The following is a 56,097-nucleotide window of genomic DNA, read 5'->3' as shown; positions in this document are numbered from 1 at the left end:
GGTCGCCAACGCGGACGTCGTTGTAGTTCTTCACGCCGATACCACACTCGGTGCCGGCACGCACTTCGTTGACGTCATCCTTGAACCGCCGCAGGGACTCCAGTTCACCCTCGAAGATCACCACGCTCTCGCGCAGGACCCGGATCGGGTTGCGGCGGCGGACCACGCCGTCGACCACCAGGCAGCCAGCCACCTGACCGAGCTTCGACGAGCGGAACACCTCGCGAACCTCCGCCGTGCCCAGGATGTGCTCCTCCAGGGCCGGCTCGAGCATGCCGGAGATGGCGTTCTTGACCTGCTCGATGGCGTCGTAGATGACGCTGTAGTAGTGCAGGTCGACGCCGTTCTCCTGAACCATGCGCTTGGCCGCAGCGTCGGCGCGGACATTGAAGCCGATGAGGATCGCCTCGGAGGCCAGCGCCAGATTGACGTCCGACTCCGTGATGGCACCTACACCGGAGGAGACCACGCGCACGCGAACCTCCTCGTGGGAGAGGTCTTCCAGCGACTGCCGCAGCGCCTCAGCGGAACCGTGGACGTCGGCCTTGACCAGTAGGTTGATGGTGGAGACCTCGTCCTCCTTCATCTGCGAGAAGAGGTTCTCCATCCGGGCCGCCTGTTGCTGCGCCAGGCGCTTCTCACGTTGACGCTCGGTGCGGCTCTCGGCCACCTCGCGGGCCTTGCGCTCGTCCTCGACCACCATGAAGTCATCGCCGGCATCCGGCAGCCCGGAAAGACCCAACACCTCCACCGGGGTCGACGGGCCGGCCTCGTTGACGCGCTGGCCGTGCTCATCCACCAGAGCCCGGACGCGGCCGAACTCGGTGCCGGAGATGACCGTGTCGCCGCGATGCAGGTAGCCGTTCTGGACCAGCACCGTGGCCACCGGACCGCGGCCCTTGTCGAGGCTGGACTCAAGAACCACGCCGCGAGCCGGGCAATCCTTGACAGCCTTGAGCTCCTGCAACTCGGCCTGGAGGACGATGGCCTCGATCAACTCGTCCACACCCTCGCCCGTCATCGCCGAGACGTGGACGAACTGCACGTCGCCACCCCACTCCTCCGGGATGACCTCCATCTGGGCGAGTTCCTGCTTGACGCGGTTGGGATCCGCGTCCTCCTTGTCCATCTTGTTGACCGCCACGACGATCGGCACCTCGGCGGCGCGAGCGTGGTCGACGGCCTCCTTGGTCTGCGGCATGACACCGTCATCGGCGGCCACCACGAGCACGACGATGTCGGTCATCTGCGCGCCCCGGGCCCGCATGGCAGTGAACGCCTGGTGGCCGGGCGTATCGAGGAAGGTGGCGCTACCGTTCTCACCCTCGACGCGGTAGGCGCCGATATGCTGCGTGATTCCGCCGGCCTCGCCGGAAGCCACCTTGGAGCGGCGGATGTGGTCGAGCAGCGATGTCTTGCCGTGGTCGACGTGGCCCATCACGGTCACCACCGGCGCCCGGCCGATCTGCTCGCCCTCGGGCTCCTCGCTCTGGCGCAGCAGTTCCTCCTCGACGTCGTCCTCGCGCTCGAGCTTGGGCTTGTGGCCCATCTCCTCGACGAGGATCGCCGCGGTCTCCTGGTCGATGGCCTGGTTGATCGTGGCCATCACGCCCTGCTTCATCATCTCCTTGATCAGCACGGCGGCCTTGACGCTCATCCGGTCAGCGAGCTCGGCCACCGTGATCGTCTCGGGAATCTCGACCTCACGGACGACCGGCGCGGTCGGGCGCTCGAACTCCTGCTGCAGCTGCCTGGCCGCCGTACCGCCACCGCGCTTCTTGCCTCCGCGTCGACTGCCGGCGCCACGGCCCCCAGCAGACTGCTCTTCCTTCTTCTTCTTCTTCGGCTTGGCCTCCTGCTTGCGCTGGGCGCGCTCCTCAGCCTCGCGCTCGCGTTTGGCCTCGAGTTCGGCGCGCTTGCGCTCCCGCTCCTCTTCCCGCTTCTTGGCCTCGTCCTGCTGACTCTTGGGCTTCTCCTTGAGGGCTTCGGCCTGGGCGCGAGCGGTCTGGTCGGCCGCCGTCTCCTCCGGCTCCGCCGCTGCCTGCTCTTCGGCGTCGGATGCCTCCGCGGCAGCGGTTTCCGCACTGCCCTCTTCCGCCGTCGCCTCCGGCGCGACCGCGTCACTGGAGGCCTCATCGGCCGGTGCGGCCTCGTCAGCGGCGGGCGCTGCCTGGTCGCTGGTGCGCTGGGCCTCGGCGGCGTCCTCCTCGCGCTGAGCCTCTTCCTGCTCGAGGGCGCGCTCAAGCTGTGCGGCGGCCTCTTCGGCCTCCTCCTGCTTGCGCTTCTCCTCGGCCTCGATATCGCTGCGCTTGACGTAGGTGCGCCGCTTGCGGACCTCGACATTGACCGTGCGCGTCTGCCGCGGACCACGACTGCCCGCATCGCGGCCCGCCGGCATCTTAAGCTGGCTGTGACTGCGCCGCTTGAGGGTGATCTTCTTGGGGGATCCGTCGGAGCCGCCGCCCTCCTCGTCCTGGGCAGCACTCCCCTGCCTCAGGTGAGCCAGCAGCGTCGCCTTGTCCTCCGCCGAGAGGGCTGCATCGTCGTCGCGCCGGCCGAGTCCCGCCGCCTCCAGTTGAGCCTGAAGCCGTTCCACCGGGATCCCTACCGTCTGCGCAAATTCTTTTACCGTCGTTTCCGCCATATAACACTCTCCGGACGCGGCCCAAGTCAGAGACCTCGTCGTGTCCCCTCTTTTCAGTCGGCGCGCTCGCCGCCCTCACTGGCCGCGAACCAAGGCTCGCGGGCCTTCATGATCAGCTGCCCGGCCCGATCCTCATCCATGCCTTCGACCTCCAGCAGGTCGTCCACGGACTGGTCGGCCAGATCCTCAACCGTGACGACGCCGCGCTCAGCCAGGGCCTTTGCCGTCTGCTCATCCATCCCTTCGAGGGCCAGCAGCTCCTCGCTAGGCTGGTTCTCGTTGGCCTCCTCGGCAATCGCCTGGGCCAGGAGCACGTCCCGGGCGCGACTGCGCAGGGCCTCGACGATATCCTCGTCAAATTCCTCGATCTCCAGCAGCTCGGCGGTGGGCACATAGGCCACCTCCTCGATGCTGGAGAACCCTTCCTGGACCAGCACCCCGGCAACGTCTTCATCGACATCCAGGTGCTCGACAAACAGCTGTACCAGTTCGCCGGCCTCGCGCTCGCTCTTGGCCTCGGCTTCCTCGGCGGTCATCACGTTGAGCTCCCAGCCGGTAAGCTCGCTGGCCAGGCGCACATTCTGCCCGCCACGGCCGATGGCCTGTGAGAGCTGCTCTTCGGCCACGGCCACATCCATGGCGCCACGATCCTCGTCGACCACGATGGACTCGACCTCGGCCGGCGCCAGGGCGTTGATGACAAACTGTGCCGGGTTCTCGTCCCACGGGATGATGTCGATGCGCTCGCCACTGAGCTCGTTGGAGACCGCCTGCACGCGCGAGCCGCGCATGCCGACGCAGGCCCCGACCGGATCGATGCGGGGATCCAGGGCACGTACCGAGATCTTGGCACGCATGCCCGGGTCACGGGCGGCGCCGAGGATTTCGATCAGCCCCTGACCGACCTCGGGCACCTCGATCTTGAACAGCTCGACCAGGAAGTCGTTGGCCGTGCGGCTGACGAACAGCTGCGGCCCGCGCGGTTCAGAGCGGACGTCGCGCAGATAGCCGCGAATCCGGTCGTTGGGCCGGATCGCCTCGCGGGGGATCAGATCCTCGCGGGAGACCAGCGCCTCGGTGTTCTCGCCCAGATCAATGATGGCACTGCCGCGCTCCATGCGCTTGACCGTGCCGTTGACCAACTCACCGATCCGGTGTTTGTAGGCGTCGACGATCTGAGCCCGCTCGGCCTCGCGCACCTTCTGCACGATAACCTGCTTGGCGGTCTGCGCCGCGATGCGGCCGAAGTCCACGGACTCGATCGGCTCTTCGACGTAGCCCCCCACCTCGGCACCGGCGTCCCGCTCGCGGGCGCGCTCCAGACTGATCTGGCGCTGCGGCTCCTCCACGGACTCCTCATCGGGCACCACCTCCCAGCGTCGATAGGTGGCGTAGTCACCGGTCTGCCGATCCACCGCGACCCGGGCGTCGATGTCTTCCATGTGCCGCTTGCGCGTGGCCGAGGCCAGGGCCGCTTCAATGGCCTCGAAGATCACCTCCCGGTCCACGCCCTTCTCATTGGAGGTGGCCTCCACGACCAACAGGATTTCTCTACTCATGCCTCCGACTCCGCTGTTCTTCTGCGGCCGACGCCCTTCACGGCTCGAGATCCAGCCGCGCCCGGTCGATCAGCTCCAGGGGGATGCGCAGCTCGATCCCGTCGACATCGCGCACCCGCACGAATTCATCATCCAGTCCCAGCAGGACGCCCTTGATCCGGCGACGCCCCTCGTAGAGCTCCAGCAGGCGCAGCTGGATGCGCTCACCGCTGAAGCGATCGTAATCCGCCGACTTGAAGATCGGCCGGTCCAGTCCCGGCGAGGAGACCTCGAGATGGTAGGCCCCCTCGATCGGGTCCTCGACATCGAGCAGACCGCTGACCTGGTGACTGACCGCCTCGCAGTCCTCCAGGCGAACGCCCGCGGGCGTGTCGATGAACACGCGCAGCGTGCGATTGCCCTTTGCCCCGGTCAGCTCGACCCCGACCAGTTCATAGCCGAGCCCGGCCACCGTCGGTTCGAGTAACGAGTGAAGCGTCTGGATCTGAGACATCCGGCACCACAAACAAAAAGAGGGCCTAAGGCCCTCCCCCCGAGTCCGCTCGTCGGCGAACCGACGGCGGGCGTGTCCAAAGAGCCTGCGAGCCCAACCACCCTCGCAGCTTCAGCCGGCGATTATACACACGCGCCAGGTGACAAAAAAGCGCACGGCCCACGCCGGCTGACCCAACGGGACCGTCCGTCAAGCGCCCACAAAAAAGGCGGCCATGGGCCGCCTTTCCGGATTGGTAGCGGGGGCAGGATTTGAACCTGCGACCTTCGGGTTATGAGCCCGACGAGCTACCAGACTGCTCCACCCCGCAACTGTTAAAGAGGATTATACGGAGACCCTATGCAAACATCAAGCCGTCCCCGCCTTCGCGAGCCGATCCACCGTCACAGTCCCAGGGCCGCCTGGCACAGGGCGATCAACCGCTCGGGGAAGATCCCGAGCACCAGGACCGCCACACCGTTGACGACCACCAAGCTGCGGATGGCGGAGGACGCGCCGGGGGCCGGCAGCGCCTGCGTGTCGGCCTCCGCCTCGGGGCGGTCGAAATAGACGACCTTAAGCACCCGCAGGTAGTAGAAGGCCCCAACCACGGCCGCCACTACGGCAAAGATCGCCAGCGGGATGTGCCCCGCCTCGACGGCCGCCTGGAGCACCAGGTACTTGGCGTAGAAGCCGACCGTACCGGGAATGCCGGTCATCGACACCAGCACCAGCAGCAGCACCCCGGCGTAAACCGGATGACGCTCGTTGAGCCCGCGCAGATCGGCGATCTCCTCAGCCTCGAACCCAGAGCGGGCCAGCACCGTGATCATGCCGAACGCGCCGGCCGCCATGATGCTGTAGGCGATGGTGTAGAACAGCGCGGCCGCGTGACCGGCATCGGTACCGGCGGTAAACCCGACCATGATGAACCCGGCGTGGGCGATGGCCGAGTAAGCCAGCATGCGCTTGAAGTTGGTCTGCACGATGGCGATCAGGTTGCCGACCAGCAGCGAGGCCACGGCGAGGATCATCAGCATCGGCTCAAGCTGCTCGTGCATCGGTCCCAGACCGTCGACCAGCAACCGCATGAACAGCGCCACGGCCGCCACCTTCGGCGCCGTACTCAGGAACAGGGTCACCGGCGTGGGGGCGCCCTGGTAGACGTCCGGCACCCAGGCATGGAACGGCGCGGCACCGAGCTTGAAGGCCACGCCCACCAGCATGAACACCACCCCGAAGAGCAGCATCAGTGGATCGGAGTGGCGGCCCGCCACCTCGGCGATCACCGACAGCTCCAGGCTCGCGGTAGCGCCGTAGACCATCGACATGCCGTAGAGCAGGATGCCGGAGGCCAGCGAACCGAGAACGAAGTACTTCATGGCCGCCTCAGCCGCACGGCGCGAGTCGCGGTGATAGGCCACCAGGGCGTAGAGGGCCAGCGACAGCAGCTCCAGGCCGAGATACAAGCTGAGCAGGCTGGCGCCGGAGGCGATCACCAGCATGCCCAGGTTGGCGAACAGGGCCAGCAGGTAGAACTCCCCCTGGAGCAACCCGCGGTCGCCCAGATAGGGCCGCGTGTAGGCTAGGGCCAGCATGGACAGCAGTGCCACGGAGGCCTTGACCACTGCACCCAGGGAGTCGGCAACGTAGTGGCCCGAGAAGGTCACCTCGTTCACGCCCCACTGGGTACTCAGGGCCAGCACCGCCGTCACCAGCAGCGCCCCCTGGGTCAGATAGAAAGTCGCGCTACGCCGGGCATCACTGGAGAAGAGGTCCACCACCAGCACGCCGCAGGTGGCCGCCAGCAACCAGATTTCCGGCAGCGCCAGGGAGAAATCGGGCGTCTCGAAGCTCATTGCCTCTCCTTCCTTACCGGGCAGCCGGGAGCGCTGCAGAGACGTCGTTCAACAACTCGACCAGGGTCGGCTCCGCCACAGCGACCAGCGCCTGGGGATAGACACCGACGCCGATCACCAGCACCGCCAGCACGCCGAGCAGCATGAACTCGCGCCGGTCGAGGTCGTTCAGCGCAGCCACCCGCTCGTTGGCCACCGGACCGAAGATGACCCGCTTGACCAGCCACAGCGAGTAGGCAGCTCCAACGATCAGGGTCAGACCGGCGATGGCGGCGTACCAGAAGCTGGCCTGGTAGCTGCCGAGGATGACCAGGAACTCGCCGACGAAGCCGGAGGTCCCGGGCAGGCCCGCGTTGGCCATGGCGAAAACCACGAAGAGGGCGCCAAAGATCGGCATGCGGTTGATCACACCACCGTAGTCGGCGATGTTCCGGGTGTGCATCCGGTCGTAGAGCACGCCGACGCACAGGAACAGCGCCGCTGAGATGAACCCGTGGGAGATCAGCTGGACGTAGCCGCCGGTCATCGCCATCAGGGCGCCGTCCCCGGCCTCGGCACCGAGACCGGCCTGGAAGATGACGAAGAACCCCAGGGTGGCGAAGCCCATGTGGGCGATCGATGAGTAGGCGATCAGCCGCTTCATGTCCTCCTGGACCATGGCCACCAAACCGATGTAGACGATGGCGATCAGCGACATGGCGATCACCAGCCAGGCCAGCTCCTGGCTCGCCTCCGGCGCGATGGGCAGCGCGAAGCGCAGGAACCCGTAGGCGCCCATCTTCAGGGTGATCGCCGCCAGGATCACCGAGCCACCGGTGGGCGCCTCGGTGTGTGCATCGGGGAGCCAGGTGTGTACTGGCCACATCGGCACCTTGACGGCAAAAGCCGCCAGCAGTGCCAGGAAGATCAGGATCTGCGCCTCGAGCCCGATGCTCAGCCCGTGGAAATCGAGTACGCCGAAGCTGCCCGCCTCCCAACGCAGATAGAGGAAGGCGATGAGCATCAGCACCGAACCGAGGAAGGTGTAGAGGAAGAACTTGATGGTGGCGTAGATGCGGTTGGCGCCGCCCCAGATACCGATGAGCAGGAACATCGGCACCAGCATCGCCTCCCAGAAAACATAGAAGAGGATGGCGTCGAGCGCCGCGAAGACGCCAACCATCAGCCCCTCCATGATCAGGAAGGCACCCATGTACTGCGCCGGCCGATAGGTGAGCCCGCTGCGACCGGCGACCACCACCAACAGCGTGGCGAAGGCGGTCAGCACCACCAGCGGCATGGAGATACCGTCCACCCCCAGGTGGTAGTGGATGTCGAAGGTCGGCACCCAGTCGCGCTTCTCCACGAACTGCATGCCGCTCCCGGGTTCAAAGGCGAACCAGAGCACAAGGCTGAACAGGAACGTCAGCCCGGCCACGCCGGTGGCCAGTTCCCGGACCGCCACCTCCGAGCGCTGGCCAACGGCCAGCACCGCGGCACCGCCGAGGATCGGCAGCCAGATAATCAGGCTAAGCAACCAACCGTCGAACATCCGTTCTTCCCCTGCGTTCTTGCGCGTCCGTTCCGAAGCCGCGCACTAGGCGAACAGCGTTCGCACAACGAAGAATGAGATCAGCAGCAGTACGCCGATGACCATGACGAAGGCGTAGTGATACAGGTACCCGGTCTGTGAGTACCGCGCCCCGGCAGCGACCCGGCCGATCAGACGCGCCGACCCGTTGACCAGCAGCCCGTCGATCAGCCAGCGATCCCCGACCTTCGACAGCAGCCCGGCGATCGCTCGACCGCCATCCGTGAACCCGCGGATGTAGAGCCAGTCGAACCCGTACTTGTGCTCCAGCACCCGCTGCAGCGGACGCAGGGGCGCCACCACCCGTTCCCGCAGGTCGGGGCGACGCAGGTAGAGCAGCCAGGCCACGAAGACACCGGCCAGCACCAGGTAGAGCACCGGCGTCACCAACGCGTGGGCCATGAAGCCCAGAACCCCGGTGTACCCGTCCGCCAGGCGATCCAGGCCGGTCTGATCGGCAAGCACGCGGATCGACCCGTCGGCGTAGAAGAAGTCGCCCATGACCATCGGCCCGAAGGTGAACAGGCCGATCAGCACCGAGGGCACCGCCAGGAGCACCAGCGGCACGGTCACCACCAGCGGGCTCTCGTGCAGATGTTTGCGGGCGTGCTCGTCCATGCGCTCCTCGCCGTGAAAGACCATGAACAGCAGGCGGAAACTATAGAGCGCGGTGACGAAGACCCCGAGCACCAGCAGCCAATAGGCGAAGGTGGCCCAGCCGCCGGCGGAGTACCCCACGGCCTCGATAATGGCGTCCTTCGAGAAGAAGCCAGAGAAGCCGGGGATGCCGATCAGCGCCAGGGTGCCGACCAGCATGGCGATGTAGGTCACCGGCATGTACCGGGCCAGCCCGCCCATCTTGCGCATGTCCTGCTCGTGGTGCAGGGCGATGATCACCGAGCCGGCCCCGAGGAAGAGCAGTGCTTTGAAGAAGGCGTGGGTGAACAGATGGAAGACACCGGCCGCGTAGGCCGACACGCCCAGGGCCGCGACCATGTAGCCGAGCTGGGAGAGCGTGGAGTAGGCGATGACCCGCTTGATGTCGTTCTGTACCAGCCCGATCAAGCCCATGAAGAAGGCCGTCAGCGCACCCACGACCAGGACCACGGTCAGCGCCACCGTGGACAGCTCGAAGACCGGCGACATGCGGGCGACCAGGAAGATGCCGGCGGTCACCATGGTCGCGGCGTGGATCAGCGCCGAGATGGGCGTTGGGCCCTCCATGGAGTCCGGCAGCCAGACATGGAGCGGGACTTGGGCCGACTTGCCCATGCAGCCGATGAAGATCAGCAGCGCGGCGACGGTCACCAGGCTCCACTCGGCGGCGCCGAAGAGGTTCAGCGTCCGGCCGGGATCGGCCTCCACCGCCGCGAAGATCTCGCCGTAGTGGAGCGTGCCAAAGGCACCAGCCAGTACGGCGATGCCCAGAAGCAGCCCCAGATCCCCCACGCGGTTGACCAGAAACGCCTTGAGGTTGGCAAAGATGGCGCTCTCGCGGGTGTACCAGAAACCGATCAACAGGTAAGAGACGAGCCCGACAGCCTCCCAGGCGAAGAACAGCTGCAGCAGGTTGTTCGCCATGACCAGCATCAGCATGGCGAAGGTGAACAGCGCGATGTAGCTGAAAAACCGCTGATAGCCTGGGTCGTCGTGCATGTAGCCGATGGTGTAGATATGGACCATCAGCGCGACAAAGGTGACGGTGGCCATCATCACCGCGGTGAGCCGGTCGACCAGGAAGCCGATCTCGAAGCTCAGGTCGCCCACCGAGGCCCACGTGTAGACGGTGAAGTCCACCGGCTCCAGATCGCCCCAGACCAGGCCGTGCAGCACCCAGAAGGAAAGGGCGCAGGAAATGGCGACACCGAGGATGGTCACCCAGTGGGCTCCGGCGCGTCCGATCCAGCCGCCAGCCATGCCAGCGATGGCGGCGGCGACCAGCGGAAAGAGGACGATGGCGTAGAGGACCGTCTCCATGGCTTACCCCTTCATCGCATCCAGGGCGGCAACGTTGATGTCGCCGCGTGAGCGGAACAGGACCACGACGATGGCCAGGCCGATGGCCGCCTCCGCCGCCGCCACGGTGAGGATGAAGAAGACGAAGATCTGCCCGGCTATATCCTCCAGATAGGCGGAGAAGCCGATGAAGTTGATGTTCACGGCGAGCAGGATCAGCTCGATGCACATCAACAGCAGGATCACGTTCTTCCGGTTGAGGAAGATGCCTGCCACGCCGAGGGAGAACAGCAACGCCCCCAGGATCAGGAAATCGGACAGCTCGATCATTGGGCCTTCCTGCTTGCCTTCGCTAGTCGTTTGCCCGGCTTCGGGCCCTCAGTTCCGCGTATGGTCCTGCCGTCGCGAGGACTTCATGCGCACCATGCGCAGGCGGTCGTCCTTCTTGACCGACAGCTGCCGGGGCACATCCTGCTTGTGCGTCCCCTCGCGCCGGCGCAGCGTCAGGGTGATCGCGGCAACGATGGCCAGCAGTAGGATCACCGCCGCGATCTCGAACGGGTAGACGTAGACCGTGTACAACACCCCGCCAATCGCCTGGATATTGTTCACGTCCGCCGCCGGCTCGGGGATGGTCCCACTGACCAGGTCCGCCCGCTCGGAGACGATGACCGCCACCAGCTGCGCCGCCATCAGGACCGCCACCAGTGCCCCGACCGGCAGGTAGCGGGTAAACCCTTCGCGCATCGGGGCGATGTTGATATCGAGCATCATCAGCACGAAGAGGAAGAGCACCATCACCGCGCCGACGTACACCAACACCAGGGCGATGCCGAGGAACTCGGCACCGGCCAGTACCCAGATCACCGCAGCGTTAAAGAACGCGAGCACCAGGAACAGCGCCGCGTGGACCGGGTTGCGCACGGAGATCACCATGGTCGCCGCGAACAGCAGCACCCCGGCGAAGATGTAGAAGATCACCTGTTCCATAAGCCCGAGGCTCCCATTACCGGTAGGGCGCATCGGCGGCGCGATCGGCCGCCAGCTGGCTCTCGTACTTGTCACCCATGGCCAGCAGCTTCTGCTTGTCGGCGACCCGCTCCTCGCGACGCTCCATGTGGAAGGTGTCGAGCCGGGTCAGGACGATGGAGTCTACCGGGCAGGACTCCTCGCAGAAGCCGCAGTAGATGCACTTGAACATGTCGATGTCGTAGCGCGTGGTGCGCCGTGTGCCGTCGGCGCGCTGGTGTGAATCGATGGTGATCGCCAGCGCCGGGCACACCGCCTCGCAGAGCTTGCAGGCGATACAGCGCTCCTCGCCGTTGGGGTATCGACGCAGGGCCAGGTGCCCCCGGAAACGCGGCGACTTCGGCGCCCGCTCTTCCGGGAACTCCAGCGTGACGCTGCGTCGGAAGAACATGTGCCCCGCCGTCAGCCGCAGTCCGCGCAGCAGCTCGGTGAACAGGAAGCTGTTCAGATAGTCGTTTAGCGGTCTCATGACCGTACCCCCGTCAGAACCAAGGACCGACGCCGCCGTAGACCAAGCCGGTGAGCACCACCAGCCAGACCACGGTGGCCGGGATCAGAACCTTCCAGCCCAGCCGCATGAGCTGGTCGTAGCGGTAGCGCGGGAAGGTGGCGCGGAACCACAGGTAGCAGAAGGCGAAGAAGGCAGCCTTCGCGAACAGCCAGACGATCCCGGGGACCCAATCGAACGCTGGCCCAAGCACCGGCAGCCCCTCGAAGGGCGAGTGCCACCCGCCCAGGAACAGAGTCGCCGCGAGGAACGAGATGAGCAGCATGTTGGCGTACTCGGCCAGGAAGAAGACCGCGAAGGCCATTCCCGAGTACTCCACGTGGAAACCGGCAACGATCTCGGACTCGCCCTCGGCAATGTCGAACGGCGCCCGGTTGGTCTCGGCGACGCCGGAGATCCAGTAGATCAGGAACAGCGGCAGCAGCGGCAGCCAGAACCACTCCCAGAACGGACCGGCCTGGGCGTTGACGATGCCGGTGAGGTTCATCGTCCCGGCGGCCAGCAACACACCGACCAGCGCGAACCCCATGGCGATCTCGTAAGACACGACCTGGGCCGAGGCGCGCAAGGTACCGAGCAGCGCGTACTTGGAGTTGGAGGCCCAGCCGGCGATGATCAGTCCGTACACCCCCAGCGAGGTCATCGCCAGGATGTAGAGCAGACCAGCGTTGATATCCGCCACCACCAGGCCGTCGTCGAAGGGGATCACCGCCCACGCGGCCAGGGCCGGCATGATGGCCATCGCCGGGGCGATCAGGAACAGCGTCCGGCTGGCGTAGGTCGGGATGGTGATCTCCTTGAAAAGGAGCTTCAGCGCATCGGCAATGGGCTGCAGCAGCCCGCGGGGACCGACCCGGTTGGGCCCGCGTCGATCCTGCATGTGACCGATCACCCGCCGCTCGACGTAGGTGAAATAGGCCACGGCCAGGAACAGCGGGATCAGGACGGCCCAGATCTTGGCGAACTGCCAGAAGAGTGTCTCGTACATGCCCTCGATCGTCCTTTTCTGCGGCTCTGCGGCCTAGAGCGCTTCCAGCGAGACGGTCCCGTAAGGGCCGCCGAGCGCCGCACGCTCATCCAGCCCGGCAGGAATCCAGGCCACGCCTGCCGGCACGGCGTCATCCACGACCAGCGGCAGCTCCGCCACCCCGCTGTCGGCACGGACCCGGACGCGGCGTGGCTGCGTCTGCGAAAACCCGAGTTCGGCCGCCGTCTGCGGGGCAAGCACCACCTCGGCCCGCCCGGCAATCGGCGCCTGCTGCAGTGGCAGCGCGCGCCGCACCAGCGGATCGCCGGCGTAGATCGGCACACCACCGGCCAGCGCCAAGCCCTGCCCCGTCTTCGCCCCGGCGGCCACCGCCGTGGCCGGGTAGTGCGACCCCGGCCTCAGATCCCGACAGAGCCCGGCCAGCTCGCCGTAAACATCGGCGATGTCGTTGTATTCGAAGCGCTCCACCCCGAGGACCGTGCCCAGGGCACGCAGGACGCGCCAGCCCGGGCGTGCCTCGCCGGGAGGCTCCGCCACACCACGGCAGCTCTGCCAGCGGCCCTCGTTGTTGACGTACGTCCCGGCACTCTCGCCGAAAGCGCCCATCGGCAGCAGGACGTCGGCCTGGGCGCGCAGCTGCTCGTCGGCGAAGGCCGTGATGGCCACCACCTCTTCGGCCTGCTCCATGGCCTGCCGGGCGGCCTGCGGATCCCATAGATCGCGGGTCGGCTCGACGTTCAGCAGCAGATACCCCTTGAGCCCGGCGCGCAGCATGGCGTCGGCGCTGCGTCCGGCCGGCTGTGCCGCCACGCCGCCGGCCTGACGATGTGGCACCGCGCCGACCAACCAGCCACCGGCGGTATTGCCGGCCTCGGCGAGAACCCCGAGGCGCCCGCCGCAGAACTCCGCGATACAGCTGCCCAGGGCCCGCAACGCGGCAGCCTGCGGATGACTGCTGGCGAGGTTGCCGAGCAGCGCCGTGGGCCGCTGCGCCGCGGCCAACCGGCGCGCCACCTCGCGGGCGTGATCCGTCACCGGTCCGGCCACGGCAGCCAATTCGTCGGGCAGCGAGCGCCCGGCTCCCTCGGCCACTGCCACCGCCACCGCGCCGAACTCGGCAACCAGCTGCGCCGGCGCAACGGCCTGCTCTGAGGCCAGCGGCAGGTTCCAATCGAACCCCCGGGGGTTCAGGGCCATGATCTGCGCGCCCGAACGCGCGGCCTTGCGCAGGCGGTGGTTGATCAGCGGCTGCTCGTGTCGGGTATAGGCCCCGACCAGCAGCGCCGCATCGACCTGCTCGAGCTCGGCGATCTCCTGCCCGAGATAGGGGAAGGGCGGTGCCTGTTCCTGGTCCGAGGTGTCCACCTCGCGGAGCCGGTGGTCGACGTTCCCGCTCCCCAGACCGCGCAGCAGTCGCGCCGCCAGGTAGAGTTCCTCGAGGGTGGCGCTCGGCGCCAGCAGCCCGCCCAGACCATCAGCGCCGTGGCGCTGGACGACCCCCTGCAGGGCCCCCGCGGCGCGATCGAGTGCCGTCTCCCAGGGCACCTCGTGCCAACGGCCGTCGCACTTGATCATCGGCTGCACAAGCCGGTCGGCGTGGTCGACCCCCTCAATGGCGAACCGGTCGCGGTCGGCGATCCAGGTCTCGTTGATGGCCTCGTTCTCGCGCGGCACCGCCCGCTGGATACGTCCGCGCAGGGTGTGCAGCGCCAGGTTCGAGCCGACCCCGTCGTGGGGGGAGACCGCTGGGAAGCTGAGCAGCTCCCACGGACGGGCCCGGAAACGGAACGGCTTGTTGGTCAGCGCTCCAACCGGGCAGAGGTCGATCACGTTGCCGGAGAGCTCCGAGCTTAGACCCGTTTCCAGGTAGGTCGAGATCTCCATGTGCTCGCCCCGCCCCATGCCACCGAGTTCCTTCTGCCCGGCCACCTCGTCGAGGAAGCGCACACAGCGGGTGCAGTGGATACAGCGGGTCATCTCCGTGGCGACCAGCGGGCCAAGGTCCTCGTCGGCCACGGAGCGTTTGCCTTCGGTAAAGCGCGAGATCCCGCGGCCGTACCCCATGGAGATGTCCTGCAACTCGCACTCGCCGCCCTGGTCGCAGATTGGGCAGTCGAGCGGGTGGTTGATCAGCAGGAACTCCATCACCCCGCGCTGCGCCTTGATCGCCGTCGCCGATGTAGTGCGCACCACCATGCCGTCAGCCACTGGCGTGGCGCACGCCGGCAGCGGTTTCGGCGCCTTCTCGACCTCGACGAGGCACATCCGACAGTTGGCCACCACCGAGAGGTGCTTGTGGTAGCAGAACCGCGGGACGTGGATCCCGTGACGGTCGGTGGCCTGAATCAGCATCTCGCCCTTGCGGGCCTCGATGGAGCACCCATCGACCTCGATGGTGACCGTCTCCTCGTTTGCGCTCATGCCGCTGCCTCCACCGGGGATCGACCGTGCTCGATGTAGTGCTCGAACTCGTGCCGGAAGTGCTGGATGAAGCTCTGCACCGGAGTTGCCGCCGCATCACCGAAGGCGCAGATGGTGTGCCCGGCGATCTGCCCCGGCACCTCCTCGAGCATGCGTAGGTCGTCGTGGGTGCCGCGCCCCTCATGGATCCGCTGGACCGCGCGATAGAGCCAGCCGGTGCCTTCACGACACGGCGTGCACTGCCCGCAGGACTCGGCGTAATAGAAGCGCGTGATACGGGCGAGGATGCGCACCATGTCCGTGGTATCGTCCATCACCACCACGGCCCCGGAGCCGAGCATGGAGCCGGCTGCAGCAATGCTGTCGTAGTCCATGTCGGTCTCGAGCATGGTCTCGCCGGGGACCACCGGCGTCGAGCTGCCGCCGGGGATCACCGCCTTGAGCCGGCGACCACCACGCACACCGCCGGCCATCTCCAGTAGCTCGCGGAAGGGGATGCCCATCGGGATCTCGTAGTTGCCGGGGCGCTCGACGTGACCGGAGACGGAGAAGATCTTCTCGCCGCCGTTGTTCGGCCTACCGAGGTTGAGGAACCAGTCGGCGCCATTGCGGATGACCGCAGGCACCGAGGCGAGGGTCTCGGTGTTGTTGATGGTCGTCGGCTTGCCGTAGATGCCGACCTGCGCCGGGAAAGGCGGCTTGTATCGGGGCTGGCCCTTCTTGCCCTCGAGCGACTCCATGAGTGCCGACTCTTCGCCGCAGATATAGGCGCCGGCACCGTAGTGGTTGTGGAGCTGGAAATCGAAGCCCGAGTCGAGGATGTTCTGCCCCAGGTAGCCGGCCTGGTGGGCCTCGGCCACCGCCTGCTCCATACGCTCGAACGGCTCGTGATGGAATTCGCCGCGCAGGTAGTTGTAGCCGACGCTCGCGCCCATGGCGTAGCCGGCGATGATCATCCCCTCGACCACCGCATGCGGGTTGAAACGCAGGATGTCGTGATCCTTGCAGGTTCCCGGTTCGGACTCATCCGAGTTGCAGATCAGGTACTTCTGCCCGGCACTGTCGCGGGGCATGAACCCCCACTTGATCCCCGGCGGGAAGCCGGCACCGCCCCGACCGCGCAGGGCGCTCTGCTTGACCTCGTCGATGACCTCCTGGGGCGACATGGGCGTGCGCAGCACGCGCTCGAGGGCCTTGTAGCCACCCACCTTGCGGTAGGTCTCCAGGCTCCACGGCTCGTCATAGCCCAGGGTCGTATAACAAACTTGGTTGACCATGACCCCTCCGCGCCCTGCGGCTCAGCTCAGCCCGTCGAGGATCTCGTCGATCCGCTCGCGGGTCAGATGGGTGTAGTAGTGCCCGTCGACGACCATCATCGGCGCCCGCGTGCAGGCGGCCAGGCACTCCTCCTCGCGCACCAGCGTGATGCGTCCGTCCGGCGTCGTCTCGCCGAGCCGGATCCCGAGCTTCTCCTCGGCGTAGGCCACCAGCTCATCGGCGCCGTTGAGACAGCACGAAATATTGGTGCAGATATTGACCTTGTGCCGGCCCACCGGCTCATCGAGGTGAAACATGGAGTAGAAGGTCGCCACCTCGAAGGCGCTGGCCCGGGGCATGCCGATGTAGTCTGCGGCCGCCGCCACGTGACGCCGCTCCAGCCAGCCGCCGTTATCATCCTGCAGGATGTGCAGCGCCGGGATGATCGCCGACGCCCGCCCCTGCTCGTCATCGGGATACTTAGCCAGCCAGTGGTCGATACGCCGGCACTGGTCCGCGCTCAGGGTCTCTGCTGCCACCGTCTGCTCCGTCACCGATCCACCTCCCCGAACACCACATCCAGCGAGCCGATCAGGGTCACCACGTCCGCCAGCATGTAGCCGCGGATCATCTCGTCAGTAGCCGCCAGGTGGTAGTAGCACGGCGGCCGGACCTTTAAGCGGTACGGCTTGTTGGCGCCGTCCGAGATCAGGTAGACGCCAAACTCGCCCTTGGGCGCCTCTACCGCGGCGTAAACCTCGCCGGGCGGCGTGCAGTACCCTTCGGTGAAGAGCTTGAAGTGGTGGATGAGCGACTCCATGTCGTCTTTCATCTCTTCCCGGGTCGGGGGGGTCACCTTCGGATCGTCGACCCGCACCGGGCCCGGGTTGTCGCGCAGCCAGTCCACGCACTGCTTGATAATGCGCACCGACTGGCGCATCTCCTCGACACGCACCAAGTAGCGGTCGTAGGAGTCACCGTTGACGCCGACCGGGATGTCGAAGTCGACCCGGTCGTAGGCGGCGTAAGGCTGTTTCTTGCGCAGGTCCCAGGCCACTCCGGAGCCGCGCAGCAGCGGACCGGTAAAGCCGAGTTCCACGGCACGCTCGGCGGAGACCGGGCAGATGTCCACCAGTCGCTGCTTCCAGATCCGGTTCTCGGTCAGCAGCGTCTCGTACTCGTCCACGCAGGCGGGGAAGCGCTCGCAAAAGTCGTCGAGAAAGTCGAGCACCGAGCCCTCGCGGGCGCGGTTCATCTCACGCAACTCCTTCTCGCTGCGGTAGGGCGAGGGCTCGTACTTGGGCATCTGGTCGGGCAGGTCGCGGTGCACCCCGCCCGGGCGGTAGTAGGTCGCGTGCATCCGCGCGCCCGAGACCGCCTCGTAGACATCCATGAGATCCTCGCGCTCGCGGAAGGTATACAGGAACGCGGTCATGGCGCCGACGTCGAGCCCGTGCCCGCCGAGCCACATCAGGTGGTTCAAGATGCGGGTGACCTCGTCCATCATCGTGCGGATATACTGCGCCCGCAGCGGCGGCTCGATACCGAGCAGTTTCTCGATCGCGCGCACATAGCCGTGCTCGTTGCACATCATCGAGACGTAGTCGAGCCGGTCCATGTAGCCGATGGACTGATTGTACGGCTTGGATTCGGCCAGCTTCTCCGTCGCCCGGTGCAGCAGACCGATGTGGGGGTCGGCGCGGCGCACCGTTTCCCCCTCCATTTCCAGCACCAAACGCAGCACCCCGTGCGCCGCCGGGTGCTGCGGGCCGAAGTTCAGGGTATAGCTCTGGAACTCAGCCATCGGCTTGTCCCTCCGTGCCTTCCGCCTTGTGCGGTGCGGCGTAACGGTTGTCTTCGCGGATCACCCGCGGCACGAGCACCCGCGGCTCGATCTCCACCGGCCCGTAGACGACACGCCCCTTCTCGGGGTCGTAGCGCGGCTCTACGTTGCCGATCAGCGGGAAGTCCTTGCGGAAGGGGTGCCCGACAAAACCGTAATCGGTGAGGATCCGGCGCAGATCCGGGTGGCCTTCGAAAACGATACCGTACAGGTCGAAAGCCTCCCTTTCGGCCCAATTGGCGGACGGCCAGAGGCCCGACACAGAGGGCAATACCGGCAGGTCGTCATCCTCGGCGAAGCAGCGCACGCGAAGGCGCTGATTGTGCGTCAACGACAGCAGCTGATAGACCGCCGCGAAACGCCGGCCGGTCCGCTCCTCGATCGACTGCACCCCGTAGATGCCGGTCAGGCCCAGACGCCCAAACCCCGGCTCGGTCACCCCGCGGCTGAAGCCTGTCCCGGTCGCCGACTCGGTGATCCACTCATCCTGGCCGTAGGCGGCGTAGTCGACCCCGGCGACATCGGACAGCTGCTCGAAACGCCAATCGGCGGCATCACGCAGCTCGGTCATCACCGCAACCAACTCGGCGGGCCGGACCTCCAGCGTCACCTCGCCGCGCTCGAGCCAGCAATCGGTCAAACGACCACCGAAATGGCCGCGGAGCTGCTCCAACAGGCTCTCGGGCTCAGCCATGACTCTCCCTCAACGTGCGATGGTATTGGTCCGGCGGATCTTGTTCTGCAGCTGCAGGATGCCGTAGTACAGGGCCTCGGCCGTGGGTGGACAACCGGGGACGTAGATGTCCACGGGGACGATGCGGTCGCAGCCGCGCGTCACCGAGTAGGAGTAGTGGTAGTACCCCCCGCCGTTGGCACACGACCCCATGGAGATCACCCACTTCGGCTCCGGCATCTGGTCGTAGACCTTGCGCAGCGCCGGGGCCATCTTGTTGCAGAGCGTGCCGGCGACAATCATCACATCAGACTGCCGCGGGCTGGGCCGGAAGATCAGACCGTTGCGGTCCATGTCGTAGCGCCCCGCCGCGGTGTGCATCATCTCGACGGCACAGCAGGCCAGGCCGAAGGTCATGGGCCACAGGGAGCCGGTCCGCGCCCAGTTGATCAGCTTATCCGCGGAGGTCGTCACGTACCCCCGCTCCAGGATGCCTTCTACTCCCATTCCAGCGCCCCTTTACGCCACTCGTAGAGCAAACCGATCACGAGAAGCCCGACAAATAGGCCCATGGCCAAGATGCCGAACAGCCCAATGTCGTCCAACACAACTGCCCAAGGGAAGAGGAAGGCGATCTCGAGATCGAAGAGGATGAACAGAATGGCGACGAGGTAATAGCGCACGTCGAACTTCATGCGCGAATCCTCGAAGGCCTCGAAGCCGCACTCGTAAGGCGACTGCTTTTCCGGATCTTCACGCCGAGGACCGAGCACGAACCCGGCAGCCAGAGGCAGGACGCCGAAGACGAGCCCGACGACAATGAAGAGCAGAACCGGGAGGTAATTCTCTAGCATCGTTCGCCGCTCCGCTGGTGAGAACACGGGACCGGTGCCCCGCCCCCGTGTCGAACATCGCTGGAGTTTACGGAGCGGTCTCTCTCCGTGTCAACTCAGCGGCTTTTTTAACTTCCTGATTTTAAAGACGTTATCGTGCCGACAAACGATCGTGACGGTTGCGGGAAATCAATCCCGCCAACCGGCGCGACCAGACAGGGACGATCAGGGTGCGGGATATCGCGCGAGTGCGCGCTGAGGAAGGAGAGATATAGATGGTGCCGAAGGCCGGACTCGAACCGGCACGGCTTTCGCCACCGCCCCCTCAAGACGGCGTGTCTACCAGTTCCACCACTTCGGCACGTAGACAGTTGCGCTTGGGCGTTTACTCTGCCCCAACGCGGGACGCATGATAGCAACCCTGATCCCGCGATTCAATCCCGCAATCGCGGAAAAGGGGCTACTCCGCTTCACCCTCTTCCGCAGGCGCGTCCGGCTCCACCGGCTGACCCGGCGCCTCAGGCGCGGGGGCCTCCTGCTCCGCCGGCATGTCCGGAGCCGCCGGCGCCTCCGGATCCTCCTCTTCCGTCTCTTCCTCGCTCTCGAGCACGTCGTCGTCGCCAATCACCGAAGCGCCGCCGCCGATCCCCTGCGAGGCGATCACCGCCAGCCCCAGGCTGGTCAGGAAGAAGGTCGTACCCAGGGTCGCAATCAGCTTGGTCATGAAGGTCGCTGCGCCGCGCGAGCCGAAGACGGTGCTCGAGGCACCGCTGCCGAAGGCGGCTCCCATGTCAGCGCCCTTCCCCTGGTTCAGCAGGACCAGCACCACCAGGGCAACGGCGATGACGATATGGACGGCAAGCAACGCTTCAAACATGGGTCTACCTCAGCCCTCCGCGGCTGCGTTGTAAATCGAAAGGAAGCTGTCGGGATCCAGCGACGCGCCACCGATCAGACCGCCGTCGATATCCGGCTGGGCCAGGAGCTCGGCGGCATTGTCCGCCTTCATGCTGCCCCCGTAGAGGATGCGCAGCTGGTCGGCCACCTCATTGCCATCGCGCTCCGCAACGCGCTGACGGATGAAAGCGTGCACCGCCTGCGCCTGTTCCGGGGTTGCGGTCCGCCCGGTCCCAATGGCCCAGACCGGCTCATAGGCGATGACCGCCCCCTGGAAGGCCGCCCCGTCCACGGCGTCGATGGCAGCGTCGAGCTGTTCACCTACCACAGTCTCGGTGCGCTCGGCATCTCGCTCGGCCAGGGTCTCGCCAACGCACAGGATCGGGGTCAGCCCGGCATTGCGCGCCGCCACGAACTTGCCGGCCACCCGGCCGTTGTCCTCGCCGTAGAGCGTCCGACGCTCCGAGTGCCCGACGATCACGTAACGGCACCCCGCCTCGAGCAGCATGCCCGCCGACACTTCGCCGGTGTAGGCGCCCGACTCGTACTCGCTGACGTCCTGCGCACCCAGCGCCACACCGAATGGCAGCTGCGATGCGGCCGCCGCGAGCAAGGGATACGGCGGGCAGACCGCCAGCTCGGCATCGCCACCGCTGTCGGCAGCGTGCTCCGCAACGCGGCGGACCAGATCCTGGTCGCCGTTCATCTTCCAGTTACCAGCAATGATCTTGCGCCGCATGCCTAGACCCAACCCTGTCTATGGATTCCTGTGAAGCTGACGAAGCCTATCTACACAAGCGACTGAAATCAAATCGGGTCGGTGGCCGCACCCCGGGCCGCGCTGGCCACGGTCTCCGCCAGCGACTCGACCAGGCGATCCACCTGCGCCCCGTCGGCGCCCTCGACCATCACCCGCAGCAGCGGCTCTGTCCCGGACGGACGCAACAACACCCGCCCCCGTTCGCCGAGCTCTTGCTCGGCCTCGCTGACCGCTTCGTTGACCGCCGGCAACCCGAGTACGTCCACGCCACGCTCGATCGGCACATTGACCAGACGCTGTGGATAGTACTGCATCCCGGCGACCAGCTCATCCAGCGGCCGGCCGGTGGTCACCATGGCCTCGAGCACCTGCAGCGCCGAGATCAGCCCGTCGCCGGTGGTGGTCCGATCCAGGCAGATGATATGACCGGAGGACTCACCGCCCAGCACACCGCCGACCTGCAGCAGCCGCTCGAGGACATAACGGTCGCCCACCCGGGTCCGCTCCAGGGGAAGCCCCAGCTCCTGCAGCGCCACCTCCAGGCCGAGGTTGGTCATTTGGGTGCCGACCACCGGTCCGCACGCCTGACCACGGGCCACCCGGGCCGTAGCGATGATATAGAGCAGACCATCGCCATCGATCAGGCGGCCGGACCGGTCGGCCATGATCACCCGGTCGCCGTCGCCGTCGAACGCCACACCGACATCCGCGGACTCGTCCACCACCCGTCGGCACAGACGCTCCGGGTGCTGGGAGCCGTGATCGACATTGATGTTCAGCCCGTCCGGCTCGTGGCCGATGAGCACCACCTCGGCACCCAGCTCGCGGAGCACCGCCGGTGCCGCCTGGTAGGTGGCACCGTGGGCGCAGTCAACCACGACCCGGAGACCGCGCAGGTCGATGCGCCGACCCACAGAGCCCTTGCAGAACTCGATGTACCGCCCGACCGCGTCGTTGATACGGGTCGCGCGGCCCAGCTCCTGGCAGGGGACCATCTGCGGCGGCCCGTCCTGGAGCAGTCGCTCGATGGCCTCTTCGGTGGCGTCGTCGAGCTTGTAGCCATCCGGGCCGAAGAACTTGATCCCGTTATCGTAATGCGGGTTGTGCGAGGCGCTGATGACGACACCGGCCCGGGCATGGAGGGTCCGCGTCAGGTAGGCAATGGCCGGGGTCGGCATGGGCCCGAGCATCAGACTGTGCACGCCGGCGGCCGCGAAACCGGCCTCGAGGGCGGACTCGAACATGTACCCGGACAGCCGGGTGTCCTTGCCGATGACCACCTTGCGCTGCCCCTCGCCGACGAGGACACGGCCAGCCGCCCAGCCCAGCCTGAGGACGAAGTCCGGGGTGATCGGCGCCTCGCCGACCCGCCCGCGGATGCCATCGGTTCCGAAATAGATTCTCTGCTCGGCCAAGTCCGTGTTCCCTTTCAGTGCACTTGCCTAGGCGCTCGCGGCCGTCGCTGCCACCCGCACCGCGTCGGCGGTTGCCCCAACATCGTGGGCACGGATGATCCGTGCCCCCTGGAACACGGCGACGGCCGCCGCCGCCAGGCTGCCTGGCAACCGCTCCTCCACCGGGCGATCCAGCAGTTTGCCGATCATGGACTTGCGCGACATGCCGACGAGCACCGGTGGTCCGAGCGCCACGATCCGATCCAGGTGCCGGAGCAGCTGGTAGTTGTGCTCCAGCGTCTTACCGAAACCGAACCCCGGATCGAGCAGCATGCGCTCGCGTGGCAGCCCGGCCTCCTCGGCGGCGGCCATCCGTTCCGCCAAGCATTCGGCCACCTCGGTCACCACGTCATTGTAGCTCGGCGCATCCTGCATGGTCCGGGGCTGACCCTGCATGTGCATCAGACACACTGGGACGCCCAGCCCGGCGGCTGCCTCCGCGGCCCCCGGCTCCTGCAGCGCACGGATGTCGTTGATCAAACCCGCCCCGGCGGCTACCGCCTCGCGGGCCACCTCGGGCTTGTAGGTGTCCACGGAGATCGGGCAATCGACCTCGCGGGCCAGGGCCTCGACGACCGGGACCACTCGCTCAAGCTCCTGCTCCAGCGGCACCGGCGGCGCACCGGGGCGGCTCGACTCGCCTCCGACATCGATCAGGTCGGCGCCCTCGGCCACCATCCGCCGGGCATGGGCGCGCGCCTGCTCCAGGTCGAGGAAGTGGCCCCCGTCCGAAAAGGAGTCCGGGGTCACGTTGAGCACGCCCATAACCCGCGGCCGATCTAACGAGAGGGGGCGGCCCCCGCAATGGAGAACCGCCCCGTCGGACAACGCCACCATCAGTGTTCGCCTACGGGTCCGCCGATGGGTCCCTCGCGGCCGTCGTCCTTGCCATCCGTTTCGGCCTGGTCGTCAACCCCGACCGTCTCGCCCTCGTCGGTGGAGCCACCGCCCTGATCGCGATCCTGCCACCCCTTGGGCGGCCGGGGCTCCTTGCCCTGCATGATGTCATCGATCTGGTCGCGGTCGATGGTCTCGTACTTCATCAGGGCATCGGCCATGATATGGAGCTTTTCCAGGTTCTCCTGGAGGATCTTCTCCGCGGCGGTGTAGTTGCTGTCGATCACCGCCCGGACCTCCTCGTCGATGGCGTGCTGCGTCTCGTCCGAGACCTCCTTCTGCTGCGCCATCGAGCGGCCGAGGAAGACTTCGCCCTCCTCTTCGCCGTAGGCAAGCGGGCCAAGCCGCGCCGAGAGCCCCCACTTGGTGACCATGTTGCGGGCAATCTCGGTGGCCCGCTGGATGTCGTTCTGGGCACCGGTGGTGACCCGGTCGTTGCCAAAGATCAGCTCCTCGGCGATCCGGCCGCCAAAGAGGCTGGCAATCATGCTGTCCAGGCGCTGCTTGGTGTAGCTGTACCGATCCTCTTCCGGGAGGAACATGGTCACGCCCAACGCACGACCGCGTGGGATGATCGTCACCTTATGGACCGGATCATGCTCCGGGGTGCGCAGGCCGACGATGGCGTGCCCAGCCTCGTGGTAGGCCGTGAGCTTCTTCTCGTCTTCCTTCATCACCATGGACTTGCGCTCGGAGCCCATCATGATCTTGTCCTTGGCCTGCTCGAAGTCCGTCTGATCGACGGCCTCCTTGTTGGCCCGCGCTGCGAACAGCGCCGCCTCGTTGACCAAGTTCTGCAGATCGGCCCCGGAGAAGCCCGGCGTTCCGCGGGCGATGATCTCGGGCCGGACGTCGTCGGCCATGGGCACCTTGCGCATGTGCACGTTCAGGATCTGCTCGCGTCCGCGCACATCCGGCAGCGGCACCACCACCTGGCGGTCGAAGCGGCCGGGGCGCAGCAGTGCCGGGTCGAGCACGTCCGGCCGGTTGGTGGCGGCGATGACGATGATGCCCTCGCTGCCCTCGAAACCGTCCATCTCGACGAGCATCTGATTTAGCGTCTGCTCGCGCTCGTCGTGACCGCCACCGAGCCCGGCGCCGCGTTGACGGCCGACGGCGTCCAGCTCATCGATGAAGATGATGCACGGCGCCTGCTTCTTGGCCTGCTGGAACATGTCCCGCACCCGGGAGGCGCCGACGCCGACGAACATCTCGACGAAGTCCGAGCCGGAGATGGAGAAGAACGGCACCCGCGCCTCGCCGGCGATGGCCTTGGCGAGCAGGGTCTTGCCGGTTCCCGGCGGCCCGACCATGAGCACGCCGCGCGGGATGGTCCCGCCGAGCTTCTGGAACTTGCTTGGGTCGCGCAGGAAGTCCACAAGCTCCTTGACGTCCTCCTTGGCCTCGTCGCAGCCGGCCACGTCCGAGAAGCTGTGCTTGCTCTGCTCCTCGGTCATCATCTTGGCCTTGCTCTTGCCGAAGGACATCGCCCCGCGGCCGCCACCGCCTCCCTGCATCTGGCGCATGAAGTAGATCCACACGGCGATCAGCAGCAGGAAGGGCGTCCACGAGATGAGGATCTGCAGGAGCATGCTGTCTTCCTCAGCCCGCTCCGCATCGATGGTGACGCCGTGCTCGAGCAGTTCGCCGATCAGCGCCCGGTTGTCCACCTCGGGGTTGAAGGTCAGGTACTCGTTGCCGTCGGCGTGCTGGATGGTGATCTCCTCGCCCCGGATCAGCACCTCGCGGATATTGCCGCGCTCGACCTCGTTGAGGAACTCGGAGTAGGGGACCTTCTCGGTCACATCCGCCGACTGCTCCTGGAAGTTGCTGAATACGGACATCAGCACGACGGCGATGATGACCCAAAGGATCAGATTCTTGGCCATGTCGCTCACGGCGTCACCTCAATCTGCCTGAATGCGGCACCTGATAGGCACCTTACTATACCGTCGGACCGCGAGCCAGAAGGTAGACCTCCCGACTGCCCGACCTGGAGGCGTCCGGTTTGCGAGAGAGGACGCGGGAGAAGCGCCGTGTCAGCTCGCCGCGGAACGTGTCGAACCCCTCGCCGTGGAAGACCTTGACGAGGAAGTCACCATCCTTATGCAAGAATTGACCGGCAAAGTCGGCGGCGAGTTCCGCCAGCCCCATCGCCGCCGGCTGATCCACCGCGCTGTGCCCGGTCAGATTTGGCGCCATGTCGGAGAGCACCACATCCACCGGGCGCCCGCCCAGCGCGGTCTCCACGGCGCGCAGCCCGTCGTCGGTGGAAAAGTCGGCGTGGACGAACGTAACCCCGGGCAGGGGTTCCATCTCCAGCAGGTCGATGGCGACGACCAACCCCGACGCGCCCACCTTAGGCGCCGCCAGCTGCGACCACCCACCGGGCGCGGCGCCCAGGTCAACAACCACCTGACCGGGGCGCAGGAGCCCGTCGCGCTGGTCGATCGCCTCGAGCTTAAGTGCTGCCCGCGAGCGCCACCCCTCAGCACGGGCACGGCGGACGAACGGATCGCTTTCGTGCCGGCTCCGCCGGGCCCGGGAGTTGCAGCCGCTGCGCCGCCGCCTACAGGCCGCCATGCCCGCCCCCTTCCGCCACGCGGCGGCGCGCCACGGCACGTGCGCGCAGCACGACCCAGCCGGCACCCAGGCTGGCGACCACCAGCACGCCGAGCGCCTCCTGCCAGGCGGCGAGATCGAGACCCAGCGTCAGGAAGTACGCCGAGATGATCACCAGCACCACCACACCCAGCTCGATCTTGACCTCGCGCAGCGGCCCGCCGCTTGCCCGGACCACGCCACGGCGTGATAGCCTTCTTGCTTTATCGTCACCAGGCACCAAACACCTCCATGCATCTAGATCCGGATCAACTCAAGCAACTCCGCCGGCTCGGCCACGCCCTCAAGCCCGTCGTCCTGACCGGGGCCGCCGGCCTCAGCGAGGGGGTCCTGGAGGAGATTGAGCGTGCCCTGGACGACCACGAGCTGATCAAGGTGAAGCTCGCCGGCGCCAGCAAGGAGGAGCGCCAGGCCATGACCGAGGAGATTGCCGAACAGACCGGGGCGATCGTGGTCCAGACCATCGGTCGGATCGTCCTGCTCTATCGAGAGAACCCGGAGAAGAGCCAAGTCCTGATCTGAGCTCCCGCGCGGCAGACGCTCAGCGTCCCTGTTCCGCGGTGTCGACGGCATCACCGTCACCTGCCGCCAGCCGCGGTTCGATCCCGCCGAGTACCAGGACCAGCGCAATGGCACTGGCCACGAAGTAGAGGCTTTCGGCGGCACGCAGGGCCGAGAGGTACCCGACTTCACCGGCCTGCTCAGTTAAAACCGCCATCGGTGGCCGCACCCAGAACTCTCCCACCGCCAGCACGACCGCCAACAGCACCAGCAGCCACAGCCGCCAGTGGGCCGCCAGCGGACGGATCCGGTGGCGCAACTGTGTCGGTATCAGCAGCGCGGCACACACCAGGGCGATCCAAGCCACCAGGCCGGTGATCTCGCCGACCAACGCCGCCGCCTGGGCGGTGTCCTCCAGCGTGCGAAACAGCAATGGCGAGACGATGTAGCCGACGCTCCACAGCGCGCCGGCCAGCATCGTCAGCGCCACCCGCTCGGCCGCGCGGATCAGCACCGCACCTCCACCGCCGGGCCGCTGCGGGCAAGCTGCCCGCACCTACTCATAGCGGACCTCGACGATCTCATAGGTCCGCTCACCGCCCGGGGCCTGCACCACGGCCTCGTCACCCTCCTCCTTGCCGATCAGCGCGCGGGCGATGGGCGAGTTGACCGAGATGAGGTGCTGCTTGATGTCCGCCTCGTCCTCGCCAACGATCTGATAGCTGACCGTCTCCTCGGTGTCGGTGTCCTCGAGCGCCACGGTCGCCCCGAAGACGATCTTCGGGGCCGCCTGCACCGTCGCCGGGTCAATGATCTGGGCGTTGGACAGTTTGCCCTCGATCTCCTGGATACGGCCCTCAATAAAACTCTGCTGCTCGCGCGCGGCGTGATACTCGGCGTTCTCTTTTAGGTCGCCGTGTTCCCGCGCCTCGGCAATCGCCTGGATGACCCGCGGGCGATCCTCGTGCTTGAGCCGCTGAAGCTCCTCACGCAGCTTCTCTGCGCCACGAACCGTCAACGGTATCTTGCTCATCCCGTCATCTCCCTGTGCAGGGCGTGAAGGGGGCGGGCCTCCCAGTCCTTCATGTGATCCAGTGCCAGGCACGTGGCCCGGGCACCCGCGATGGTCGTCGTGTAGCAGACCTTGCGCTGCAGCGCCTCGCGGCGGATCGAGTAGGAGTCGGCAATGGCCTGCCGCCCCTCGGTGGTATTCACGATCAGATCGATCTCGTCGTTCTTGATGGCGTCCACGACATGCGGCCGACCCTCGATGACCTTGTTAATCCGGCGCACCTCCAGGCCCGCCTCCTCGAGGGCGGCCGCGGTGCCATGGGTGGCGATCAAGCGAAAGCCGCGCCGAACCAGGTCCCGCGCCACCTCGACCGCTGCCTCCTTGTCCACCTCACGCACACTGACAAAGGCACAGCCGCCCCGCGGCAGGGTCACCCCCGCAGCCAGCTGAGCCTTCGCGTAGGCCTCCCCGAAACAGGCGCCAATACCCATCACTTCGCCGGTAGACTTCATCTCCGGACCGAGGATGGGATCGACACCGGGGAACTTGAGGAACGGGAAGACCGCCTCTTTTACGGAATAGTAGTTAGGGATGACCTCGTTCACCACCCCCTGCTCCGCCAGGGTGCGGCCGGCCATGCAGCGGGCGGCCACCTTAGCCAGCGGCACGCCACACGCCTTGGCGACGTAGGGCACGGTCCGCGAGGCGCGCGGGTTGACCTCCAGTAGGAAGATGCGCTGCCCCTGGATGGCGAACTGCACGTTCATCAGCCCGACCACCCCGAGCTCCCGGGAGAGCAGGCGCACCTGCTCGCGGATCCGATCCTGCACATCCTGCCCCAGCGTGTAGGGCGGGATAGAGCAGGCGGAGTCGCCGGAGTGGACGCCGGCCTGCTCGATATGCTGCATGATGCCGCCAATCACCACCTGATCGCCGTCGCTGACGGCGTCCACGTCGACCTCCACGGCATCGTCGAGGAAGCGGTCAAGCAGCACCGGCGAGTTGTGCGAAACCCGCACGGCCTCGTTCATGTACTGGCGCAGCTCGCTCTCCTCGTAGACGATCTCCATCGCCCGACCACCAAGGACGTACGAGGGGCGCACCACCAGCGGATAACCGATCTCGGCAGCCAGCTGCAGGGCCTCGGTCTCCGTGCGGGCGGTGCGGTTCGGCGGCTGCATCAGATCGATGCGGCCGATCATGTCCTGGAAGCGCTCCCGGTCCTCGGCCAGATCGATGGAGTCCGGGGTCGTACCGATGATCGGCGTCCCGGCGGCCTCGAGTTCGCGGGCGAGCTTCAGCGGCGTCTGCCCGCCGTACTGGACGATCACCCCGTCCGGCTGCTCCGTCTCGACCACCTCCAGCACGTCCTCCAGGGTCAACGGCTCGAAGTAAAGCCGATCCGAGGTGTCGTAGTCGGTGGAGACGGTCTCGGGGTTGCAGTTGACCATGATGGTCTCGTAGCCGTCATCGCGAAGGGCCAGCGAGGCGTGGACGCAGCAATAGTCGAACTCGATCCCCTGCCCGATACGGTTCGGCCCGCCGCCGAGAACCATGATCTTCTTGCGTCCGCTCGGCTCTGCCTCGCACTCCTCCTCGTAGGTGGAGTAGAGGTAGGCGGTGGCGGTGGGGAACTCGGCGGCGCAGGAGTCCACCCGCTTGAACACCGGCCGCACGCCCAGATCGCGGCGGCGCTGGCGCACCTGGGACTCCTTGACGCCCCACAGGGCCGCCAGACGGGCATCGGAGAAACCGCGCCGCTTGAGGCGCAGCAGCGCCCCGGCATCACAGTCGTCCAGGGTCGAGGCGGCGACCTCCCCCTCCACGGCGATCAGCTCCTCGACCTGCGCGAGGAACCACGGGTCGATGGCCGTCATGCCATGGACCTCATCGAGGGTGAAGCCGACCCGGAACGCATCCCCCAGGTGCAGAACCCGATCCGGGGTCGGCTGACGCAGCGAGTGGCGCACCGTATCGCGCACGTCCGTGCGACTGTGGTCCAGCCGCTCGTCGAGCCCGGACAGATCCTGCTCCAGTCCCCGCAGGGCCTTCTGGAAAGACTCCTGGAAGGTCCGTCCGATGGCCATGACCTCGCCCACGGACTTCATCTGGGTCGTCAGGTAGCAGTCGGCCTGCGGGAATTTCTCAAACGTGAAACGCGGGATCTTGGTGACGACGTAGTCGATCGTCGGCTCGAAGGAGGCCGGGGTGGCACCACCGGTGATCTCGTTGCGCAGTTCGTCGAGCGTGTAGCCGACGGCCAGCTTGGCCGCCACCTTGGCGATGGGGAAGCCGGTCGCCTTGGAGGCCAGCGCCGACGAGCGCGACACCCGCGGGTTCATCTCGATGATCACCATGCGCCCGTTGTCCGGGTTGATGGCGAACTGGACGTTGGAGCCGCCGGTCTCCACGCCGATCTCCCGCAGCACCGCCAGCGATGCGTCGCGCATCAGCTGGTATTCCTTGTCGGTGAGGGTCTGCGCAGGGGCCACCGTGACCGAATCACCGGTGTGCACCCCCATGGGATCGAGGTTCTCGATGGAGCAGATGATGATGGCGTTGTCGTGGCGATCGCGCACGACCTCCATCTCGTACTCCTTCCAGCCGAGGACCGACTCCTCGAGCTGCACCTCGTTGGTGTAGGAGAGGTCGAGGCCGCGCTCGACGATCTCGTGAAACTCCTCCCGGTTGTAGGCGATGCCGCCGCCGGAGCCGCCCAGGGTATAGGACGGGCGGATGATGACCGGGAAGCCGATCCGTGCCTGCGCCGCCTGGGCCTCGGCCATAGAGCGGGCGATCTCGGCGCGCGGCGACTCGAGCCCGATCCGCGACATGGCGGCGCGAAACGCCTCGCGCTCCTCGGCCTTGTCGATCGCCTCACGGGTGGCGCCGATCATCTCAACACCGAAGCGCTCCAGCACGCCGTGCTTGACCAGGTCGAGGGCGCAGTTGAGCGCCGTCTGCCCACCCATGGTCGGCAGGACCGCATCGGGCTGCTCGCGCTCGATGATCCGCGAGACCGTCTGCCACTCCACCGGCTCGATATAGACCGCATCGGCGGTCTCCGGGTCGGTCATGATGGTCGCCGGGTTGGAGTTGACCAGGATGACCCGGTAGCCCTCCTCACGCAGCGCCTTGCACGCCTGCGCCCCGGAGTAGTCGAACTCGCACGCCTGGCCGATGACGATGGGGCCGGCGCCGATGATCAGGATCGATTGGATGTCAGTTCTTTTCGGCATGATTCCAGAGTGCTCGGGGTCCAGTGGTCGGCGGTCGCCTGTGATGCGGCTGCGCAGTGCTCAGTCACGCTCCATCATCTCGACGAAGCGCTGGAACAGCGGACGCATGTCGTGGGGACCGGGGCTTGCCTCCGGGTGGCCCTGGAAGCTGAAGGCAGGCACGTCGGTGCGCCGGATACCCTGTAGCGAGCCGTCGAACAGCGAGCGGTGCGTCGCCTCCAGGTGGTCGGGAAGGCTGCCCTCGTCCACCGCGAAGCCGTGGTTCTGGCTGGAGATCAGCACCTGCCCGGAGGCCAGGTCGATCACCGGGTGATTGGCACCGTGGTGGCCGAATTTCATCTTCTCGGTCCGCGCCCCGCTGGCCAGCCCCAGCAGCTGATGGCCCAGGCAGATGCCGAAGGTCGGGATGCGATGCTCCTCCAAGAGCTCGCGGATGGTCGCCACCGCGTAGTCCATCGGCTCCGGGTCACCCGGCCCGTTGGAGAAGAACAAGCCGTCCGGCTGCAGCTTGAGGACATCCGCAGCCCCGGTCCGCGCCGGTACCACCGTGACCCGGCAGTCGGCGTCGACCAGCAGGCGCAGGATCTGCTGCTTGATCCCGTAATCGAAAGCCACCACGTGGTATCGCCCCGACTCACCGCGCTCCGCCGCATCGGCAAGACCATCGTCCAGGGTCCAGGTCCCGCGCTGCCACGGCCGACGGGTCTTGGTGCCCGCCTCGCCGGCCAGGTCACGGCCACTCATGCCGCCGTAGCCCTGGGCCTGAGCCAGCGCCCAGGCCTCGTCCAGCGACTCGCCGGCGACCAGGCAACCACCCTGGGCTCCGCCCTCGCGGAGGCGGCGGGTTAGCTTGCGGGTATCGATCCCGGAAACCGCCACCACCCCCTGGTCACGCAGCCAGGCCGTCAGCCCCTTCTCGGCACGCCAGTTGCTGGCCCGCGGCGGCACATCGCGCACCACCAGCCCCGCCAGCCGAGCGCGGTCGTCCTCGCGGTCGACGCTGTTGATGCCGGTGTTGCCGATGTGGGGGTAGGTCAGGGTCACGATCTGACCGGCGTAGGACGGGTCGGTGGCGATCTCCTGGTAACCCGTCATCGCGGTATTGAAGACCACCTCGCCGGTGACGGCCCCGTCGGCGCCCACCGCCTCGCCGTGGAAAACCGTACCGTCCTGGAGGACGAGCAGTGCTGGCCGGGTCAACGCAGCCTCCCCTGTCTGGAGCTCAACGGCCCCGCCCGGACAAGCCACGGACGGGGTGCGGGCATGCAAAAAACGGGAGGGTTTACCCCTCCCGTCCATGGAATCGCCAAACCGCGCCCTCCGGCGCGTAGACTCCGGTATTCTACCGGGGCCAGCGGTGATCTGTCACGGCTTTGCGGCGCATTTCAACCACCCGGTCGCCCCCGCCGGAGCGCGGTGCAGACCGCACTCGCGCTGACCCGATGCCTCCCACCACCACCGCCCGGCGCGGGCATCCTCACCCGGAGCAACCGGCCGGGTACACGGCGCACACCCGATACTGCGATACCCTTGATCGTAGAGTTCGTTGTACGGCACACGGCGGCTGCGCAGGTAGGCCCATACATCGTCCTCACGCCACTCCGCCAGCGGGTTGACCTTCACTAGGCCGTGGTGCTCGTCGAACCCCTCGACGACCACCTCCTGGCGGGTGACGGCCTGGGCGCGGCGCATCCCGGTCAGCCAGGCACGCTGCCCGGCCAGGGCGCGCTGCAGCGGCGCCACCTTCCGGGCATGGCAGCACGCCCGCCGGGCCTCGATGCCATGGTAGAACCCGTTGGCGCCGTAATGCGCCACAAAACCCTCCACCTCAGCCGGATTGGGGAAGTAGGTGCGCACCACCGGGCCGTAACGCTCCAGCACCTGCTGCTGCAGTGCGTAAGTCTCCGCCGGCAGCCGCCCGGTATCCAGGGTAAAGACCCCGATCCCCGGCGCGTGCCTGCGGATCAGGTCCAGCAGCACCATGTCCTCGGCGCTGAAGCTGGAGGCCAGCGCCGCGGGCAGCAGCTCGGCCTCGACCCGCTCCAGGACCTGCACGGCCTGACAAACCCGCGCCCTGAGCGCCGGCGCCAAGTCCCGCTCGACAGATACTGCTCGGGATTCGCTCATCGATCTGCCTCCCCGTCTGTTCCCGCCTTGATCCGGACGAGCCGATCGCCCCAGACGCTGCGGCGGGCTTCAGCGGCGTCCGCACCCTTGCTCACCCTAGGCGCCTCTGCCGGCGGCGTGAAATACGGATTCGGCATTTTGTTACCACAGCCCGGCATATCCCCCCGCGGCATCCCGACCGCCCTACAAAAAAACCGGCACACCCCCTACCATGAGAGGTTTCTCCATGAACCCGAGGACACCCTTTGACCGCCCTAGCCGTCTCCGACCTGACCAAGACCTACGCCGGGGGGCATATCGCGCTGCACGGCATCAATCTGACCGTCGACGCGGGCGCTTTCTTCGGGCTGCTGGGACCCAACGGGGCGGGCAAATCCACCCTCATCGGGATCGTCTCGACGCTGGTCAACAAGAGCGGCGGGACGGTACGCGTCTTTGGCCACGACCTGGACCGCGACCCCTGGGCGGTCAAGTCTTCCATCGGCCTGGTCCCGCAGGAGTTCAACTTCAACACCTTCGAGACCGTGGAGCAGATCGTGGTCAACCAGGCCGGCTACTACGGTATCCCGCGCCGGTTAGCCCGCCAGCGTGCCGAGCACTACCTCCATAGCCTGGGCCTGTGGGAACGGCGTGAGACCGTCTCGCGCACGCTCTCCGGCGGGATGAAACGCCGGCTGATGATCGCCCGGGCGCTGATGCACGAACCGCAGCTTCTGATCCTCGACGAGCCCACCGCCGGCGTGGACATCGAGCTGCGCCGCTCCATGTGGGACTTCCTGCGCCACATCAACGACCAGGGCACCACCATCATCCTCACCACGCACTACCTCGAGGAGGCCGAGAGCCTCTGCAAGGACATCGCCATCATTGATGATGGACGGATCATCGAGAACACCGACGTCAAGAGCCTGCTCCAGCGCCTGTCCACCCACGCCTTCCTGCTCGACGTCGATCGGGTCCCCCGGCCGCTGCCGCAGCTGGACGACTTCGCCCTGCGCCAGGTTGATGACTACGTCCTGGAAGCGGAGGTGCCGCGCGGCCGAGCTCTGACTGACCTGTTCGCCGCCCTCTCCAAGCACGGGATCACGGTCAGCAGCATGCGCAACAAGTCGAACCGCCTCGAGGAACTCTTCCTGCGCCTGGTAGAGAGCAGCGACCCGGCTCCGGTGACGCCGGACAATGCCGATAGGCAGGAGGTCGTCTCTTGAACCGGCCCCAGGGATCCTCGCGCCGCTACGGCAGCCAGGGTACGCCGTCGCGAACCCGCGCCGCCCTGGTCTCGCTGCAGACCATTGTCTACAAGGAGACCCACCGCTATCTGCGGATCTGGATCCAGACCCTGGTGCCGCCGGCGATCACCATGACCCTCTACTTCGTGATCTTCGGCGCCCTGATCGGCGAACGGGTCGGCGAGATGGAGGGCTACCGATACATGGAGTACATCGCCCCCGGCATCATCATGCTGGCGGTGATCACCAACTCCTACAACAACGTGGTTTCGTCGTTCTTCGGCGCCAAGTTCCAGCGCCACATCGAGGAGATGCTGGTCTCGCCGACACCCAACATCGTCATCCTGCTGGGCTATATCGCCGGAGGTGTGGGGCGCGGGCTGTTCACCGGCGCGATCGTCACCGCCGTGGCGCTGATGTTCACCTCCCTGCCCATCCACAACTGGGCAATCACCATCTCGGTGGTGGTCCTGACCGCGGTGCTGTTCTCCATCGGCGGCTTCATCAACGCCATCTACGCGCGCAAGTTCGACGACATCGCCATCATCCCCACGTTTGTTCTGACCCCGCTGACCTACCTCGGCGGCGTGTTCTACTCGATTTCGCTGCTGCCGGAGTTCTGGCAGGGGGTGTCGCTGGCCAACCCAATCCTCTACATGGTCAACGCCTTCCGCTACGGTATCCTCGGCTCGGCCGACGTCCACATCGCCGTGTCGTACGCGATGATGCTCGCCTTCATCGCGGCCTTCGGCGGGTTTGCCCTCTATCTGCTAAACCGGGGGACAGGGCTGCGCTCCTGATCCGTAGCCCGTGCATTCGCACCATCCGAGGGAGCTCTCATGGAACCGGCCCACAGCCCGCTGCTGACCGACCTCTACCAGCTGACCATGGTCGACAGCTACCTCCAGCAGGGCATGGACGCCCCGGCCTCCTTCGAGCTGTTCAGCCGCAAGCTGCCCCCGGGGCGCGGTTTCTACATCGCCGCGGGCATCGAGGCAGTGGTCGACTGGCTGACGGAGATGCGCTTTGGCGACGCGGAGCTGGACTGGATCCGGACCTGCGGACACTTCCGCGCCGGCTTGGCCGAAGAACTGGCACAGCTGCGCTTTACCGGTCACGTCGAGGCCGTGCCGGACGGCACCATCCTCTTCCCCCAGGAGCCGATCCTGCGTGTGACCGCCCCGCTGCCCGAGGCCCAGCTGATCGAGAGCCGGGTCATGAACCTGGTCCACCTGCACAGCCTGCTCACCAGCAAGGCCGCCCGCGCGGTACTGGCCGCCGGGGGCGGCAGCCTGGTGGACTTCGGCATGCGCCGCGCCCACGGCGCCGAGGCCGCCATGGCCGCTGCACGCAGCACCTGGATCGCCGGCTACGCCGGCACCGCCACCTGTCTGGCCGGCGCCCGGTACGACATCCCCACCGTGGGCACAATGGCCCACTCCTACGTGCTCGCCTTCGACCGCGAGATCGACGCCTTCCGCGCCTTCGCCACCGCCCATCCGCGGAACGTGGTGCTGCTGATCGACACCTACGACACCGCCGACGGGGCTCGGAAGACGGTCCAGCTTGCCCGGGAGGGTCACCCCGTCCACGGCGTGCGCATCGACAGCGGCGACCTCGGGGCCGAAGCCAGACGCGTGCGCCGCATCCTGGACGAGGGTGGGCTGGAGCAGGTGCGCATCCTGGTCAGCGGTGACCTGGATGAGTATGCCATCGCCCGCCTGCGCGCCGACGCAGCCCCCATCGACGGTTTCGGCCTGGGCACACGGATGGACACCGCCGCCGATCAGCCCCACCTGGACATGGCGTACAAACTACAGGAGTATCGCGGCGTTGCCCGGCGCAAACGCTCCGTGGGGAAGATGCACTGGCCGGGCCGCAAGCAGGTCCGGCGGCGCTTCGTCGATGGTGTGGCCGCCGGCGACACCCTCTGCCTGGCCGAGGAGGAGCTGCCCGGGGCGCCATTGCTCACCGAAGTCATGGACGGCGGCCAGCGTACCCGCTCCCCGGAGGGCACCGCCGCCATCCGCGAGCGAGTGCGGGAGGGGCTCGCCGCCCTGCCCGAGGCCTGCCGCGCGCTGGAGGCGGAGCCGGACCTCTACCCTGTGGAGGTCTCCACCCGGCTGCGCGCCTGCGCCGAGGCCACGGACCGCCAGCGCCACTAGCCGGAGTCCCCCGTCCCGCGCATGCCCTCAAGCAGATCGCTGAGGGCGAATCCGTAGCGCTCGGCGATGGCTTTCAGCTCGCGCCGCGCCTGGACGATGTTCTCCCGGCGACGGCGCTCGATCTCGCGTTCCACATCCTTGCGCAGGTCGCGCAACTGCTCCACCGAGTACCTGGACAGATCCTCCATCACGCTCCCTTTCGGCCCGATACGCCCATCACGGATTGAGCAGGAAATGGCTCCAGCCGTCCGGTCGGTGCTCGTATCGCTCGCGCTGATGCAGGCGTCCGTCACCGGCCGACCAGAGTTCGATACTGGACGGGATTATACGGTAACCGGACCAGTGCGGGGGACGCGGCACCCGCTCCGGAAAGCGCGACTCGACCTCCTCCAGGCGGGCCTCCAGCTCGTGACGGCTGGCCAGCGGGTCGGACTGATGCGAGGCCCACGCTCCCAGCTGGCTGAGCCGCTCCCGCTGCGCCCAGTAGTGGTCCGCCTCACTCGCACTCACCGCTGCTACCACGCCGCGAATCTCGACCTGCTCGTAGAGGGGCTGGAAATGGAAGCACAGCGCCGCGCGGGGATTGGCCGCTAGGTGCTGCCCCTTGCGGCTGTTGCGATTGGTGTAGAACACGGCGCCCTGGTGGTCCAGCTGTTTGAGCAACACCGTCCGCGCCGCCGGCCAGCCGTCGGGGCCGACCGTCGCCAGAACGCCGGCGGTAGGCTCCGGCAGGTCCGTGGCCCGGGCCCGCTCCAGCACCTGGTGCACCCGGCTCAGCGCCTCCTGGTAGATCGTATCCGAATCCATCCCCGGTTCACTCATTGGGTTCGACCCTCAACGTCAGTCCCTCCTTGCTGACCACCCGCACCCGCTGACCGCTACGCACCGGGCGGACCGCCACGGCATTCCAGCGCTCGCCGGCGTAGCGCACATGGCCCGTGGCATCGAAAGCCTCCTCGGCGATGGCCTCGGCATCGATCAGCTCATCGGCCCCGCCGAGCTTCGGCCGTCGCCACGCCCGAGCGGCCATGGTGGCCACCCCGGTGAAGACGATCAGGCTAGCGACCGTAAACCCGGCGATCAGGCCGATCGAGACCTGGAAGGCCTCGAGATCGGTATCGAACAGCATGATCGAACCGAGCACAAAGGCAACGGCTCCACCGATGCCCATGATCCCGAAACTGGGCATGAACGCCTCGGCGATCATGAAGGCGATCCCCAGCCCGATCAGCCCCAACCCGGCGTAGGTGATCGGCAGGGCCTGGAAGGCGTAAAGCGCCAGCAGCAGGCTGATGCCGCCGAGCACCCCCGGCACCAGGGAGCCGGGATTGATCAGCTCGAAGATGATGCCGTAGATCCCGACCAGCATCAGGATATAGGCCACGTTGGGATTGGTGATCACCGCCAGCAGGCGGTTGCGCCAGTCTGGCTCAAGCAGCTCCACCTCCAGCCCGGCGGCCTCGATGGCGCGCTCGCCCACCGGGAACTTGACCACCATGCCGTCGGCCTTGGCGAGGAGTTCGTCCACGTCCTCGGCGACAAAGTCGATCACCCCCAGCTCGGCCGCCTCGCTGGCCGAGGCGCTCACCGACTCGCGCACCGCCTTCTCCGCCCACTCGGCGTTGCGCCCGCGCAGCTCGGCCAGGCCCTTGATGTAGGAGACCGCGTCCTCAATGATCTTGCGCTCCATGGCATCCGGGCGCTCGTCCGCCCGCTCTTCCGCCGGCTCGTCCTCGTCGCGGGCTTCCTCGTCGTCGTCCTCGCCGAGCAGATCCTGGAGTTCGTCGAAGCCCTCGCCGTCGCGCTCCTCGTCGTCCCCGCCGGGGAAGATCCCACCACCGCCACCGCCGATCTGCACCGGCGTGGCCGCACCCAGGTTGGTTGCCGGCGCCATGGCCGCAACATGGGAGGCGTAGAGGATGTAAGTCCCGGCACTCGCCGCCCGGGAACCACTGGGCGCGACATAGGTGGCCACGGGGATTTCGCTGGCGAGGATCTCGCCGATGATGTCGCGCATGGCGTCATCGAGGCCGCCCGGGGTGTTCATGCGCAGGATGACCAGCCTGGCGCCGCGCTCCTGCGCCTCGGCGAGGCCGCGGACGATATAGTCGGTGGTTGCCGGGCCGATGGGCCCCTTGACCTCGAGCATCAGCGCCGTACCGGCCGCTTCCTCATCGGCGTCCGGCGTTGTCTCGGCACTGCCCAGCGGCACGGCCGAGAGGAAGTAGGCGAGCAGGACGGCAAGCAGACGTCGAATCCACATGGCCAGGCACACCTCCAGAAAGCGGCGAGGGCCGACAAGCCCTCGCCGCCTGTCCGATCAACGCGCCTTGAGCGCGGCGAGGATCTCGTCCCGCACCGTCTCCACGGGCCGCTGCCCGTCGACGGTGATGTAGGCGGGCGCATCGGCACCACCCTTTTGCGCCCACTGGGAATAGTAGTCGACCAGCGGCCGGGTCTGCTCGTGATACACCGAAAGGCGGTGGCGGACGGTTTCCTCGCGGTCGTCATCGCGCTGGACCAGGTCTTCGCCGGTGACGTCGTCCTTGCCCTCTTCGCGGGGCGGATTGTGCTTGATGTGGTAGACCCGCCCGGAACCGGGATGGACGCGCCGCCCGGCCATCCGATCGACGATCTCCTCGTCGGGCACCTGGATCTCGACCACGGCATCGATGCCGATCCCCTGCTCGTTCAGGCCATCCGCCTGGGCGATCGTCCGCGGGAAACCGTCGAACAGGAAGCCGTTGCCGCAGTCTGGCTGAGCGACCCGCTCCTCGATCAGGCCAAGGATGATATCGTCCGACACGAGGCCACCCTCATCCATGATCTTCTTGGCCTGCTGCCCGAGCGGGGTGCCGGCCTTGACGGCGGCGCGCAGCATGTCACCGGTGGAGATCTGAGGGATGCCGAAGGCCTCACAGATATGGGCAGCCTGCGTACCTTTCCCGGCGCCCGGAGGGCCTAATAGAATGAGCCGCATTGATTCACCTCGTATATCGTTTAGTGGGATATGCCGTCGAGGCCGAGGGGCCTGCGACACGAACGCAAACGAACAAGAAGACGAAAGGCTGATGAGACGGCACGTATGCAGAGTCGCCGCGGTGGCGATGTTGGGCGCGAGCGTATCACCGGCCCTGGCCACCTGCAATGACGCGCCCGCCCCCGGCGTCAACTGGTTCAACTGCGACCTGAGCGAGGCACAGCTCGCCGGTGAGGACCTAGAGGGGGCGGTACTCGGACGCAGCCGACTGGAAGGGGCCAACCTGGAGGGGGCCCACCTGCGGCGGGCAGACCTGACCAGTGTCAGCGCCGCCGGCGTCAACCTGCGCGACGCCAACCTGTCGCGGGCCCGGCTGAGCTCCGGGGATTTTACCGACGCCGACCTCTCGGGCAGCGACCTGCGAGACGCCCGGGCAGGCCGCGCCGATTTTGAGGGTGCCCGGCTCGACGGCGCCATCGCCACCGGTATCGACCTCAACAGCGCCCGCATGCGCGGCGCCAGCCTGCAGGACGCCGATCTGAGCGGTGCCTCGCTGCGGCGCACGGGCCTGCGCGAGCTGCAGGCAGCGAGGGCGAAGCTGGCCGGGGCCGATCTCAACGGCGCGGATCTAGAGGGGGCCAACCTCTCGGGAGCGGAGATGCGGCAAGTGGATCTGCGCGATGCGAACCTAGTCGATGTGGACTTCACGGACGCCGACTTGGGGCGGGCCGACCTGCGCGGCGCGGACCTCAGCGGCGCCGATTTCGCCGAGGCCCGCCTCGGCAGCACCCTGTGGACCGACGGCCGGCGCTGCCGCCCCACCTCCGTGGGGGAGTGCCAGTAGCGGCGCCCGCAGGCGCCGCGCCTAATGCAGGCGCAGCGCCGTCATGCGGCCGCGGGCATCCAAGACGTAGACATCGCCGTCGCCGGTGACCACCGGAGGCCTCTCCAGGGGCACGTCAGAGAGGCGCTCCCGCGCCACCAGCTCTCCGTCGCGCAGGCGCAGCCAGTTGACGTGTCCGGCATCGTCGCCCATCACCAGGTAGCCCTCGTGGACCACAGGGCGCGTTAGGGCCAGCCCCTCGAGGGCCTCCTGTCGCCAGGCGGTGGCACCGTTACGCCGATCGAAGGCCCAGACCCGCCCGTCATCGGCGGCCAAGTAGACCTCCTCGCCCTGAGCGACCAGCCCTCGATGGCTTGCCACATCCCGGCTCCAGGCCTGGGCCCCGTTGGCGATGCGGACCGAACCGATCGCCCCCTGATAGGCCACGGCGTAGGCGGCACCGCGGTGAATGACCGGATCGGCGGCGATGTCCGACATACGCTCGAGTTCAGTCCGTCCCCGCGGCTCGGTGAGGGTGTGCTCCCAGCGCACGCTGCCATCGGCCACGTTCAGCGCCACCAGTCGCCCGTTCTGCAGACCCACCACCGCGGTACCGCCGCTGACCGCCGGCGCGCTGTTGCGACGCAGGGTCAGGGCGGGGATGCTGCGGTCGAAGATCCACTGCCGCGACCCGTCCTCGGCGTCGAGGCCGTAGATCCGGCCATCGGCGCTACGCGCCACCACCATCCCGCGGGTGTAGCGCGGGCTCGCCAGCACTTGGGCCGAGAGGCCGGTCATCCACGCCGGCTCGCCGCTGTCCCGTTCGTACGCGTAGACCCGCCCCTTGCGATCCCCCACCAGCAAGCGGTCACCGGCGACCACCGGACCGGCGGACAGGGGACGGTTTAGGCGATCGTGCCACAGCCCCTCGCGGGTCTCGGCATCGAGGGCCCGGACCCAGCCGCGGGCGTCAGCCACGTACAGCACGCCGTCCGCGTAAGCCGGCTCCAGAGCGAAGGCGCCGGACTCCAGGCTGCCCACCGGCCGCCCGCTCCAGACCAGTTCGACATCCAGCGTGTCGGTGGCCTCGACCTGCGGGTTGGGTAGCGGATCCTGCAGCGCGCAACCGGCCGCCATGCCGAGCACCGCAGCAACCCCGATGGAACGCAGTCCCGCGCGGATCACGCCTCACTCTCCACGGCCTGCAGCTTCAGGCGGACCAGCTCGCGTGACTGTGCGCCCAATCCTTCCTGATCCAGCGCCTGCTGATACGCTTCGGTGGCCTCGTCATAGCGACCGAGCTCGCGGAGCAGGTCACCACGCAGCTCGGCATAGGCGGCCGCAAAACCAGCCGAGACAGAACCCTCCAGCGCCGCCAGGGCCTCCTCCGCGTCAACCTCGCCGAGGACCCGGGCCTGGCGCAGCCGGGCGAGCTCCGCCATGGCGCTATGGTCGGCGTTGTCGATCAACCAGCCGAGCGTCTCCGCCGCACGCCGGTACGCGCCGGCTTCGGCCTGGATACGGGCCATGCGCAACGCAGTCAGCCCTGCGTAACCGCTGCGGGCGTGATCGTCGAGCACCCGCTGGCCCGCCTGCTCGGCCATCTCGGGCTCACCGGACCGGGTGGCCTGCAGGAACTCGGCGTAGGCCGCGGCGGCCTGCTGCGCGCCTCGCTCTTGCCAGGTGCCGTAGCCCCACCAGCCGGCCACGATCAGCACCGCCGCGGTCAAACCCAGCATGATCGACCCACCGTTGCGCCGCCACCAGTCCTTGAGCTGCTGAAGCTGTTCGTCGTCGGTGCGCTCCATCTCCAGTCCCCTTGCCAGCGACCGGGGCTACGCCCCGATCAGCCCTCGCAGATATTTGACTGCGTCGTCGAAGGGCAGCCGCTGCTGCCCGTCTTCGCCACGCAGATCCTTGATCGTCAGTGCACCGGCCGCATGCTCCTCGTCACCGAGAATCAGGGCCACCCGGGCACCACTGCGGTCGGCGCGCTTGAGCTGCGCCTTAAAGCCGCCACCGCCGGCATGGGTCTGCAGACGCAGTTCCGGCAGCGCGTCACGCAGGGCCTCAGCCGTCTCCAGCCCGGCCCCGACCTCGGTGGCCACCACCAGGTAGGCGTGGGGCACCCCGCCCTGACCGGGCACCCCCTGTTCCTCGAGCAACGCCACCAACCGCTCCAATCCCAGGGCGAAACCGATCGCCGGGGTCGGGCGGCCACCGAGCTGCTCGACCAGCCCGTCGAAGCGCCCGCCGGCGCAGACCGTGCCCTGGGCACCGAGTCGATCGGTCACCCATTCGAAGACCGTGCGCGTGTAGTAGTCGAGCCCCCGCACCAGCGAGGGATTCACCTCGTATTCGACGCCGGCCCGCTCAAGCAGGTTCCGTACCGTGTCGAAGTGTTCCGCCGAGGTAGCATCGAGGCAGTCCATCAACCGTGGCGCATCGGCCATGATCTGCTGCACTTCCGGGTTCTTGCTGTCGAAGATGCGCAGCGGATTTGTCTCCAGGCGTCGCCGCGCGTCCTCGTCGAGCCGGTCCTCGTGGCGGCGCAGGTAGGCGACCAACTCCTCGCGATGGGCCGCGCGGCTCTCCGGGGTGCCGAGCGAATTGAGCTGCAGGCGCACATCGGGCAGTCCCAGCTCACGCAGCATGCGCGCGGTCATGATGATCATCTCGGCGTCGAGCTCGGGCCCGGGGATCCCGAAAACCTCGGCCCCGACCTGATGGAACTGCCGCAGCCGCCCCTTCTGCGGCCGCTCGTGCCGGAACATGGGGCCGGCGTACCAGAGCCGCGGCTCGGCATTGTGCAGCAGACCGGACTGGATGCCGGCGCGTACACAGCCGGCCGTACCCTCAGGGCGCAACGTGACGCTGTCGCCATTGCGATCGTCGAAGGTGTACATCTCCTTCTCGACGATATCGGTGACCTCACCGATGGACCGGCTGAACAGCTCGGTGCGCTCGAGCACCGGCAGCCGGATCTCGCGATAACCGTAGGCCTCCAGGACCCGGCGGATCACCGACTCGGCGCGCTGCCACAGCGGGCTCTCCTCCGGAAGGATATCCGAGAACCCGCGAACGCTCTGAATCCCCTTTTTTGACAAAACGCTACTCCGACTCCATCGACGTCCAAGGCACACCGGCGACCGGCGTGCCCACCTGCGCGGCGGAGGCCTCCCGGGCCTGTGCACCGTCCTCGCCCGGGCCTGTCGGTTCCGGCTCGCCACCATCGAGCAGGATTGCGGTCATCACCACGGCCACGGCGAGCAGCAGCACAAGGAGCATCAACGGCAACCAGCGCCGCCGGCGGCGCCCGGCCGGTCGGGGCTCAACGGCTCCCACATTGCCCACGGCCCGCTCCTCGCTGGCCGGATCGCTGCCCCGGCGCCGGTTGTACGCCTCGACCACCGCCTCGGGATCGAGTTCGACCAGGCGCGCATAGGCGCGTAGGTAACCGCGCACGAAGGTTGGCGGCGGCAGACGTTCGTCGTCATCTTCCTCGAGGGCCGTCACCCGGTCCGCCGACAGGTTGAGACTCGACCCCACCGCACGCACGGTACGCCCCTGCGCCTCACGGGCGCGGCGCAGTTGCTGCCCCGGCGACGGCCGGGCGCCCTTGTCCCCGGCATCATCCGGGGCATCGGCCCGGGGCCGCGCCCCGTCGCTGTCGTCCTGCCCCGTTTCATCAGTCATGGCCCGACCTCATCCGCGTGCAAACGTTCGTTCCACCCCGAACCAGGGAAACGCTCGGCCAGCATCTCGGCGAAGGCGGCCGCCTCCTCCGGCCGCCCCTGCTCGGCCGCCACGCGTGCCGACCAGTAAAGGCCGCGCGCCCCGGCGCCACCGCTGTCACGGGCACGTTCCAAGTCTTCGGCGGCCGCCTCCAGCGCCCCCTGGCGGTAACGCAGCTCCCCGCGCACCACACGCGCCGGGGCAAACCCCGGTGCCGCCTCGACGGCAGCATCGGCGCGGCGAGCAGCGGCATCCTCGCGCCCCGCATCGAGGGCGCAGCGGGCGGCGTTGGTCAACGGCACTTCGGCGGAATCATAGCCACCCGCCCCGGCGGCATCCCCGAAGACCTCCAGCGCCTCATCCACTTGCCCGGCACGGCACAGACTCCGCCCCCGGTTGTTCAGGATAGGCCCCGAGTCCGGAGCGGCCTGCGCGGCACGCCGATGGTATTCGTGGGCCATCTCCAGATCGCCCTGCGACTCGGCCACGAGCCCCATGCCGGAAAGCGCCTGTGGGTGTTCTCCATCGATCTGCAACGCCCGCTCCAGGCGCGAGCGGGCGGCCTCCGGCTGCGCCTGGGCGATCAGATGAAGCCCTGCCCCGGCGTGGCTGTCGGCTGCGCGCTGGTCATCCGGCATCTCGGGCCCGGCAGCGCACCCGGCCGCCAGCAGGGCCGCCAGCATGGGCCCCGTGCGCTTCACGCCGTTCCCGCCACCTTACTGGGCCGCGCATCGCGGATCTCGCCGACGAGCTGGCCGCACGCCCCATCGATATCATCACCACGGGTTTCGCGGATGGTCGCGGTCAGGCCGTGCTCGAGCAGTCGATCCGCGAAGCGGCGCACCCGCCGCTGTGGCGAGCGGCCGTAGCGTGCCCCCGGGTAGGGATTGAACGGGATCAGGTTCACCTTGGACGGAATCCCCCGCAGCCGCTCGATCAGCTCCCGGGCGTGCTCGTCCTGGTCGTTGACCCCATCGAGCATGACGTACTCCCAGGTGATGCGCCTATGGGGCTTGTCGGCGATGTACGCGTGGCAGGCCGGCAGCAGGCGCTCCAGAGGGTTCTTGCGATTGAGCGGAACCAGCTCGTTGCGCAGCTCGTTATTCGGAGCGTGCAGTGAGACCGCCAGACTCACGTCCGTGATGCGCTGCATCCGCTCGATGGCGTGGACCACTCCCGAGGTCGAGATCGTGACCCGACGCTTGGAGAGAACGAACCCGAAATCGTCGGTGAACACCCGCGACGCCGAGATGACCGGGTCGAAGTTGAGCAGCGGCTCGCCCATGCCCATGAAGACGATGTTGGTGATCGCCCCCTCCGGCAGGTGGCGGCGCGCGATGTGAACCTGACCGACGATCTCGGCGGCGCTGAGATTCCGCGAGAACCCGCCCTCCGCCGTAGCGCAGAAGGTGCAGCCCATCGGGCAGCCGGCCTGCGAGGAGACGCACAGCGTCCCACGCTTCGGCTCCGGGATGTAGACGGCCTCGACACAGTTGCCGTCGGCCAGGCGCACCACCCACTTGCGGGTGCCGTCGCTGGCCTGCTGGTCGGCGGCCACCTCGGGCAGACCGACCTGGGCGTTCTCGCGCAGCCTCTGGCGCAGCGCCTTGCTCAGGTCGGTCATCTCGTCGAAATCGTAGACGTGGCGCTGATGCAGCCACTGCATCATCTGCCGGGCGCGGAACCGCTTTTCGCCCAGGGCATCGAAGAAAGCGGCCAGCCGCGGCCGATCGAGCCCGAGCAGCTCGACCGGGCCCGACTGGCGCTCGGCGTGCACCGCCTCGTGGTCAGCGGGAGCAGATCTCATCGGCCTTGAAGAAGAACTCGATCTCCTGTTCCGCCGTCTCGGGGCTGTCCGACCCGTGGACCGCATTGGCATCGATGCTCTCCGCGTAGTCGTGGCGGAGGGTGCCTGCAGCCGCCTCCTTGGGGTTGGTGGCGCCCATGATCTCGCGGTTCTTGCGGATGGCGTCCTCGCCCTCGAGAACCTGCACCATCACCGGCCCGGAGGTCATGAAGCCGACCAGGTCATTGAAGAACGGACGCTCCCTGTGCACAGCGTAGAAGCTCTCGGCCTGCTCGGTGCTCAGCCGAACCATGCGCGCAGCCACCACGCGCAGGCCAGAGCGCTCGAAGCGGGCAAGGATCTCGCCGATCGCGTTCTGCGCTACGGCATCCGGCTTGATGATGGAAAGGGTTCGCTCGACGGCCATTAGGATCTCCTGACTGATGAATGCTCGCGTTCAACAAAAAAGCCGCAGCGCTGGAATGCTGCGGCGCCTTGGGCAGTCGGACAGTCTACCCCTCCGTTCCGGGCGCCGACAATCTCGCCGCGGTTGGGCCGTTCACACGGCAAAGCTCTCGCCGCACCCACACAGATCGCGGACGTTCGGGTTGCGGAAATCGAAACGGTAATTGATACCGTCGCGCACGTAGTCCACCTCGGTGCCTTCCAGAAACGGCCGGTGCTGTTGCGCCATCACCACCTTCACCCCGTGGCTCTCGACGACAAGATCCTGATCGCCGATCTCCTCGGCGTAATCGACCACGTAGGCGAAGCCGGAGCAGCCACTGGCCTTGATCCCCAGGCGCAGGCCGTGGGCCCGGTCAGCATCCTGGCTGGCGAGCATCTTCTCGACATGCCGCGCGGCACGTTCGGTCAGGGTTACGGGCATGACTTGCCTCCTGTCACTGGGCGCGCCGTAACGGCGCATCTGTCTGCATTCTAGGGGGTTCCGGCAGCTAGCGGGAAGCGTCCCGGTGGTGCTCGCCGCACGCCTTCTCGACCGACGTCTCGTCGACCTCCAGATCCGGCACGCGGGTCTCTTCAAGCCGCCCGCCCATCTGCTGCACGGCGCTGCACAGCTCCTCAATGCGCCGATCGGTGACGTGGATATGATCGAGGATCGCGTTCACCGCCTGGGCCACCGGGTCCGGCATCTCGGTGGTCCCGTAAGCATCGAAGCCAATTCGCCGCGCCACCCGGGCTCGCTGCTCGTCCCCGTCAACGTCGCGCTTGCGCTCGCCGACCTGGCGCGCCGGGATCCCCACCATAGTCGCCCCGTCGGGGACATCCTTGAGCACCACAGCATTCGAGCCGATGCGCGCCCCGCCACCCACACGGATGGGTCCAAGCAGCTTGGCGCCGGCGCCGACCACGACGTCATTGCCCAGGGTCGGGTGGCGCTTGCCCGACTGCCAGCTGGTCCCGCCCAGGGTGACGCCGTGGTAGAGGGTGACGTCGTCGCCGATGTCTGCAGTCTCACCAATGACCACCCCCATACCGTGGTCGATGAAGAAGCGCCGGCCGATGCGCGCCGCCGGGTGGATCTCGATCCCCGTGACCCAGCGGCTGAACAGCCCCAGCATGCGCGCCAGCCATCGCAGCCGCCAGCGCCAGAGCCGCGCGCTGATGCGGTGCAGGATCAGGGCGTGGAAACCGGGATAGGTGGTCACCACATGGAAGGCGTTCCGGGCGGCCGGATCGCGATCCATGACACACCGGATGTCCTCACGCAGGCGTCGCAGCATCCATTTACCCTTTACAACGGTCCTACTTGCGCCAGCGGCGCGGATTGAGCACGTGGCTGAGCAGCCCGCGCAGCATCCGCACCTCGTCCTCGGTCAACCGCGCACGGCGGAAGATGTTGCGCAACCGCCGCATGGTCAGCGCGGGGTTGTGCCGGTCCAGGTAGCCGACTCGACCGGCCATCTCCTCCAGGTGAACGAAGAAGCGCTCCAGCGTATCCACGGCGGCGGGCGGCTCTTCCGTCTCGGGCTGCGGCAGTGCGCCCCCCACCTCGGCCGCCATGCGCAGCTCCCACGCTACCAGCTGCACGGACTGAGCCACATTCAGGGAACTGTAATCCGCGTCGGTCGGGATCTGCACGAGGTAGTGGCAATGATCCAGCTCGGCGTTGGTCAGGCCGGTGCGCTCCCGACCGAAGACCCACGCCAACCCCCCTTCGCCCCCCTCAGCGGCGGCCGACTCGGCCGCCGGGCGCAGCGCCAGCCGGGGCTGCCGCTCGGCGCGGATACGCGCCGAGAGCCCGAAGGCCAGACGACAGCCGGCCAGCGCCGAGGCGAGATCCGGATAGCGCTGCGCCTGCTCCAGAACCTCGCCGGCCCCGGCCGCCCGCGCGACGGCCTCCGGGTCATCGGGGTCGCACTGCGGATCCACCAGACACAGATCCCGCAGCCCCATGGTGCGCATGGCGCGCGCGGCGGCGCCGATATTGCCGGGGTGCGTGGTCCCGACCAACACAATACGAGTGCGCTCAAGGCTCAAGATGGCCTCCCGGTCTGAATCGCATCAGTTTTGCTGTTATCCTGTACCGCGTCCAGCGTAGGAGCTTTCCCGATGCACCCAATGGTCAACATCGCAGTCCGTGCCGCACGGGCTGGTGGTGATCTAATCGTCCGCAACATCGACCGCCTCGACCGCGTCCGGGTCGAGACCAAGGGACGCTACGACTTCGTCTGCGACATCGATCGCCAGGCCGAGGCGGCGATCGTGCAGACCATCCAGCGCGCCTACCCGCAGCACGCCATACTCGCCGAGGAGAGTGGCCTGCAGGGGCGCGCGCAGGGTGAGGCGGAGTATACGTGGATCATCGACCCGCTGGACGGGACGGCGAACTTCCTCCGCGGCTACCCCCACATCGGCGTGTCGATCGCTGTGCAGAAGGACGGCCAGCTGGAGGCAGCCGCCGTCTACGACCCGCTGCGCCAAGAGCTGTTCACCGCCTCACGGGGCAACGGGGCGCAGCTCGACGGCCGCCGCATCCGCGTACCGCAGCGCCGCGGGGTGGACGGGGCGATGATCGGGACCGGCTTTCCGTTCAAGAACCAGGCCCTGATGCCGGCCTACCTGCGGATGTTCTCCGCCCTGACCGAGCACGCCGAAGACATGCGCCGTGCCGGCTCCGCGGCACTGGACCTGGCCTACGTCGCCGCCGGGCGGCTGGACGGCTACTTCGAGTTGGGCCTGAAACCGTGGGACATCGCCGGCGGCACCCTGCTGGTCCGTGAGGCCGGCGGCATTGTAACGGACATCACGGGCGAGGATCGCGCCCTCGCCACCGGCCATGTCGTCGCCGGCGCCCCCAAGGTCCACAGCGGTCTGCTGAACACCATCCGCGCCCACACGGCGGATCTGCCTACCGCCTGAGCAACCCGACCGCTCAGGCGCTGCCCAGGCCGCGCTCCAGGTCGCGGATGATGTCCGCCGGATCCTCCAGGCCGACGGAGATCCGGACCAGCCCCTCGCCGATGCCGGCCGCCGCCCTCAGTTCGTCGGTGATGGTGCCGTGGGTGGTGGTCGCAGGGTGCGTGATGGTGGACTTGGTATCGCCGAGGTTGCCGGTGATCGACAGCATGCAGGTGCTATCGATCACGCGCCAGGCCGCCTCCCGTCCGCCAGCCAGCTCGAAGGCAACGATCCCGCCAAAGCCACTCTGCTGCGCCGCCGCCAGCCGGTGGTGCGGATGGTCCGGCAGCCCCGCGTAGTAGACCCGCTCGACCCGCGGATGATCCCGCAGCCACTCGGCCACCTGCTGGGCATGGCTACTGTGGGCGCGCATGCGCAGCGAAAGCGTCTCCAGCCCCTTGAGAAACACCCAGGCATTGAAAGGACTCATGCACGGCCCGGCAGTGCGGATGAAACCGTGGATCTCTTCGCCCACCCGCTGGGCGTCGCCCACCACCGCGCCGCCGACACAGCGCCCCTGGCCATCCAGGTACTTGGTCGCCGAGTGGACCACCAGATCGGCCCCAAGCTCCAGGGGCCGCTGCAGGGCGGGGGTACAGAAGCAGTTGTCGATCGCCAGCAGGGCGTCGTGGGCGTGCGCGATCTCCGCCAGGCGGCGGATGTCAGCGACCTCGTTGAGCGGGTTGGAAGGCGTCTCGGCGAAGAGCAGACGCGTATTCGGCTGGATCGCCCCGGCCCAGCCCCCCTCGTCGCTCAACGGCACCCAGCTGACCTCGATCCCCCAGCGCGGCAGGTACTTGGTGAACAGCGACAGCGTGGTCCCGAACAGGGTCCGCGACGCGACCACGTGGTCCCCGGACTGCAGCAGGCCAAGGCACGTCGCCAGGACCGCGGACATGCCCGAGGCCGTCCCGACGCAGGCCTGACCGCCCTCCAGGGCCGCCAGGCGGTCGCAGAAGGTCCGCACCGTTGGATTGGTGAAACGCGAGTAGACGTTGCCCGGCTCCTCGCCGGAGAACCGGGCAGCCGCCTGAGCGGCGCTCTCAAAGGTGAAGCTCGAGGTCGGGTAGATGGGCTCCGACTGCTCCTGGCCATCGGTCCGCACCTGCCCGGCTCGCACTGCCCGGGAATCAAACCCGGAGAGCGGCTCGTCGTCAGGCCTGGTTGTGCACATCCACGATCTCCAAGTCCTGGTCGCTGCGCGCCTTTTCCCTGGCGGCATCGGCCCGCGCCTGGGACAGGCCACGCAGGTAGTCCTGGCTCACGCCACCGGTGACGTACTGACCATTGAAGCACGAGCTGTCGAACTGCCGGATCTGCGGATTGCCATCGGCCACGGCGGCCTCCAGGTCAGCGAGTTCCTGGTAGATCATTCGGTCGGCCCCGATGGCCTCGGTGATCTCGGCCTCGTCCCGATTGTGAGCGATGAGTTCCTCGGGGGCAGGCATATCGATGCCGTAGACATTGGGGTAACGCACCGGCGGCGCCGCAGAGGCCAGGTAGACCCGCCGCGCCCCGGACTCCCGGGCCAGCTGCACCAACTGCTGCGAGGTGGTGCCGCGGACGACCGAGTCATCCACCAGCAGGACGTTCTTGCCCTCGAACTCCAGCGGAATGGGGTTGAGCTTCTGACGTACTGACTTCTTGCGCGCCGCCTGCCCGGGCATGATGAACGTACGCCCCACGTAGCGGTTCTTGATGAAGCCCTCACGGGACTCCACACCCAGCTGATAGGCCAGCTGCATCGCCACCGTACGGCTGGTGTCCGGGATCGGGATGATCACATCGATATCGTGCTCGGGCCACTCGCGCCGGATCTTCGCGGCCAGCCGCTCACCCATGCGCAACCGCGCCTTGTGCACGGCCACCCCGTCGACGATGGAGTCGGGCCGGGAGAGGTAGACGTACTCGAACAGGCACGGCGCATGGACCGGATCCTCGGCACACTGCCGGGTGTGGAGCTCGCCAGCCATGTCGATGAAGATCGCCTCGCCCGGGGCTACCTCGCGCACCAGGCGGAAGCCGAGCATGTCCAGGGCCACGCTCTCGGAGGCGATCAGGTACTCCCGCCCCTGCTCGGTATCGCGCTCGCCAAAGCACAGCGGGCGGATTCCAAAAGGATCCCGGAAGGCAAGGATACCGTAGCCGTTGATCATCGCCACGGCCGAGTAGGCCCCGTGGCAGCGTCGGTGGACCTGCTCGACGGCGCTGAACAGGTCGCCGGGCTCGAGCCGGTCGTGGGGCGAGACACTCAGCTCGTGGGCGAGGATATTGAGCAGGATCTCGGAGTCGGAATTGGTGTTGATATGGCGCCGGTCGGTGCGGAAGAGCTCCTGCTTGAGCTCCTCGGTATTGGTCAGATTACCGTTGTGCGCCAGCGAGATGCCGTAGGGCGAATTGACATAGAAGGGCTGCGCCTCGGCGGAACTCTCGCAGCCGGCGGTGGGGTAGCGGACGTGGCCGATGCCGATATTGCCGGTCAGGCGCATCATGTGCCGGGTTCGAAAGACATCCCGGACCAGCCCGTTGCTCTTGCGCAGACTCAGCTGCCCCTGGTCATAGGTGATGATCCCGGCAGCGTCCTGACCCCGGTGCTGGAGCACGGTCAGCCCCTCGTAGAGGTCCTGGTTCACCGGCCCCTTGGCCACCATTCCGATTACGCCACACATGGATTGCTCCTACCTCTTGCTGGGCGCCAGCACGGCGGACAGGCTTCACGGCCGCCGCCCGGCGCAGTATTCAGCCCAGTAATCCGGCAAGCCATCGAAGCCCTCCATTGCCTCGCCCTCAACAGGCGGCTGCCAATCAAAGTCTTCCAGCCAGGCGTCCAGGCCGGCTCGACAGATCCACGGCTTGATCCCCGGCAGCACGACGGACTCCTCCCAGGCCCGCTCCTGGGTCATCGGCGAGAACCCGAGCAGCAGCACCACCAGCGCCACCACCACCGCCCCGCGGGCAGCCCCGAACAGCACCCCCAGGAGCCGGTCGGTGCCGCCCAGACCGGTGCGCGTCACCAACGCCGACAGGGCGTTGTTGAGCAGCGCCCCGAGGATCAGTGTTCCCACGAAAAGCACCACGAAACCGGCACCCAGGCGGATCGTCGGCGATGCGATCCACTCCTCGAGCAGCAGCGCCACGGCCCCGGAGTAGCGCACCGCAACCCAGAAGGCGGCCACCCAGACCAGCACAGAGAGCACCTCGCGGACGAAACCGCGGATCAGGCTGATCCCCGCCGACAGGGCGATGACACCGAGAATGGCCAGGTCCAGCCAGTTCATCGCGTGACCACGTAGCCCTCGACCCCCGCCTCATCGACGGCGCGCTCGAGCAGCGCCTGCGCCTCGTCACGCTCCATGACCGGCCCGACACGGACGCGGTGGAAGCTTCCGTCCCCTTCGGCCGACTGGATATAGGCCGGTAGCCCCAGCTCGCGGATGCGATCGCGTTCGCGCTCGGCGTTGTCCGCCTCCCGGAAGCTGCCCACCTGGACGGAGTACGCCCCCTGGTCGCGGCTGACAATGGCGATACCGTCCACCTCGTCCACTACCCCATTAACGTCGTCGTCTTCGCTCACGACGTCTTCGGCTTCGTCATCGGCGGCGGGCTCCCGCGCCTCGGGGTCGTCACGCCGGGTCTCGTCGTCGTCCCCGTCCCGCGGCGCCTCCGGCTCCTCGAACCCAACCGGCTCGTCGGTGCTGAAGTCCTCCGGCTCGTCCTCCAGGCCCTCGGGCGGCTGCTCGGCGAGTTCCTCCGGCTCCGGCTGCTCGTCGGGCCGCGGCGGCACCTCCACGGGGACGTCCACATCCTCGGCATCGTCGGAACCAGAGAAGATCATCGGCAGGAAGATCACGGCCAGGGCGACCAGGACCGCGGCGCCAACCAGCTGTCTTTTCGTGCTTGGATCCATCGCCTACCCCCAGCCTTTCTGCGCTTGTACGGCGGCCACAGTACGGAAGGAACCGAACACCACCACCCGGTCACCGGGGCGGGCCTGTTCTTCCAGTGCGGCCAGGGTGGCCGCCACGTCGTCGCCGCAGTGGACCACCGGTTCCCCGGCTGCGGCAAGCTCACGGGCCAATTCATCGGCGTGACGCATATCCGGCTCGTCGAGCTGCGGCAGGTACCAGGCATCGATCCGGCCGCTCAGCGCGTCAATCAGCGCGCCGGCGTCCTTGCGCGACGCCACGGCGAATACAGCCCGCGTCCACCCGGACGCCGCCCCGTCGTCGAGCACCCGGGCGAGTTCTTCCGCCCCATCGGCATTATGCGCGACATCCAACAGCCACTCCAGTGACCCGGTCCCGATCCGCTCCAACCGTCCGGGGACGCGGATCCGGCCGAGGATGCGGGCAACGGCTTCCGGATCCGCACCGGTGCCCTCCGGCAGCTGAACCAGAGCGGCCAGGGCGGTGGCCACGTTACCGCGCGCCGCCCGGCCGGAGACCCCGGGCGCCGGCAGGCCGCACCAGTGGTGTCCGGCGCAGCGCCACCACCAGAGCCCGTCGTCCCGCTCCCCCCAGGTGAAGGCGGCCCCGGCCTCCACCAGTCCGGCACCGACCTCCAGGGCGATCCGACGCAGCGCCGCCGGCGCATCCGGCTGACCGATCACCGCCGGCCGGCCGGAGCGAAAGATGCCGGCCTTCTCCGCGGCGATCACCTCGAGGTCGTCACCCAGGAACTCGGCATGATCGCGGGCGATGCGGGTCACCACGGCGATATCAGCATCCACCGTGTTCACTGCGTCCAGCCGGCCGCCCAGGCCCACCTCGAGGATCCAGACCGCCGCGCCACTGCGCCCGAAGAGGTCGAAGGCTGCGAGGGTGGTGTGCTCGAAGTAGGTCAGGCTTACGCCCGCCTCGCTCCGGGCCTGCTCGACCCGACCTAGCGCCTCGATCAGCGCGGCATCGCTGACCTCCGCGCCATCGATGCGCATGCGCTCGTTGAAGCGCTGGAAATGCGGCGAGGTGTAGAGTGCCGTGGCCACGCCAAGACCGTTCAGCACACCCTCGAGGGTCCGCGCCACGCTCCCCTTGCCGTTGGTCCCGCCGACGGTGATCACCCGCGCGGTGGGATCGAGGACACCAAGGTGCCGACCCACCGCGGCCACCCGCTCAAGGCCCAGGTCGATGGCCGTCGGGTGGGCCGCTTCCAGGCGTGCCAGCCAGCCATCGAGATCCGCCGGGGCTGCCGGCTGCGCCGTGCGGGCGTCGTTCATGCGTTGCGTGTGCCGCCCCCGTCCTCACCGGCGTCGGCCGGACCGTCACCCGCCTCGCCGGAGCCGTCTCCCTCGCTCGGCTCGCCGGCCTCGGTGCCCTGCGCCTCGGCAGCCGTCGGCTCGGACTCCACCGCCGGAGCGGGCGCCACCGAGACATCGCCGCCGAGCTTGCCCATCAGCGAGGCGATCTCGTCGCGCATCTCGCGCCGGTCGACGATCATGTCGATAGCGCCGTGCTCGAGCAGGAACTCGGCCCGCTGAAACCCCTCGGGCAGGGTCTCGCGCACGGTCTGCTCGATCACCCGGGGGCCGGCGAAGCCGATCAACGCCCCGGGCTCGGCGATGATGACATCGCCCAGCGTGGCCAGGCTGGCCGAGACACCGCCCATGGTCGGATCGGTGAGCACGGAGATATACGGCACCCGGGCCTCGTTGAGCCGCGAAATGGCCGCCGAGGTCTTGGCCATCTGCATCAGCGAGAACAGCGCCTCCTGCATGCGCGCCCCGCCCGAGGCCGAGAAACAGACCAGCGGGATGTCGTGGGCCCGGGCCTCCTCGGCGGCACGGCAGAAGCGCTCACCAACGATGGTGCCCATGGACCCGCCCATGAACCCGAACTCGAACGCGCAGACGACGACGGGCCGCTGATGGACCGCACCGCGCATAGCCACCAGGGCGTCGTTCTCGCCGGTAGCCTTTTGGGCCTGGGTCAGCCGATCCCGGTAGCGCTTGCTGTCGCGAAAACGCAGGAAGTCCGAGGGCTGCAGTTCGGCCCCGATCTCCACGGCCTCGCAGGACTCGTCCAGGAACAGCCGCAGGCGCTGCCGCGCCGAGATCCGCATGTGTGCATCGCACTTCGGGCAGACCTCGAGGTTGCGCTCCAGATCCGGGCGGTAAAGGATGCCCTGACACGACTCGCACTTGGTCCACAGCCCCTCGGGGACGCTGCGGCTGCGCGGTCCGGCCTCAGTCCGGATGCGCCGCGGCATGAGTTTCTGAAACCAGCTCACGAATCACCCCCCGTCGTCGTCTCGTCCATCGCCCGGCGCAGGGCGCGGACGGCATCGCGCAGGCGCTCGGGCAGATCCGCCGCCGCGCCGTGTTCGCCGATCATGCGCACCAGCGCGCTGCCGACGATCACACCGTCGGCGCAGGGCGCCAGCGCCGCAGCGCTCTGCGGGTCGCGCACCCCGAACCCGACGGCCACCGGCAGATCAGTGACGCGGCGAATACCGGTGACCTGCTGCTCCACCAACCCGGCATCCAGGTCCGCCGCACCGGTGACCCCCTTGAGGGCGACCGCGTAGACGAACCCGCCGGCCACCGAGCAGACCCGCTCGAGGCGGGCGGCGCTGGTGTTGGGCGCCACTAGGTAGATGAGATCGAGGCCGTGGGCCTGCGCCTCGTCGGCCAGCTCTTCGGCCTCCTCCGGGGGCAGATCAACCGTCAGCAGCCCATCGACACCGGCGGCGGCGGCATCGCGCGCAAAGGCGCCGTAGCCGGCAGCCTCGAGGATATTGGCGTAACCCATGAAGACCACCGGCGTATCCGGATCGTCCTCGCGGAAACGGCGCACGACCTCGAACAGCCGCGCCGGCGTCGTCCCCGCCGCCAGTGCCC

The 56,097-nt window shown here is 67.5% G+C and carries 56 protein-coding genes and 2 tRNA genes (2 of these 58 running past the window's edge); 6 read left to right on the top strand and 52 right to left on the bottom strand.

The annotated features are described in order from the left end of the window. From infB to LRA98_RS03695, 26 genes are all read right to left on the bottom strand, one after another. On the bottom strand, positions 1-2,644 hold the 5' portion of the coding sequence (gene infB, locus LRA98_RS03820; protein ID WP_201171424.1) for a translation initiation factor IF-2. Its footprint begins 44 nt before the window's first position; 2,644 of the gene's 2,688 nt are visible here — the first part of the coding sequence; it begins with the start codon at positions 2,642-2,644; the stop codon falls past the left edge of the window. Positions 2,645-2,697: 53 nt separating this feature from the next. Continuing rightward, entirely contained in the window at positions 2,698-4,203 is a 1,506-nt protein-coding gene (gene nusA, locus LRA98_RS03815) for a transcription termination factor NusA (protein WP_201171426.1), read from the bottom strand. A gap of 37 nt (positions 4,204-4,240) precedes the next feature. Next, a complete protein-coding gene (rimP, locus tag LRA98_RS03810) occupies positions 4,241-4,696 on the bottom strand; it encodes a ribosome maturation factor RimP (protein ID WP_238633487.1) in 456 nt (151 codons plus the stop codon). A gap of 233 nt (positions 4,697-4,929) precedes the next feature. Beyond that, positions 4,930-5,006, bottom strand: a tRNA-Met gene (locus LRA98_RS03805). Positions 5,007-5,079: 73 nt separating this feature from the next. Then, positions 5,080-6,534: an NADH-quinone oxidoreductase subunit NuoN gene (gene nuoN / locus LRA98_RS03800; RefSeq protein WP_201171430.1), complete on the bottom strand. Its 1,455-nt coding sequence runs from the start codon at positions 6,532-6,534 to the stop codon at positions 5,080-5,082. A 13-nt stretch (positions 6,535-6,547) separates the two neighbouring features. Then, entirely contained in the window at positions 6,548-8,065 is a 1,518-nt protein-coding gene (locus LRA98_RS03795) for an NADH-quinone oxidoreductase subunit M (protein ID WP_201171432.1), read from the bottom strand. A gap of 45 nt (positions 8,066-8,110) precedes the next feature. Next, on the bottom strand, positions 8,111-10,081 hold the full coding sequence (gene nuoL / locus LRA98_RS03790) for an NADH-quinone oxidoreductase subunit L (protein ID WP_201171434.1): 1,971 nt from the start codon (positions 10,079-10,081) through the stop codon (positions 8,111-8,113). Between the two features lie 3 nt (positions 10,082-10,084). Further along, entirely contained in the window at positions 10,085-10,390 is a 306-nt protein-coding gene (gene nuoK, locus LRA98_RS03785) for an NADH-quinone oxidoreductase subunit NuoK (RefSeq protein ID WP_201171437.1), read from the bottom strand. Positions 10,391-10,438: 48 nt separating this feature from the next. Then, a complete protein-coding gene (locus LRA98_RS03780) occupies positions 10,439-11,050 on the bottom strand; it encodes an NADH-quinone oxidoreductase subunit J (protein WP_201171439.1) in 612 nt (203 codons plus the stop codon). Between the two features lie 16 nt (positions 11,051-11,066). Beyond that, positions 11,067-11,558 carry an NADH-quinone oxidoreductase subunit NuoI gene (gene nuoI, locus LRA98_RS03775; RefSeq protein WP_201171441.1) on the bottom strand — a complete coding sequence of 164 codons (492 nt, stop codon included), beginning with the start codon at positions 11,556-11,558 and terminating at the stop codon, positions 11,067-11,069. Positions 11,559-11,571: 13 nt separating this feature from the next. Beyond that, positions 11,572-12,585 (bottom strand): NADH-quinone oxidoreductase subunit NuoH, encoded by a 1,014-nt coding sequence (nuoH, locus tag LRA98_RS03770; RefSeq protein ID WP_201171444.1) that lies wholly within the window; start codon positions 12,583-12,585, stop codon positions 11,572-11,574. 33 nt (positions 12,586-12,618) lie between these two features. Beyond that, positions 12,619-15,006, bottom strand: a complete 2,388-nt coding sequence (nuoG, locus tag LRA98_RS03765) for an NADH-quinone oxidoreductase subunit NuoG (RefSeq protein WP_238633486.1) — start codon at positions 15,004-15,006, stop codon at positions 12,619-12,621. Beyond that, complete coding sequence (gene nuoF / locus LRA98_RS03760) at positions 15,003-16,283, bottom strand: NADH-quinone oxidoreductase subunit NuoF (protein ID WP_201171452.1); 1,281 nt, start codon at positions 16,281-16,283, stop codon at positions 15,003-15,005. The genes nuoG and nuoF overlap by 4 nt, the downstream gene beginning before the upstream one ends. Before the next feature lie 21 nt (positions 16,284-16,304). Further along, positions 16,305-16,817 carry an NADH-quinone oxidoreductase subunit NuoE gene (locus LRA98_RS03755; protein ID WP_201171454.1) on the bottom strand — a complete coding sequence of 171 codons (513 nt, stop codon included), beginning with the start codon at positions 16,815-16,817 and terminating at the stop codon, positions 16,305-16,307. After that, on the bottom strand, positions 16,814-18,067 hold the full coding sequence (locus LRA98_RS03750; RefSeq protein WP_201171456.1) for an NADH-quinone oxidoreductase subunit D: 1,254 nt from the start codon (positions 18,065-18,067) through the stop codon (positions 16,814-16,816). Before LRA98_RS03750 ends, LRA98_RS03755 begins: the two co-directional genes overlap by 4 nt. Next, positions 18,060-18,800 (bottom strand): NADH-quinone oxidoreductase subunit C, encoded by a 741-nt coding sequence (locus tag LRA98_RS03745; protein ID WP_201171457.1) that lies wholly within the window; start codon positions 18,798-18,800, stop codon positions 18,060-18,062. The genes LRA98_RS03750 and LRA98_RS03745 overlap by 8 nt, the downstream gene beginning before the upstream one ends. Positions 18,801-18,809: 9 nt before the next feature. Continuing rightward, positions 18,810-19,286, bottom strand: coding sequence for a NuoB/complex I 20 kDa subunit family protein (locus LRA98_RS03740; RefSeq protein WP_011814550.1), 477 nt, complete (start codon positions 19,284-19,286; stop codon positions 18,810-18,812). Beyond that, on the bottom strand, positions 19,277-19,633 hold the full coding sequence (locus LRA98_RS03735) for an NADH-quinone oxidoreductase subunit A (RefSeq protein ID WP_011814551.1): 357 nt from the start codon (positions 19,631-19,633) through the stop codon (positions 19,277-19,279). Before LRA98_RS03735 ends, LRA98_RS03740 begins: the two co-directional genes overlap by 10 nt. 255 nt (positions 19,634-19,888) lie before the next feature. Next, positions 19,889-19,973: transfer RNA gene (locus tag LRA98_RS03730), tRNA-Leu, on the bottom strand. Positions 19,974-20,072: 99 nt separating this feature from the next. Further along, positions 20,073-20,489: a preprotein translocase subunit SecG gene (gene secG, locus LRA98_RS03725; protein WP_201171459.1), complete on the bottom strand. Its 417-nt coding sequence runs from the start codon at positions 20,487-20,489 to the stop codon at positions 20,073-20,075. Between the two features lie 9 nt (positions 20,490-20,498). After that, positions 20,499-21,248 (bottom strand): triose-phosphate isomerase, encoded by a 750-nt coding sequence (tpiA, locus tag LRA98_RS03720; RefSeq protein ID WP_201171461.1) that lies wholly within the window; start codon positions 21,246-21,248, stop codon positions 20,499-20,501. A 68-nt stretch (positions 21,249-21,316) separates the two neighbouring features. Further along, positions 21,317-22,684, bottom strand: coding sequence for a phosphoglucosamine mutase (gene glmM / locus LRA98_RS03715; protein WP_201171463.1), 1,368 nt, complete (start codon positions 22,682-22,684; stop codon positions 21,317-21,319). A 27-nt stretch (positions 22,685-22,711) separates the two neighbouring features. Beyond that, the gene (folP, locus tag LRA98_RS03710) at positions 22,712-23,560 is read right to left on the bottom strand and encodes a dihydropteroate synthase (protein ID WP_201242074.1); all 849 of its coding nucleotides are present in this window, start codon (positions 23,558-23,560) and stop codon (positions 22,712-22,714) included. Further along, positions 23,560-25,518 carry an ATP-dependent zinc metalloprotease FtsH gene (gene ftsH / locus LRA98_RS03705; RefSeq protein WP_201171475.1) on the bottom strand — a complete coding sequence of 653 codons (1,959 nt, stop codon included), beginning with the start codon at positions 25,516-25,518 and terminating at the stop codon, positions 23,560-23,562. Before ftsH ends, folP begins: the two co-directional genes overlap by 1 nt. Positions 25,519-25,564: 46 nt before the next feature. Further along, the gene (locus LRA98_RS03700) at positions 25,565-26,203 is read right to left on the bottom strand and encodes an RlmE family RNA methyltransferase (RefSeq protein ID WP_201171477.1); all 639 of its coding nucleotides are present in this window, start codon (positions 26,201-26,203) and stop codon (positions 25,565-25,567) included. Next, entirely contained in the window at positions 26,190-26,462 is a 273-nt protein-coding gene (locus LRA98_RS03695) for a hypothetical protein (protein ID WP_201171479.1), read from the bottom strand. The genes LRA98_RS03700 and LRA98_RS03695 overlap by 14 nt, the downstream gene beginning before the upstream one ends. 11 nt (positions 26,463-26,473) lie before the next feature. Here LRA98_RS03695 and yhbY point away from each other — a divergent pair, with 11 nt between their 5' ends. After that, a complete protein-coding gene (yhbY, locus tag LRA98_RS03690) occupies positions 26,474-26,764 on the top strand; it encodes a ribosome assembly RNA-binding protein YhbY (RefSeq protein WP_201171483.1) in 291 nt (96 codons plus the stop codon). Between the two features lie 19 nt (positions 26,765-26,783). Here yhbY and LRA98_RS03685 read toward each other — a convergent pair whose 3' ends face one another. The 5 genes from LRA98_RS03685 to LRA98_RS03665 all read right to left on the bottom strand — a co-directional run bounded on the left by LRA98_RS03685 (position 26,784) and on the right by LRA98_RS03665 (position 33,121). Further along, entirely contained in the window at positions 26,784-27,257 is a 474-nt protein-coding gene (locus LRA98_RS03685; RefSeq protein ID WP_201171484.1) for a DUF4149 domain-containing protein, read from the bottom strand. Between the two features lie 42 nt (positions 27,258-27,299). Next, entirely contained in the window at positions 27,300-27,776 is a 477-nt protein-coding gene (greA, locus tag LRA98_RS03680) for a transcription elongation factor GreA (protein WP_201171485.1), read from the bottom strand. Then, positions 27,773-30,994: a carbamoyl-phosphate synthase large subunit gene (gene carB / locus LRA98_RS03675; RefSeq protein WP_201171498.1), complete on the bottom strand. Its 3,222-nt coding sequence runs from the start codon at positions 30,992-30,994 to the stop codon at positions 27,773-27,775. The genes greA and carB overlap by 4 nt, the downstream gene beginning before the upstream one ends. A gap of 60 nt (positions 30,995-31,054) precedes the next feature. Then, on the bottom strand, positions 31,055-32,194 hold the full coding sequence (gene carA / locus LRA98_RS03670; protein WP_238633484.1) for a glutamine-hydrolyzing carbamoyl-phosphate synthase small subunit: 1,140 nt from the start codon (positions 32,192-32,194) through the stop codon (positions 31,055-31,057). Positions 32,195-32,359: 165 nt separating this feature from the next. Further along, entirely contained in the window at positions 32,360-33,121 is a 762-nt protein-coding gene (locus LRA98_RS03665) for a phosphoadenylyl-sulfate reductase (protein WP_238633483.1), read from the bottom strand. A 245-nt stretch (positions 33,122-33,366) separates the two neighbouring features. Between LRA98_RS03665 and LRA98_RS03660 the strand changes: the two genes are divergently transcribed. The 3 genes from LRA98_RS03660 (at position 33,367) to LRA98_RS03650 (ending at position 36,515) form a co-directional block, all read left to right on the top strand. After that, a complete protein-coding gene (locus LRA98_RS03660; RefSeq protein WP_201171505.1) occupies positions 33,367-34,329 on the top strand; it encodes an ABC transporter ATP-binding protein in 963 nt (320 codons plus the stop codon). A 65-nt stretch (positions 34,330-34,394) separates the two neighbouring features. Then, a complete protein-coding gene (locus LRA98_RS03655; protein ID WP_238633490.1) occupies positions 34,395-35,150 on the top strand; it encodes an ABC transporter permease in 756 nt (251 codons plus the stop codon). Between the two features lie 39 nt (positions 35,151-35,189). Further along, complete coding sequence (locus LRA98_RS03650; RefSeq protein ID WP_201171508.1) at positions 35,190-36,515, top strand: nicotinate phosphoribosyltransferase; 1,326 nt, start codon at positions 35,190-35,192, stop codon at positions 36,513-36,515. On the opposite strand, the gene LRA98_RS03645 is transcribed toward LRA98_RS03650, so the two are convergent. The 4 genes from LRA98_RS03645 to adk are packed head-to-tail and all read right to left on the bottom strand — an operon-like array spanning position 36,512 to position 39,495. Continuing rightward, positions 36,512-36,703 carry an H-NS histone family protein gene (locus LRA98_RS03645; RefSeq protein WP_201171510.1) on the bottom strand — a complete coding sequence of 64 codons (192 nt, stop codon included), beginning with the start codon at positions 36,701-36,703 and terminating at the stop codon, positions 36,512-36,514. The genes LRA98_RS03650 and LRA98_RS03645 overlap by 4 nt on opposite strands. A 28-nt stretch (positions 36,704-36,731) precedes the next feature. After that, positions 36,732-37,322: a pyridoxamine 5'-phosphate oxidase gene (gene pdxH, locus LRA98_RS03640; protein ID WP_238633482.1), complete on the bottom strand. Its 591-nt coding sequence runs from the start codon at positions 37,320-37,322 to the stop codon at positions 36,732-36,734. A gap of 7 nt (positions 37,323-37,329) precedes the next feature. Continuing rightward, positions 37,330-38,778: an NfeD family protein gene (locus tag LRA98_RS03635; protein WP_238633481.1), complete on the bottom strand. Its 1,449-nt coding sequence runs from the start codon at positions 38,776-38,778 to the stop codon at positions 37,330-37,332. Positions 38,779-38,835: 57 nt separating this feature from the next. Continuing rightward, positions 38,836-39,495: an adenylate kinase gene (gene adk, locus LRA98_RS03630; protein ID WP_201171518.1), complete on the bottom strand. Its 660-nt coding sequence runs from the start codon at positions 39,493-39,495 to the stop codon at positions 38,836-38,838. A 91-nt stretch (positions 39,496-39,586) separates the two neighbouring features. Here adk and LRA98_RS03625 point away from each other — a divergent pair, with 91 nt between their 5' ends. Beyond that, on the top strand, positions 39,587-40,339 hold the full coding sequence (locus tag LRA98_RS03625) for a pentapeptide repeat-containing protein (protein WP_238633480.1): 753 nt from the start codon (positions 39,587-39,589) through the stop codon (positions 40,337-40,339). A 21-nt stretch (positions 40,340-40,360) separates the two neighbouring features. On the opposite strand, the gene bamB is transcribed toward LRA98_RS03625, so the two are convergent. From bamB to LRA98_RS03575, 10 genes are all read right to left on the bottom strand, one after another. After that, complete coding sequence (bamB, locus tag LRA98_RS03620; RefSeq protein WP_201242085.1) at positions 40,361-41,503, bottom strand: outer membrane protein assembly factor BamB; 1,143 nt, start codon at positions 41,501-41,503, stop codon at positions 40,361-40,363. Continuing rightward, positions 41,500-42,126: a YfgM family protein gene (locus LRA98_RS03615; protein WP_238633479.1), complete on the bottom strand. Its 627-nt coding sequence runs from the start codon at positions 42,124-42,126 to the stop codon at positions 41,500-41,502. Before LRA98_RS03615 ends, bamB begins: the two co-directional genes overlap by 4 nt. A gap of 27 nt (positions 42,127-42,153) precedes the next feature. Beyond that, positions 42,154-43,425 carry a histidine--tRNA ligase gene (hisS, locus tag LRA98_RS03610; RefSeq protein WP_201171530.1) on the bottom strand — a complete coding sequence of 424 codons (1,272 nt, stop codon included), beginning with the start codon at positions 43,423-43,425 and terminating at the stop codon, positions 42,154-42,156. 4 nt (positions 43,426-43,429) lie between these two features. After that, positions 43,430-44,014 (bottom strand): helix-turn-helix domain-containing protein, encoded by a 585-nt coding sequence (locus LRA98_RS03605; protein ID WP_201171533.1) that lies wholly within the window; start codon positions 44,012-44,014, stop codon positions 43,430-43,432. After that, positions 44,011-44,754 carry a tetratricopeptide repeat protein gene (locus LRA98_RS03600; RefSeq protein ID WP_238633478.1) on the bottom strand — a complete coding sequence of 248 codons (744 nt, stop codon included), beginning with the start codon at positions 44,752-44,754 and terminating at the stop codon, positions 44,011-44,013. The genes LRA98_RS03605 and LRA98_RS03600 overlap by 4 nt, the downstream gene beginning before the upstream one ends. Then, the gene (gene rlmN / locus LRA98_RS03595) at positions 44,751-45,860 is read right to left on the bottom strand and encodes a 23S rRNA (adenine(2503)-C(2))-methyltransferase RlmN (RefSeq protein ID WP_238633477.1); all 1,110 of its coding nucleotides are present in this window, start codon (positions 45,858-45,860) and stop codon (positions 44,751-44,753) included. The genes LRA98_RS03600 and rlmN overlap by 4 nt, the downstream gene beginning before the upstream one ends. Then, a complete protein-coding gene (gene ndk / locus LRA98_RS03590) occupies positions 45,841-46,266 on the bottom strand; it encodes a nucleoside-diphosphate kinase (RefSeq protein WP_201171538.1) in 426 nt (141 codons plus the stop codon). The genes rlmN and ndk overlap by 20 nt, the downstream gene beginning before the upstream one ends. 132 nt (positions 46,267-46,398) lie before the next feature. Further along, complete coding sequence (locus LRA98_RS03585) at positions 46,399-46,728, bottom strand: HesB/IscA family protein (RefSeq protein WP_201171540.1); 330 nt, start codon at positions 46,726-46,728, stop codon at positions 46,399-46,401. A 67-nt stretch (positions 46,729-46,795) separates the two neighbouring features. Next, positions 46,796-47,584 (bottom strand): serine O-acetyltransferase, encoded by a 789-nt coding sequence (cysE, locus tag LRA98_RS03580; RefSeq protein ID WP_201171543.1) that lies wholly within the window; start codon positions 47,582-47,584, stop codon positions 46,796-46,798. A 22-nt stretch (positions 47,585-47,606) separates the two neighbouring features. After that, the gene (locus LRA98_RS03575; protein WP_201242090.1) at positions 47,607-48,341 is read right to left on the bottom strand and encodes an RNA methyltransferase; all 735 of its coding nucleotides are present in this window, start codon (positions 48,339-48,341) and stop codon (positions 47,607-47,609) included. A gap of 72 nt (positions 48,342-48,413) precedes the next feature. On the opposite strand from LRA98_RS03575, the gene LRA98_RS03570 reads away from it, so the two are divergent. After that, positions 48,414-49,223, top strand: a complete 810-nt coding sequence (locus tag LRA98_RS03570) for an inositol monophosphatase family protein (protein ID WP_201171549.1) — start codon at positions 48,414-48,416, stop codon at positions 49,221-49,223. A gap of 13 nt (positions 49,224-49,236) precedes the next feature. Here the strand turns inward: LRA98_RS03570 and LRA98_RS03565 are convergent, their stop codons facing one another. The 7 genes in view from LRA98_RS03565 to trpA are tightly spaced (at most 45 nt apart) and all read right to left on the bottom strand, a layout consistent with a single transcriptional unit that may run on beyond the window. Beyond that, positions 49,237-50,436 (bottom strand): O-succinylhomoserine sulfhydrylase, encoded by a 1,200-nt coding sequence (locus LRA98_RS03565; protein ID WP_238633476.1) that lies wholly within the window; start codon positions 50,434-50,436, stop codon positions 49,237-49,239. Next, the gene (gene purF / locus LRA98_RS03560; protein ID WP_201171553.1) at positions 50,417-51,931 is read right to left on the bottom strand and encodes an amidophosphoribosyltransferase; all 1,515 of its coding nucleotides are present in this window, start codon (positions 51,929-51,931) and stop codon (positions 50,417-50,419) included. Before purF ends, LRA98_RS03565 begins: the two co-directional genes overlap by 20 nt. Positions 51,932-51,976: 45 nt before the next feature. Further along, a complete protein-coding gene (locus LRA98_RS03555; protein WP_201171555.1) occupies positions 51,977-52,540 on the bottom strand; it encodes a CvpA family protein in 564 nt (187 codons plus the stop codon). Beyond that, entirely contained in the window at positions 52,537-53,169 is a 633-nt protein-coding gene (locus LRA98_RS03550) for an SPOR domain-containing protein (protein ID WP_201171563.1), read from the bottom strand. Before LRA98_RS03550 ends, LRA98_RS03555 begins: the two co-directional genes overlap by 4 nt. 3 nt (positions 53,170-53,172) lie before the next feature. After that, entirely contained in the window at positions 53,173-54,477 is a 1,305-nt protein-coding gene (locus LRA98_RS03545; RefSeq protein WP_238633475.1) for a bifunctional folylpolyglutamate synthase/dihydrofolate synthase, read from the bottom strand. After that, a complete protein-coding gene (accD, locus tag LRA98_RS03540) occupies positions 54,474-55,487 on the bottom strand; it encodes an acetyl-CoA carboxylase, carboxyltransferase subunit beta (RefSeq protein WP_238633474.1) in 1,014 nt (337 codons plus the stop codon). The genes LRA98_RS03545 and accD overlap by 4 nt, the downstream gene beginning before the upstream one ends. Next, positions 55,484-56,097, bottom strand: the 3' portion of a protein-coding gene (gene trpA, locus LRA98_RS03535) for a tryptophan synthase subunit alpha (RefSeq protein ID WP_201171578.1). It continues 208 nt past the right edge of the window; only the last 614 of its 822 coding nucleotides appear in the window; the start codon falls outside the window, past its right edge — the gene reads right to left on this strand; its stop codon occupies positions 55,484-55,486. Before trpA ends, accD begins: the two co-directional genes overlap by 4 nt.

Source organism: Halorhodospira sp. M38 (genome assembly GCF_022227985.1).
Classification (GTDB): domain Bacteria; phylum Pseudomonadota; class Gammaproteobacteria; order Nitrococcales; family Halorhodospiraceae; genus Halorhodospira; species Halorhodospira halophila_A.
The sequence above is the reverse complement of the archived record's forward strand: the minus strand, read 5'-3'. Positions and strand labels throughout refer to the sequence as shown.

Excerpts from the sequence above, each read along its gene's own strand:
- nusA (WP_201171426.1), bottom strand. The coding sequence starts at position 4,203 with ATGAGTAGAGAAATCCTGTTGGTCGTGGAGGCCACCTCCAATGAGAAG.
- rimP (WP_238633487.1), bottom strand. The coding sequence starts at position 4,696 with ATGTCTCAGATCCAGACGCTTCACTCGTTACTCGAACCGACGGTGGCC.
- nuoN (WP_201171430.1), bottom strand. The coding sequence starts at position 6,534 with ATGAGCTTCGAGACGCCCGATTTCTCCCTGGCGCTGCCGGAAATCTGG.
- LRA98_RS03795 (WP_201171432.1), bottom strand. The coding sequence starts at position 8,065 with ATGTTCGACGGTTGGTTGCTTAGCCTGATTATCTGGCTGCCGATCCTC.
- nuoL (WP_201171434.1), bottom strand. The coding sequence starts at position 10,081 with ATGGAGACGGTCCTCTACGCCATCGTCCTCTTTCCGCTGGTCGCCGCC.
- nuoK (WP_201171437.1), bottom strand. The coding sequence starts at position 10,390 with ATGATCGAGCTGTCCGATTTCCTGATCCTGGGGGCGTTGCTGTTCTCC.
- LRA98_RS03780 (WP_201171439.1), bottom strand. The coding sequence starts at position 11,050 with ATGGAACAGGTGATCTTCTACATCTTCGCCGGGGTGCTGCTGTTCGCG.
- nuoI (WP_201171441.1), bottom strand. The coding sequence starts at position 11,558 with ATGAGACCGCTAAACGACTATCTGAACAGCTTCCTGTTCACCGAGCTG.
- nuoH (WP_201171444.1), bottom strand. The coding sequence starts at position 12,585 with ATGTACGAGACACTCTTCTGGCAGTTCGCCAAGATCTGGGCCGTCCTG.
- nuoG (WP_238633486.1), bottom strand. The coding sequence starts at position 15,006 with ATGAGCGCAAACGAGGAGACGGTCACCATCGAGGTCGATGGGTGCTCC.
- nuoF (WP_201171452.1), bottom strand. The coding sequence starts at position 16,283 with ATGGTCAACCAAGTTTGTTATACGACCCTGGGCTATGACGAGCCGTGG.
- LRA98_RS03750 (WP_201171456.1), bottom strand. The coding sequence starts at position 18,067 with ATGGCTGAGTTCCAGAGCTATACCCTGAACTTCGGCCCGCAGCACCCG.
- LRA98_RS03745 (WP_201171457.1), bottom strand. The coding sequence starts at position 18,800 with ATGGCTGAGCCCGAGAGCCTGTTGGAGCAGCTCCGCGGCCATTTCGGT.
- LRA98_RS03740 (WP_011814550.1), bottom strand. The coding sequence starts at position 19,286 with ATGGGAGTAGAAGGCATCCTGGAGCGGGGGTACGTGACGACCTCCGCG.
- LRA98_RS03735 (WP_011814551.1), bottom strand. The coding sequence starts at position 19,633 with ATGCTAGAGAATTACCTCCCGGTTCTGCTCTTCATTGTCGTCGGGCTC.
- secG (WP_201171459.1), bottom strand. The coding sequence starts at position 20,489 with ATGTTTGAAGCGTTGCTTGCCGTCCATATCGTCATCGCCGTTGCCCTG.
- tpiA (WP_201171461.1), bottom strand. The coding sequence starts at position 21,248 with ATGCGGCGCAAGATCATTGCTGGTAACTGGAAGATGAACGGCGACCAG.
- folP (WP_201242074.1), bottom strand. The coding sequence starts at position 23,560 with ATGGTGGCGTTGTCCGACGGGGCGGTTCTCCATTGCGGGGGCCGCCCC.
- LRA98_RS03700 (WP_201171477.1), bottom strand. The coding sequence starts at position 26,203 with ATGGCGGCCTGTAGGCGGCGGCGCAGCGGCTGCAACTCCCGGGCCCGG.
- yhbY (WP_201171483.1), top strand. The coding sequence starts at position 26,474 with ATGCATCTAGATCCGGATCAACTCAAGCAACTCCGCCGGCTCGGCCAC.
- greA (WP_201171485.1), bottom strand. The coding sequence starts at position 27,776 with ATGAGCAAGATACCGTTGACGGTTCGTGGCGCAGAGAAGCTGCGTGAG.
- carB (WP_201171498.1), bottom strand. The coding sequence starts at position 30,994 with ATGCCGAAAAGAACTGACATCCAATCGATCCTGATCATCGGCGCCGGC.
- LRA98_RS03665 (WP_238633483.1), bottom strand. The coding sequence starts at position 33,121 with ATGAGCGAATCCCGAGCAGTATCTGTCGAGCGGGACTTGGCGCCGGCG.
- LRA98_RS03650 (WP_201171508.1), top strand. The coding sequence starts at position 35,190 with ATGGAACCGGCCCACAGCCCGCTGCTGACCGACCTCTACCAGCTGACC.
- LRA98_RS03645 (WP_201171510.1), bottom strand. The coding sequence starts at position 36,703 with ATGGAGGATCTGTCCAGGTACTCGGTGGAGCAGTTGCGCGACCTGCGC.
- pdxH (WP_238633482.1), bottom strand. The coding sequence starts at position 37,322 with ATGGATTCGGATACGATCTACCAGGAGGCGCTGAGCCGGGTGCACCAG.
- LRA98_RS03635 (WP_238633481.1), bottom strand. The coding sequence starts at position 38,778 with ATGTGGATTCGACGTCTGCTTGCCGTCCTGCTCGCCTACTTCCTCTCG.
- adk (WP_201171518.1), bottom strand. The coding sequence starts at position 39,495 with ATGCGGCTCATTCTATTAGGCCCTCCGGGCGCCGGGAAAGGTACGCAG.
- LRA98_RS03625 (WP_238633480.1), top strand. The coding sequence starts at position 39,587 with ATGAGACGGCACGTATGCAGAGTCGCCGCGGTGGCGATGTTGGGCGCG.
- LRA98_RS03615 (WP_238633479.1), bottom strand. The coding sequence starts at position 42,126 with ATGGAGCGCACCGACGACGAACAGCTTCAGCAGCTCAAGGACTGGTGG.
- LRA98_RS03605 (WP_201171533.1), bottom strand. The coding sequence starts at position 44,014 with ATGACTGATGAAACGGGGCAGGACGACAGCGACGGGGCGCGGCCCCGG.
- rlmN (WP_238633477.1), bottom strand. The coding sequence starts at position 45,860 with ATGAGATCTGCTCCCGCTGACCACGAGGCGGTGCACGCCGAGCGCCAG.
- ndk (WP_201171538.1), bottom strand. The coding sequence starts at position 46,266 with ATGGCCGTCGAGCGAACCCTTTCCATCATCAAGCCGGATGCCGTAGCG.
- LRA98_RS03585 (WP_201171540.1), bottom strand. The coding sequence starts at position 46,728 with ATGCCCGTAACCCTGACCGAACGTGCCGCGCGGCATGTCGAGAAGATG.
- cysE (WP_201171543.1), bottom strand. The coding sequence starts at position 47,584 with ATGCTGCGACGCCTGCGTGAGGACATCCGGTGTGTCATGGATCGCGAT.
- LRA98_RS03570 (WP_201171549.1), top strand. The coding sequence starts at position 48,414 with ATGCACCCAATGGTCAACATCGCAGTCCGTGCCGCACGGGCTGGTGGT.
- LRA98_RS03565 (WP_238633476.1), bottom strand. The coding sequence starts at position 50,436 with ATGTGCACAACCAGGCCTGACGACGAGCCGCTCTCCGGGTTTGATTCC.
- purF (WP_201171553.1), bottom strand. The coding sequence starts at position 51,931 with ATGTGTGGCGTAATCGGAATGGTGGCCAAGGGGCCGGTGAACCAGGAC.
- LRA98_RS03555 (WP_201171555.1), bottom strand. The coding sequence starts at position 52,540 with ATGAACTGGCTGGACCTGGCCATTCTCGGTGTCATCGCCCTGTCGGCG.
- LRA98_RS03550 (WP_201171563.1), bottom strand. The coding sequence starts at position 53,169 with ATGGATCCAAGCACGAAAAGACAGCTGGTTGGCGCCGCGGTCCTGGTC.
- LRA98_RS03545 (WP_238633475.1), bottom strand. The coding sequence starts at position 54,477 with ATGAACGACGCCCGCACGGCGCAGCCGGCAGCCCCGGCGGATCTCGAT.